Genomic DNA, 57,671 nt, shown 5'->3' with positions numbered 1-57,671 from the left:
CTCATCACTCCCTGTTCAGGCCTGGATGTTTTTTCAATTGAGCGGTCATGCCCATCTCCTTAGCCGCCGCGAATAACAGCTCCTTGCAGAAATAATAGCCTCTATGATACACAATTTGGCCATTACTGACTCCCCGTCCTACTCAATTTGTGAGTTGGCTGGTTATTTGCCATTTACCTCACGGTATTGTGTTGGGGTTAAGCCTTCAGATCGTTTGAATTTTCTAATAAAATTGGAAGGATCGACATACCCACAATGTTCAATAATATCCTTCATTAAGAGGTTTGTTTCCCTCAAAAGTCTTTTAGCTTCTTCCATTCTAAGATTATCAACATACCGCATCAAGGATTCGCCATTAAGCTCTTTGAAGAAACTTGTAATGTAAGATGCGGACAACCCGAAATGTTCAGCTATGTGATCCAGTGTGATCGATTGATCCCGGTAGTGGTTATCCACATACAATTTTAAATTCAAGAATAATTGAGGTTTTTTATTTTCCCTTTGGTGAGTAATTCTATCGCATGCTTTCACGCAAAACGTTAGAATTGTCTGTTCTAATAATTCCATCGTCTCGAAGCCTTGGGCATATAAACGCTCAAGTGTTCGCATCATTTCAGTGTCCAGCTCAATATTCATTTCAATAACAGTCTTGATAATCGTATTGATAATATCAAAACATATATATTCTACAGTCTGTAAAGGCATTTGTTCTTGAGAAATGTATATCATGATGGATCGTATGTCCCTATTTGCTTCATCAGATTGCCCCTGTTTAATGGAGATCGCGAGCTGATTTTGCAATCCTATAGGGTAACGGGGTGTATCTTTCCAAAGAGTTATCGTATTTTCATACAAAAACACCTGATTCCCACCTCTAATAAATCGATACCCCGCCGCTTGCCCTGCTTCTAAAAATGACTTATAAAGCTCGGTAGCTCTATTATATATTCGTCCAATACCTACAGTTAAAGAAATTTTGAAATGTTCACGATATACGTGCTTGGCTCGATTTCCTAACACAACCAGATCATTAGACGATAAAGCTTCTTCCATGTTAATTAATACAATGATGCCGTGTCCATCGATCATTTCGAGGGCATAACCTATCCCTAATTGTAGGGACAATTCTTCGACAATGTTTTTTAAACTATACCGAAAAATATCTTGTGTATGTGCGGAATTGTTACTCTCGAACTGCGAAAAATGGTCAATAAGGAAGATCATAGCTGCAAATGAAGGCTTATCCAGCTGAAGGTTAGCCAAATTTCTAAGCTCACTTAATTTAGCCTCGGTTTTCACATTTCCTTTTAAGAGCGTGTATAAAGCTTGCTCCCGGAGAATACTTGCTTGACTCTTCAACTGATCCTTAAGCCCTTCATTGGCTTGCGATACCTCACCAAAGGCTTGGTCTATAATAAGAATCTCATCACCGGTAGGGTATGTATCCGTTAATTTCAAGTGATTGCGTATATTTATGGCAAGCTTCTGCAAGGGTCTATAGTGACGTAAGGAGAACAAAATTCCTAGCAGTAAGCTAATCACAAGCATCAAAATCATAATATTTCTAAAAATACTACTGGTCTTGTTCGCTTTTTCTAAAAATTGATGGGTCGGTATTAGAGTAATATATGTGTACAAATTATACTCGGAGGTCAGTTTAATCAAAGAATACTGTTTATTAGAGATTTGAACCGTTGAGATCGTATCTTTAATCGTATCAAACGAGAAGGAATTTAATAAATCCGTTCCAGAAATCTCGATTTCTTTGCTTTTTAAGGTCATGATCGGTTCTCCGTTGGGATTCAGAATCATGCTGATTCCTTGGTACGATTTCAAAAAGTTACCGAATAAGTCAGAGAATGAGCTTTCTTCCACAAGGAACATGACAACTCCGTTAGATAAAGTAGAGTGAAAGGGAATTGGATACAGATAGACGGCATATTCCCCGCGAATCCTGCCATTTATATCAACAAGATCTGGAGGACGCATTTGGGGATAGGTGGTTTTGGTGAGGCGATCCAGGAAATCCTTCTTGGTCCATGTGGCAAAATGATACACATAATTGAAGAATGAGTCTGTAGAATAAGTTCCGCTTGCAGCATACATCATGTCATTATCATTTGTTCCATAGTAAAGAACGATATCGGATAGAAAGGTGTTAGTGGACTGGTACTCTTTTAGTTGCTCAACCGTTTCATAATAATTGTAGCCTCCATTTTGGACCATAAATGGTGTCAGTGCAGGGTTATTTGAGATTCGCAGGGCAATACGCTCTATTTCTTTTGTCCGGGTGTCAACGGATTGCCGAATTTGACTTAAGGAGACTATAACCGATTGTTCGATTTCATTTCTTAAAGTAGACATAAAGGTGCCAAACACAACGATTCCCATAATGACTAATAAAATTATAACAATAGTTAAGTAAGAAAATAAAAATTTATAAAATCTGGACGAAAGATATGGAAAATTGGAAAGAATTCTTGATCTGCTCTTTTTCATATGTAAACCACTCCCCATAAAGCAACAAGTTATAAAGTTATGAAAGGGGTTGACGTACCTCTTTGAGTTGAGGTACGTCCTTAGCACTCTCATGCCAGATGCAGAGCTTTAGTTTTTTTTGTATCTTTCATATGCAGAACGATATAACTTCATGTATTCATCCAGACCCATCTTTTTGATAGTGGAGATGTAGCTATCCCATTGATCAAAAGGCGTTGCGCCGGTTATGAATTTATCCTGCATTTGATTCACATAGTTCTGAATATCGTTAGAAAGAGCGATCATTCTCTCATTCTCTTGAACAGTGTAGGTGAAATCAGGCCATACTTCTTTAATTAAATGCGGTTTCAATTTCTCGGTTGCCTTAACAGCATTATCCATGGCCTCCCCGCCCTGGAAATATTGTTGTCTAACGATACCTGGATAGGATGAACCTGGATACACGAGATGTTGACCAACAGCTTGCGGTACGGTCAGGCCTTTAGGATTTTTGTTGATATCATCCACAAACGTGTATTTTCCCTCAGAAGTTTTTGTGAAGGTTACTCCTTCTTTACCCATAAAGAAGAGTAGGCTTCCTTCAACTCCATAGAAGTAATCCATCCAGCGTACCAGCGCTTCAGGTTCCTTGCTTGCTTTTGTAATAACAAAAGGAGCGGTAATAACAACAGATGGGTTAACGAATGTGAACAGCTTATCACCGTATGGACCTGCCAGAACCGAGCCGGGGATAAATGTCTCTTCGGCTTTGTAAACGACAGGGTTGCCAGTAACCGTAGATCCTGCCTGATTATTTGAGAATTTGGCGCTCATTTGTTCGACATTTATCGTAAGCGCTTCTTTGTCGATTAATCCTTCACTGTAAAGCTTGTTAGTGTACTGAAGCAATTCCTTGTACCTGGATTCAATCGGAATAAATCGCAAGTCATTCGTTTTTGGGTCAATATCGACGAATTTATGTTTACTTCCCTTTGTTCCTAACCCCCACGAGCCTTTAATATAATTTAGAAATATATCGAATTTCGAAATGACCAAGGGGACTTCATCCGGTTTCCCATTGCCGTTGGGATCTCCATCCTTTATCTTCTTAAGAAACTGATATAATTCTTCTGTTGTTTGTGGATCTTTCAGATTGAGCTTTTGCGCCCAGTCTTTATTGTACCAAAATTTGTTTTGGGCCAAAACAGACGTAAATTCCGGATCGAATATCAGAGGCATCGAGTATATGTTGCCATCGGGCATCGTAATTCCTTTTCGAATTTCCGGGTACTTATCCATGAGCTGCTTCAAATTAGGGGCATATTTGTCAATAAGTCCATTCAAAGGGATGAAGGCACCTTGATTCCCGTAATTGATCAAATCTGTAGTAGGTAATCCCGTTGCATAGAAGGCATCAGGCAGATCATTGGATACAAGGGTGAGGTTTCTTCGTTCTGTAATTGTGGCGTTAGGAACCAGATCCCATTCCACATGAATTCCTGAAAGCTTTTCATATTCCTTCCATAAGAGCATATCTTTGAATTCTGCGTTATAGACGGATTTTCCAGCAAATATCTTTAATGTTAGAGGTTCCTTGACGATAGGCATACCCGTAGAATTAACCTTGTCCGCGTTGGTGGTTACAGGGGCTTTTGGTTGATCCGATTCAGATGCACCGCAAGCAGATAGAGTGGCAATTGCAGTTGAAAGCGTTATCGTTGTTGAGATGATTTTCATATATTTCTTCATGGTTAGAGACCTCCCTATCATAGTTTAACCTTTTATTGCTCCTACGAGCATTCCTTTTACAAAGTACTTTTGCAAAAACGGGTATAACAGCAGCATCGGCAGATTGGCCACCATAATGATGGCATACTTGATACCTTCTTTTTGCAACATTTGCTCATGTAAAGAAGAAGCGTCAGATTGCACCATGTCCTGTACTTCGCTTTGTATTAAGATTTCCCGCAGAAACAGCTGCAGGGGGTACCTTGATCGATCCGACAAATACAGAAGTGCATTGAAATATGCATTCCAGTGACTAACGCTATAGAACAATACCATCACAGCGAGAACGGGGAGTGACAATGGCAATATAATACGGAACAACATTTGAAAGTGCGAGCAGCCATCCATGGATGAGGCCTCATGCAGCTCATTTGGAATACTCTGTTGAAAAAAGGTTCTCATGATAATAATGTGCCAAACGGCAACTGCATTCGGAATGACCATGACCCAGAATGAATTGAGCATACCGAGCTGCTTGATGAGCAGATACGTCGGAATTAAACCACCACTAAAAAACATTGTAAGCATAATGTAAAAAGTGATGGCATTACGGCCCAGAAAGTCTCTTTGGGATAACGGATAAGCTGCACAGACCGTCATAGCTATATTAATGGATGTTCCAACTGCTGTGTAAAGAATCGTATTCCAGTAGCCTCTCATGATATCTTGATTCTGGAATATTTTATAATATGAATTCAATGTCATATCTTTTGGAAATAGCCACATTTCCCCTGATATCACCTTTCCCGGATTACTAATAGAAGCACTAATAATATATAGAAGAGGATAAAGGATTACAATCAGAATGAGGAAAAGCAAGCAATAGTTGATCATATCGAATAATCGGCCATCTTTTTGAGCGCGTATGGACTGCATAGGATACTCCTTTCCACTTAGTAACTGTTGCGAAATTACCGCCCTGTTTGGCTCTTTCAGCCAAATGGCAGGGACTTTATTTCGTAACAGTTACTTAGTAGCAGCAAAGTTAAATCTAATGTTTCGACATCACCATAAACTGGTTTCGCTAAATTTTCGAGAGATTCGGTTCACACTAATTAGCAAGATGAAATTAATCACTTGATTAAATAATCCTACTGCTGTTGTGAAACTGTACTGAGAGCCTAGAATACCGCTTCGGTACACATAAGTTGAAATAATGTCGGAACTTTCCAAATTCAAGCTGTTTTGCATCAAGTAAATTTTTTCGAAACCTATGCTCATGATGCTTCCGGTATTTAAGATAAAAAGAATGGTAATGGTGGGTAGGATGCCTGGCAAGTTCACATGCCAGATTCGCTGTAATCGGCTAGCTCCGTCCATTTTGGCCGATTCAAGTTGCATGGGATCAACGCCGGCTAATGCAGCCAAATAAATAATGGAGCTCCACCCCATTTGCTGCCATACCTCTGAGAAAACATAAACCGTTTTAAACCATGCTGGCTCCGTCATAAACGATACCGGATTTCCGTTGAATAGCTGAATGATATGATTCACAATTCCTTTATCGGCGCTGAGGAAAATAAAGAGAAGACCCACAACGACAACGGTAGATAAGAAGTGGGGTGCATATGTTACCGTTTGCACAATTCGCTTGAACCATTTACTGGATACTTCATTAATCATTAAGGCTAGAATGATGGGTGTTGCAAAGCCTAATGCAAGGTTGTACAAGCTAATGCCAAGTGTATTGCGAATCAAGAGACCAAAATAATAGCTGTTAAAAAAACGTTCAAAGTGATCGAAACCTATCCAAGGGCTACCCCAAATCCCTTTTGTAGCAATAAAATTCTTGAAAGCAATTTGTATACCATATAGAGGCAAGTAGTGAAAGACAAAAAAGTATACTATGACCGGTGAGATCAATACGTACAACTGCCAGTTTTTCTTGAAATTTTTTCCTGCCCTGTTGCGACTTGTTGGGTGGTTAGGAATTCTGGAAGACGTTTTTGCGACAGCCAACGATTGATTAGATTTATTCATAAATCCCCCTTTCCGTTTATTAGCAAAGATTGATTAGGCGCCTGATTCACAATATAGGAGGTTTGAAGAAAGGTGTCTATCATCGATAATTTTGAAAGTGGTTTTTTTTAAGGTAAGATCCATCGGCAGCCTAATTTGTCTAAAGTTCCAGTAGGATGTATTGTCCCTAAAGCGATACGCCATGCTTGTATGCCATACGAAAAAATCGATCGAGTTCTTGCTTCTTGCCGGGTCAGCAGGCATAATAGCCGGGCAAGGCCAAAAGCCTTTGACTTCCAGCGGAATCCTATATTATTCAAAAAGACTATTGAGCCCTACCCACATCTGCTTTCCTTGCTCCCATAGATGTCCTACAGCATCGTGTGTGGTATAGGTTGAAATACAAGCAGCCGCAGCGGCCAAGGAAGTGTTTCTCCTCCGAATGTGGAAGAAATTACAGTTCCCCCTCGATCGCATGAGGCCATCACCTCTTCCCTCCCGGTATAAACCGAAAGCGGCATGCCGTTGGCGATCCCTTTACTAAAAACAGATAAATCAGGCTCGACGCCAAAATATTGCTGCACTCCACCTGTCGCAATACGGAACCCTGTAACGATCTCGTCAAAAATGAGCAGACAACCGTGCTTCTGTGTCAGCTTTCGAATCGCCGGATAAAACGTTTGTCCATCTGCCATGTTCGATAGTCGGCAGCGACGATCAGGGCAGCGATTTTCCCTTCATTCTCAGCAAACAATTGCTCAAGACGCTGCAAATCATTCCATTTGACCGCATGGTGCTGCGTACTTACGATTCCCGGCACCCCCGCCACAACGGATAAGCTTTCCTGAGGCAGTAATTATGCACCTGCTACCAGGCTGTTCAACCAGCCCAAACTCTAATGTAATGTAGTAGTCACATCATGTTGAGGCAACAAATTTATTATGGTATCTTAATTAATAAAGACCAAGTGCTGCAAACACTTGGTCGATACAATTGGCGGCTTGGATGGTATATTCCCTCTAAGTCATCAAAGGGATGAAAACCCACCTCAGGCTGGAAATCGAGGGTGGGTTTTTACTTGTTCTTGTTGTTACTAGAAATTTTAGTTATATTTTACCATCAACAACAAATAGAACAATCGTTCCCCTCAACAAAGATTGAAGCACAAAAAGGATTATGCTATCATTATAGTTATAAAGGACCAAGTGCTCGAACACTTGATCCGTACAATTGGCTTGGATGGTATATTTCCCTCTAAGTCTGAATAGGAACGAAAACCCACCTCAGGCAGATCTACTTAGGGTGGGTTTTTACTTTTTCCTATTACTCGTATGAATGTATGTTAAAAGAGCAAGGATAAACATCCCAAACAAGAACATGATCGTTAGAGCGTCTTTTACTTCCATGGCCTCACCTCCTGAGACTTTCCCAGGAAAGTCTCTATGAAAGGATAGGTAATATGATCACCCAAGTTTCAATTGTAGTTATATTTTACCTCAATCTGTAAACAAGAACAAGTGTTCTTATTTTTTATTATTTCACGAAACTTTTCTTACTATTCATTTTCCCCCTTGATCACACACCTCCCTCTCATGCACAATAATATGGCTCCATAAATCAATTGATAGGAGGCAGAAGGCCAGTGATATCCGTTCAAGGTTTGAACAAATCGTTCAAGGTTGCCAAACGCACGACCGGACTGGTGCAGGCGGCAAAAGCATTATTCGTTCGCGAGCACACAGAAGTCCATGCATTGACTGATATCTCTTTCAACATCCAACCGGGCGAGATTGTAGGGTATATCGGGCCGAATGGCGCTGGGAAATCAACCACCATTAAGATTATGAGTGGAATTCTGGTCCCTGACAGCGGCACTTGCAACATTATGGGGTACACCCCATGGAAGGAACGAGTTCCTTATGTAAAGAACATCGGAGTTGTATTCGGACAGCGAACACAGCTTTGGTGGGATGTTCCTGTTATGGATTCTTTCGAACTGCTGCGAGATATTTATAAGGTTCCGCAGGCAGAGTACAAAGCCAATCTGGACTTGATTGTAGAAACATTGGATTTACAGAACCTCATCCACACCCCGGTCCGCCAGTTAAGCCTGGGCCAACGAATGCGTTGTGAAATCGCAGCTTCTCTGCTGCACAGCCCCCAGATTCTTTTTCTAGACGAACCTACCATTGGGCTCGATGCCATCTCCAAGATCGCCGTTAGACAATTCATCAAGACTATCAACAAGGAAAAGGGCGTCACCATTATCCTCACCACTCACGATATGAACGATATTGAAGCGCTCGCGAGCCGCATTCTTCTAATTGGCAACGGTACTCTGTTGTACGACGGCAGCCTGAACGCTTTGCGCAGTCGCTTTCACACCAGCAAATCGATCACAATCGATTATCGCGAAACGACTGACCCGCTCCTCCTTCCAGGTACCCGCATTCTATCTTGGTCGCCGGAAAGAGCGGTGCTTAGTGTCGATACTGAGCAGGTCATGATCTCGGATATCATCTCTCAGCTATCATCCCGAGTGGAGCTCCTTGACGTAGCGGTAGAGGCGCAGCCGATTGAAGAGATCATTGTCCAGCTGTACAAGGAGTACCGTATATGACACCATACTGGTCCGTATTGAAACTTCGCCTGCTGAATGGCATGCAGTATCGGTCGGCCGCCTTGGCAGGAATCGCGACCCAATTCTTCTTCGGGTTCATCTTCATCATGATCTTCGAAGCTTTCTACAGCCAGGCTGCAGGTCAACCCCCGATGACGCTTCAAGAGCTCGCAACCTACACTTGGCTCAGGCAAGCCTTGCTCGCCTTTGTTGCCTTATGGTTTCGCGACAATGAGTTTTTCCAGCTGATTACTACAGGCAATATTGCTTATGAATTATGCCGTCCCACAGGTATCTACGGATTCTGGTACTCCAAGCTTATCGCTACGCGCATAGCAAGTGCTCTGCTGCGCTGCTTTCCCATTCTGATCGTTGTGTTCTTCTTGCCAGAACCCTACAATCTGGGCCTACCGCCGAGCTTTACTACGTTTGTACTTTTTCTAATAGCAGTTGCGATTGGGTTGCTGCTTCTAGTTGCAATCTCTATGCTGATCTACATCTCCGTCTTCTGGACTCTCTCGCCGATGGGTTCCATGCTGATCTTTGGGGTTTTCGGAGAGTTTTTCGCAGGCATGATCATCCCGATCCCCTTGATGCCAACATGGATGCAGACCATCGCTTATGCGCTGCCCTTCCACTTAACCCTGGATTTTCCGTTCCGTCTGTATTCAGGCAATATTCCGCCGGGTGAGGCACTGATTGGAATGTGTACACAGGTTGGATGGCTGGTCGCTGTAGTGATAGTGGGCCAATTGCTGCTCCGCAGAGGACTGCGAAGAGTCGTCGTACAGGGAGGATGAGAAGAGATGATTCTATATTTCAAATATTTGCTGATCCTGCTCAAATCCCAGATGCAATACCGCACTTCCTTCTGGTTATTGTCTATTGGACAGTTCTTTATTCCCTTCTCGGTATTTGCCGGGATGTACTTCATGTTCGAGCGGTTCGGTCAGATCAAAGGATGGAGCTTTTTCGAGGTTACGCTTGCGTTCGGGGTTATTCATATGGCTTTCTCGATAAGCGAGTGTTTGGCGCGGGGCTTTGATGCCTTTTCGTCCTTGGTCGCGGGAGGTGATTTCGACAGACTGCTAGTCAGGCCCAGGAGCACGGTTGTTCAAGTGTTGGGCTCCAAGTTCGAGTTCACCAGAATCGGGAGATTGGCACAAAGCTTACTGATGTTAGTCTGGTCGATAATCCACCTGCCGATTGATTGGACGTTGTTGAAAATGTTCACCCTGCTGCTCATGATCATCAGCGGAATTTTTATCTTCACAGGGATCTTTATGCTGGCCGCGACATTGTGCTTCTGGACGATTCAAGGCTTGGAGGTAGCGAATATCTTCACCGACGGCGGTAGAGAGATGTCGCAATACCCATTGAATATATATCAGAAATGGGTAACCCGCTTCTTCACCTTCATCATCCCGTTCGGATGCGTCAATTACTTGCCTCTCTTGTATTTGCTCGATCGGACTGGCGATCATGACATACTCTATATGCTATCCCCTATCGCGGGAATTGTTTTCATCCTCCCCTGCCTGCTTGTATGGCACTTCGGGGTAAGGCACTATCGATCCACGGGTTCATGAGGAGGAGGACTTTTCTGCTCCATATCTTGAATTTAATGAGAGGGCGATAGCCCTCTTTTTACATATATCCAACAAGTGTTAAACATCATTCCAAATGCGCCGAGCGTTGTCGAATGCGATTTTTGTTCCGCTGCGGCATTCTTCCAGACCTTCAAACTCAATAGAAATATAGCCGTCATAACCGGAAGCTTTGATGATACGAAGTACCTCCCACATATCAACGTCCCCCTGTCCCACAATCGCACCGCGCAAATAGTTTCCAGCTATCGTTTTAAACCAACCTTCCCCAGGATTTCGATAGGACGGTCTGAGATAAAAATCTTTTAAATGAACCATCGAAGCCATACTGATATTCCGTTTTACCGCTGTAACCGAATTCTCATCCGAGCACATAAAATTGCCTATATCCAGTGTTGTTCTGAAATTGGAACGATTCGTCGCCGCAACTAAACTTTGCACTCTTTCGCTTCCTTGCACATAATAGCCATGGTTTTCAACACTCGTCGTAATTCCATATTGAGAAGCATAATCAGCAATTCTGGCGCAGGCCTCAGCCAATTTAGGCAGATCCTTGTTGAATTGAACAATAGTCGCTTCATGAATCGGACGCGAAGCTACATCATGCCGCATCCGCTTCACACCTAAACGGTTAGCGATATCGACTTCACTCATGACCCTTGTTATTTCTCTTTCGTAGCCGGCATCATCTTCTGTAATAAAATTGGCGCCAATTACATAATTGGAAATCTCGATGCCGGCTTCCTTCGCTTTCTGGCGAATCGCTTCAGCCATCCCCGAATCGTCAATCATTTCAGTACCAGCAGGAACAATTTCAACATGTTGACCGCCCTGCGCGGCAACCCATTCTACCACGTCCAGTATCGACATTTCTTTAGCTCTGGTCAACCGTGACAAACAATATGAACTAATACCAAGCTTCATGGTTCGCAACCCCTTTGTTTCCTATATTTATGTAAGAGAGGAAGTGTAGCGTTATGTTCGCCATAACAGTACACTTCCCTTCAGGTATTATGAATTTACCAAATCTTTAAGTAGTCTGAATTGAAATCCCCATTTGTTGAAAACAGCTCTACTCGGTCTGCACCGCTATTGCCGTACATGTTATAGGTGAACTGAGACTCCCCGTCCAGGAGGACCTCTGCTCTGCCGTTCATTACATAAATAAGGATTTCATGCCACTTATAATCGTTGATTAACACTTGTTTGTTTGTCCACGAACCCGTGTTGTCCCAGCCCATAAGACCGCCATTCTCCACTCCCAGTTGAAGCAAGTGTGAACCGTCATATATTCTTAAGACACTTGTACCATTAGCAGCAGCAGCATAACTGTTTACCTTTACCTTCCATTTGAGGGTATAGGCCCCCGGGATACTCTTATCCGTCCTGTATACAGCTTGAGAACTTCCGTCCGTGGAGTAAATTCTCAGTTGATTTGAAGGAGAGATGCCCGGGTTCGCTGATTTGGTCCACCCCGTCAAGCTATTCCATGGTTCATCCAATATATACGAGGTGGTACCTGCTGTTTCTAGCGCATTGGGTGTATTCCATTCCAATCTTGCCACCAAGGTTCTGCCGGATGTATATTCGGAATTCGCGAGGAAAGAAGCCTCCGCTGTAGCATTGGTTACCGAGAAACCTGCCGCCATGGGTTTATCGCCATTCATGTTGATCAAGTTGCGCTCGGTGTTCTTAATAATCCGTTGTGTTGCAGGATCAAACTTGGCTAGCCATAGCGGAGCACGATTCCTGTATACAGAGGAGTTGTTCGGATCCGTGCTGTTCCGCGTGTAGGCCAGGTACAAGCCATCACTGTGCGTCACCCATCTCATCTGCGTGTTGCTCGCGCCAGATACTAGCGTCCCGTTGTCCCATGCCAAATCAACAGGTGTGCTCCACGTGGATAAATCTGTACTAGTAGCTGTCTTATTCTGGTAACCGGGGTTATCTCTTATTGCCAAATAATAAACATTATTGTATTTTGTCAAATGGCTTTCGCCTCCGCCTCGACCGCCACTACCGTCCAATAAGCTGGTTCCATAGATTGCATCACTCTGGCTCACATAAGAGAGTGTCGTGCCGTCAAAGGCAGCCTTTACAATCCTTACACTATTGTATGTCTCGTAAGGAGCATCTCTGGCAACTCTGGCCGGCCAGTAAATATCTCCATTGTCCGCTATATAGGGGATAGCGCCTCCCGAACTAGCATAAGTAGCAGGGTAGCTCATAATGTAAAAATCACTGCTGAAAGCATCTGTTGCCGGGTCATAATACGCATAACCGGGATATTGATGCACCTGAGTATTTCCGTCATAGGTTACGATAACTCCAAAAATGATAACCTTTCCGCTAGCAGCGTGATAAACCGGAATCGGGTTGCACAGTATTCCCGGAAAGCCGTCCGGCATAATTCTTCTCTGATAGAGCAAGCTTCTTGCCGACCAAGTTGCGCCCATATCATCACTGAAGGAATACGCCATGGCCAGGAAGCTGTCACTCGCATCCTCCAGTTCGGTTAAGAGCAGGAGTCGTGGAATCGAGGTTCCATTAGGAATAGCACCAATACCATTGGATACCCATTTATCTCTGCCCTCTGAAGACCATGCCGTATGGTTCTTAATCCCCGTATTCGCCGACATGACGGCAAACTCGGAAACAGCAGCCTGCCCGGATGGATTTACATTTCTTACAAAAAGCCGAATTTTGGAAGTAGAGACGTTCAGTGACTGTACTTGCCGCTCAGCGGTATCCGAGCTTACGTACGGGAACAGATCAACAAACGCAGCCCCGTCCCATTGCTGTACTTTCCAATCCGTAGCCTGTCTGTCTCCGACATTGCTCTCCGTAAACTGCGCCTCGGTAAGTACTCTTTCCGAACCGAAATCATATTCGATGTAGCCTTCGGGATCCAGGGTGTAAGCTGCGTTTGTTACCGTGCTCTCATCCCACAAATGGCTGACATCCGTCCAGCCGCTGTCCGTGTCCTTAGTTGAGCCATCGGCAATATTTGTTTGCGGAACAGGCGCCATAATTTGAAACTCGGAAGCCGCAGGACGCCCTCCCGAATTCGTATTTCGGACAAAAAGGCGAATTTTATTCGTTGCGACATTAAATGTTTGAATCTGCCATTGGTTCGTGTTCGAGCTTACGTACGGAAATATATCAACAAAAGCGAGCCCGTTCCATTGCTGTACCTTCCATTCCGTTGCCTGATTGTCGCCAGCATTATCCTCAATAAAACGCGCCTGCTGGATGTCCTTTACAGAACCGAAATCAAATTCTACATAGCCCGCCGAATTATCCAGATCGACCGCTTCGTCCGTTACTGTGCTTCCGTCCCACAAATGGCTGACATTCTTCCAACTGCTGTATCCGCTCTCATAAGCTGAAATGCTATTCTGATTCGGATTGAGCAGCACGGTATAGCTCGCATCGCTGAACAATGTATGCACCTTTATATACCGTGCCGTAACTTCGCTGAAGCTCAAATAATGGACAAGCCTTCCTGCATCCGTATTGGAGAAGAAAGCGAAATCTGAAATGGGTGTGTAGGTGATATTGTCATTGCTCTGATACAGAGCATACGTTGCTCTCGAGCCCCTACCGCTGTTGTTGTTGTCTTGCAAAACTACTTCGCTTACTCTTTTCGAGCTTTGCAGGTCAATTCCTACGCTTCTGTTCTGGTAATCCATAGCCATTGGCGCGCTAGTGCCCCAGTTGCCGACAGACCCGCTCGTTGGACTTGTATCGCTATTCAAATAACCGACAATGCTGTTGAGTTTAGTCCAGCCATCCAGATTGCTTGTGAATGCCCTTATACTCTTTTGAGCAGGATTCAGGACAAAGGTATAGCTGGTATCGCTGTATAACGTATGGACCTTTATATAACGCGCCGTAACTCCGCTGAGGCTGAAGTGATGAACCAGTTTACCGTCTTCCGAGCTGGTGCTGAAAGTAAAGTGTTCAATTGGCGAATAGGTACTATTATCATCACTCTTGTACAAAGCATAATTGGCTCCGGAGCCCCTTCCGCTATTATCGGTGTCCCACAGAGTCACTTCATTGATATTCTTCCGGGTCAAGAGATCAATGCCTACACTCCTGTTCTGGTAATCTATTGCGAATGGCGAGCTAAACCCCCAGTTGCCTATCGCTCCGCTCGTTGGATTTGTATCATTATTCAGATAACCTGCTGTCAGGTTCACATTTGACCACCTGCTGTAACCCTTTCCGAAAGCTTTCACACTATCTTGAACAGGATTAAGCAAAAAAGTATAACTGGCATCGGTGTATAACGTATGAATTTTGATATATCGTGCTGTAACCCCGCTGAAGCTAAACCGATGAACAAGCTTTCCATCTTCTGTACTGGAGCTGAAGGTGAAGGTTGTTATTGGCGAGTAAGTAACATTGTCATCGCTCTTGTACAAAGAATAATTTGCTCCCGTACCCCTTGCGCTGATATCGGTGTCCCGTAAATACACTTCACTCACACTTTTCGAGTTTTGCAGATCCATTCCCACGCTTCTGTTCTGATAATCCATCGCGACAGGCGAGCTAACCCCCCAGTTGCCTATCGCTCCGCTCGTTGGGCTTGTATCACTATTCAGATACCCGACGATTACATTGAATTGTTCGTGAACAGCGCTTTCTGTATATGCAGTCTCATCTGCAATATTGGTTACTAGGGACTGGATGGAGACCTCTTGAACCTCAGTTGAAGTCAATGCGCGATTATAGATTGTAACTCTCTCTATATCTCCAGCGTAATACGACTTCGAACCTGAACTGTTCACGTTCTTTCCCAGCCACATTCCGTTTTTCGAAGATACATTTGAGAAAAATGCAGTGGAAGCGGTTGAAGCATTCAATTCTCCATCCACATACAATTTGGTTCCGGAGCCATCCACAGTGATGGCTGCAACATGCCAATAGCCATCATTATAGGAACCGGTTCCATTAATAGTTGTAAGATTGCTTCCGTTTTGATTCACTTCAAAATTCAATGTACCTGTAAGCAGCGATAAACAAATGTCACTCGAAGCAACTGACGTATTGGAAGCACAAATTAATGCTTTGGCAACTGTCCCAGTGTCTGAGGTTTTGAAACGCGTCACAATAGTTCCCTGTGTCAAACCGGATACATCCTTATCCTTATCCTTATCCTTTTCCTTATCCTTATCCTTATCCTTTTCCTTATCCTTTTCCCTTAAATCAGATGTCTTGTCAACATAATCGCTTACCCCGTTGTAGTTCTTGTTCACTATATAATCTTGAACAATATCGCCCGGCACTACCTGAGCCTGGACTTGAATAATATTTCCGGGACTAATCGCAGCCAATAGCACCAATATAGCTACTATGATATAAAGGATGGTTTTCATAGACAATGTTTTCACCATTCAGACAGCCTCCTATACAATTGAGTGGGGGGAATCGGTTTCCCTCCTACTGCTTATAACTGGAGCTTCTCGTGAAACCTTATCAATCCGGGATGTTATTGCTGAATGCTGCAGCAATTCTCCGGTCAATGCCCGGTTTGAAGCCCCCTTTCAGACCGTATTCCAAGGCCGAATCAGAAGCCTCATAACCGCCTTCTGCAATAATTTTGTCATCTGGAATATACGCCGTCGAATCTGCATAGCCAAGGAACATCAGACGTCTGCCGGCAAATACAGCCTCCAGCTTTTGCTTCACTTCGTAACATGGCTCGCCTCCCATGTAAGCGATGTAAAGACCATCGCTCAATCGCACTATTCCTGCCGGCAGTTGAACTTCATTCGGCAAGCTGTCGTACTGTCGCAGCACTTCGGCGGCAATTCGCTTCAATCCCGATAATCCCAATCCGTCGGCAACCGCCGCGATGTGAGTCAATGGGAATGGTTCCAATTCGAGCGCGATTTTAAATTGGCGAACAGAAAGCTTCATCTCGAACGGAGCAAGGGCTCCGGGAGTATAGAAGAGGCTTTTCATGTGGTGGGTCATCGACCGTGCCATGTCATCCATCTCTGCGAATGTGCAGGTAACGAATTTATTTCCCTTTGCGGTTATTTTCGGTCGTGTATTGCCCCCGGCTCCCTGGAAGAAAATCGCGGTACACCCAAAAAACTCAGCTTCGAGAAGATGGCATATTCTCCCTGGGAAGTCGCTGGACAAAACCATCGTGTCCCTTACTGTCACGGGGTGACAAGCATAGTTGCACATAATAGCTTTGATGCTGCCGGAACGATCGGAAATTTTCAATATATGCAGCATGTCATCCTTCTCACCGCCAGGATTAGGACTGCCTTCTATCTTCCCATCGACAAGACGCCTTCTATTGATGTTCCAATCGCCTTCCACGGCGCCATAAGCTATAACGCCCTCAAACTGGTTAGCGAATGTACGGTCGATACAGCTTATCACGCGCTCCGCCAAAAAAAGCTCATACGCTTCGGAATGTTGACTGTGATCGTCATATCCCCGGACCGCCGGTCCGCTGTGCGTATGAGTATAGGACAGAAACACACACTCCTTTTTCATTCCGTATTTGTGAAAAGCATAGGCTTGCACTTGCTCAGTAAGGATTGTGTCGTGAAACAACAAATCGAGCGAAATAAGCAATATACGCTCCCGTTCATCCTCTAGCAATAAAGCTCTGACATATAAGTCGTCATGGATGCCTGTGTACGGTTTATCGTAAAAGGTTGCATATCCTGCCATAAAGGTCGGCATATTGGGTGTAATCAAATCTTTAGCAACGCCGAATTTCAACATTAGCCTCTCCTTCCACCACCAGGTTGCTGTTTGAATCATTCCATTCCTTATTGTTGAGAAGTTGTGCCAAACCATTTCGAATCTCCGCTTCAATCAAAGGAGAAAACGGTGAAGGATATCCGAAATAGTACATGGAGGTGTCACTTTCATACCCTCCCTCTGTAATCTGGGAGGCTGTTGGAATATAACCAATCATTCCATTGCTGTAGCCAAGCGGAATTACGTTCCCCTTCGATAGCCGTTTGATATAAATTCCATATTCGACTACAGCCTCGCCATTTATCGCCAGGAACGCAACTTCCTTGGCTATAGACAGCAGCCTTAATTCCAGATTCGCATGAGGCAGAAGTTTGCCGGGATCAGCAAGAAGCGATTTTTTCCAGGCGGCAATCATAGGGCTGTCATCGGATAATGGAAGCAGGTCAGACATTTCGGGTACAGTCTGATACGGAAGTTCGAATCGGGATTCCCAAGTGCTGATCCGACTTGCCTCAACGGTTTGCATAGGCTTCCTCAATATCTCAAGCACGGATTCCGCCAACTGGTTCCCCAGCCGTCTTACATCTTCGTCATCACCTTTATAGAAACCATTCTCATTCATCAGGGCAGGGCGGATATCTCCACAGCATCCTTGCATGAAGCAACTGACTCCCCAACCCATCTCTTGATCCAGCCGTTCCATTGCCATCCCACAGAACTCTGAGGTTACCAGATTAGAATCTGTTGTTGTTGGGTGACAGGTGAAATGAAACAGGATCCCTTTTGTTCCTCCATCGCCGGATAAAAATCTGATCACCGTTACCTCAGTGTCATTAATCCCATCGGGATTCGGTATTCCCAGCATGATGCCGTTTACCAGCTTTCTGCGATTTATGCTCAAGCCTTCACAGGATCCACCTCCTTTCTGAATAGTGACTTCCTCCGCATTTCTATGGGCTTTCGCTATGGCATCATATACTTGTTGTTCAAGAAATTCGATGTACAACTGATCAACTCGTCCCAGTAATTCACTAAAGTGTCCTGTCGTCTGCGGGCCTCCATGGGTGTGGGATGCATGAAAAATAATAGAATGGGGTTCAATATTCCAATCCTTGTTAATTTTTGTATACATCCTCTCCATTTGATCGCTTCCCCACCAAATCAGATCACCTTGAATCATTAGCGCTTTTGATAATGTTCCTTCATCATCGCTTTGAACAAACAACCATGCACGTACATATAATCGGTGCTTTGTTTCATAGCACTTCTCTTGGCGATACCCGAATCCCGCAAGGGGAACCGCAAACGGTGGACTAATATCCGATACGCCTATGCCCAACTTTGTTGGAACCATTCCTCATTCCTCCGACCACGAACAAATCAACGATTTGTGAATAAATTCCATCCGCCAAGGACTGGGGGATTTCCTTTGTCACCTTCTAGTAAATCCGTGTAATGTTCCGCTACTTTCCGATAGGCAAGTGCGTATTGCTCAATAACGTCCGGACGATAATGTTTGAACCACGGCACGCCTAACACGCGGGCGGGAAACGCTTCGCTTACGGGCAAATCCCCTTTATACTGCCGGATATCTCTGTCACTGTTGGCAATGCGGGTCGGCCTGCCGTGATTATATACATCCGCTTCCGTGAACAACGGATGCAGATGCAAGGGATTGTTGCAACCAGGTATGCAAGCAGCAACGCCTTCTGCCTTTACAGCCTCGCAAAAGCGGGATACTGACAACCCACCCAATTCTTCAGGCCGATAATGACCATGCGGTGCATACCATCCCCCATTGAAACTCCCAGAACCTCGTTCCGTTCGATGGGCGCGCAGACCAGGCACTCCGTCTAACAAATCCCAAAAATAGTTCATAGAGCGGGCAATTTCATCATGTCTTTGGTCATAATGCTTGAGCTGCACGCGTCCAACCGCAGAACTGACCTGATGCATTCGATACTTGTATCCACCTAAAGGAAGCCCTCTGTAAAGTTTCAATTGTTCGTTCTTCAAGTCAGCACCGAAACGTTCGTAATGACCGAAAGCGATTGCCCGCTCATATATATCCCGATCATTCGTTGCCAATATCCCTCCTTCACCGATGGCAAGCGCTTTGCCCGTCATCAGCGACATAGCGCCTACATCTCCAATCGTGCCTAACTTTTGCCCTTTATATATGCCGCCATGTGCATGTGATACGTCTTCGATTACTTTGATGTTATGTCTCCGCGCTATATCCATAATCGGCCCCATATCCGCAGGGTAACCCATATAATGCACTACAACGATGGCCTTAGTGCGAGCTGAAATTCGATTCTCGATATCGTTGGGGTCAATGCATAACGTAACCGGATCAATATCCGCAAATACAACAGTCGCTCCCAGTGAAAATGCTTGTAAACAGGAGGCCCAGTATGTCACACTTGGACAAATGATTTCATCGCCAACACCGACCCCGCAGCCGTACATAGCCCCTTGCAAGGAGGCAGTTCCTGTGTTGAAAGCTAGCGTGTATGGAACACCTAACCATTCACTAAACTCAGCTTCGAATTGTTGGGTAACTCCTATACCAGACATGGCTCCTCTGCGTAATACGTCAAGTGCTGCCTCTTCGTCTTCCTGCGTAATAATCGGCCAGGTAAACAGATCACCCGCTGGTTCGTTTACCGCCTTCGGCCCCCCGAATATAGCAAGCTTGTGGTTATTACTCATTTCCTAACCTCCTATTGAAAATTAACCTAGCTGTATATGGAATAACGCTTTATTTGCGCATCTGCTCTTACGGCTGCTCTCGATGCACATACAATATCCTTGTGCGAAATATGACTGGATTCGCCCACAATTCTACGGATAAAGTCATTTGTAGCCGAGTCCTCAACATTGGAAAGCTCAACTTGATGCCAAGCCTGGTTGGTCGTTACTTGGAACATCAAATCCCCCTTCCCCACCGCAGGATCGCCTTCCATCCTTAACTCCGCGCAACCATCCGTACCTGTTACGAATATGCGGCAATCGCCCCACGTCCAGCTTTTGCCCGGTGTATGCCAATCTGCATATAACTGTGCAGTAACCTGATTTTCCATCGCTACTTGAAGAGAGACCAAGTCATAGAAATCAGGATGCTCCGGCAGAATACTCTTGCTTGCAAACCCATCCATCTCCGATATTTCACTGCTTGTGAGCCAACGCATTAAATCAAAATCATGGATGAGCAAATCTATTAATATACCTCCGCTGCTTGCCCTGTTAAAATGCCATTCCGGCCGGGACGAAGGGGAAAGACGATGTGGCTTGCGCATGGAAACATGCAGCAATTGACCGAAATCTCCATTATCAATCATGCGCTTCAAGGTTTGGACCGAACGATAATAACGCGCTGCAAACAAACATCCAATCTGGATCTTATCCCTGATTATGACTTGCTCCAATCTCCATACATCCTGTTCATTCACGACTACAGGTTTATCGAGCATGATATGTTTACCGTATTTCTCGCATAATTCGATAATATCGATTTTTTGGTCACTGATATCCGCACATCCGACAATCTGCACGTCATCCTCGAGCAATGACTCCCGTTCTGTGACAATATTCAATTGATACTGATTAGCAATTTGTTCTGTCAAATCTATGTTTTCCGCTTCGTAAATACCAGCACAGCTGTACCCTGCGTGCAGCATCTCAGCAATAAATTGAGCAATATGGGCATGCTGGCAGCCGATTATTGCAAATTTCTTCACCATCTTGTCCTCCAATTTGGCATGAAAGGATCTTCATGTGTGCAATCCACACATGAAGATCGACAGTCAACATGACTCGTTATTTGGCCTCATAGTAGTCTTTAGAGTAAACGATATTGTTCTTATTCTCGGAGAACCATTTTGCATAATAGTCATCCACCGCAATTCCTCCGCCCTTTTCCCACACTGATTTCAGATCAATCAATGCCTTTTCGATAGGATAGGAGGCTCCGCCGACAATTGCCTTGGCAATAGTTTCGTTAACTGCAGTGATTGAATTTGTACGGTTTAGTTGTAAATCTTTTGGAAGATCCGTAATGGAGCTGAAATCGAGATCATGGAAAATCGGACGCTGCGGTGTCAAATAAGCCGCTCTTGCCTGCTTAACAATCTCAATAAATTCTTTCTCTAGCGGTTTGGCGGGATCTAATTTGTTTAGATAATCGGAACATTTAGCGGTCGCCATAGGTTGGTCCAGCATGTAAAAATCGAAAGCCCAATCCAGCTCTTTCTTGTTCTTTTCCGGATCAATTGGCACTGGACAGCCGTTTTTATCCGCTTTCCAGTGTGTCCCTTCTATCCCATATTTCAAAGTCTTCATAGTTGACTCTTTGAGCAGGAAATCGATATATTGCATAACTGCCTTTGGATCTTTTGCCTGTGAATTAACAAATGTTGATAAATAATAAGGCGGGCTCACATAAGGGCTGAATTGACCAAAATCGCTTTTTGGCAGTGGAATCGCAATAATTTCTGCATTTGGATTATTCTGCTTTAGCGTTTGATATATGCCCAGTCCAGACGAGGCCGTAACTGTGTTTATACCGTAAATGCCCAATCTGCCATTAAGGAAATCCTGTTTTGCCTTTTCACCGTTTTTATCCGTCAAGTAATCTTTGTCAACCAGACCTTCGTCATAAAGACGCTTTTTAAACGCTATAGATGCACCAGAACGTTCCCAGTCGTGAACATAATTGCCATTTTGGACATACCAGCCTGCGCCTGAGCCGAACATGTTGTCCACATTTTGACCACCAATGGAGCTCAGATGGTAGCCATAAGTATCCGCCTTCTGATTGCCATCCGGGTCCTGCTTACTGAAAGCTTGAATGACCTTAAAAAATTCTTCCGTTGTTTTCGGTACTTCCAGATTTAACTTCTTTAACCAATCAGCCCGGACCAAGACGGCTATTTGCACATCCAAAGGAGCAACCGCTCCCAATCCGTACAATTTACCATCCGATTTTGTTCCCATTTTCTTCAATACCGGATATTTTTTCAGTATATTTTTGTACTCTGCACTGGATTCAATCAGTTCATCGAGAGGCAATAGCTGTTTTTGAGAATAAAGCTTGTTTACTAGACCGGGAGTCCATGTAAAAATAAGATCCGGAGCACCGCCTGATGCAAACAACGTATTGTACTTCTGATCTTCTTCATTACGCGGCACGGATACAAATTCCACTTCAACCGGAGCATTAGCATTGATCCATTCCGTCCAACGGTTTTTAACAGGAGTACCTTCCCCAGCCGGAACATTGCCCCGATCGTAGATCGATACCGTGATTTTCGACTTTTTGACAGGTGCCTTGGTTTCTGTCGCCCCTTTTCCCTCTGTCGGCCCTGGTTGTCCCCCTTCTTCTGATTTTGAACACGCTGCAATGACACTGAACGATAGTACGATAACTGCCAGCAACCACAATCCTTTTTGCAACTTTCTCTTTTTCATACGCACCCTCCATTTTGTAATTGTTTATTTGAACAATACATGAACTCCGTATTACCGGTCCATGTATGGCTGCAAATCACTTGGAATTATCCCTTTATGGCTCCGATCAAAACGCCTTTAATAAAATATTTTTGCAGATAGGGGTAGACCAGAAGCATTGGAACGACCATGACCATGATCCCAGCGGCCCTTATTCCTTCCGGTGTTGTTGAAACTTGTTCTTGCGGTCTTAAGTTATTCATCTCCTGCAGTATGGTTTGGCTCGCTAGCATCTGCTGGACCAGAACCGCTAAATTATATTTTTCTGAATCCTGGATATAAATGAGTACGCTAAAAAATGTGTTCCAATAGCCCACCGCATAAAACAAACCAATTGTTGCAAGCACCGGCAAAGAAAGACGCAATACAATTTGAGTCAGAAACCGCCATTCGCCGCAGCCGTCTATTTTTGCTGCTTCTTCCATCTCTTCCGGTAAGTTTTCAAAGTAATTTTTGATAACTAGCATATTGAAGGTACTGATGAGCGATGGGATCCAGATCGCTCCATATGAATCGAGCAAGCCCATGGCCTTCACAACAAGAAAAGCAGGAATCAAACCACCGCTAAAAATCATCGTGAACACGATAAACAGAGTAAACGGCTTTCTAGCAAACATGGCTTTTCGCGATAAAGGATAAGCTGCAAGAATCGTTACGGATAGGCTGAGCAGAACACCGACAAAGGTAATGATCAAACTATTCATAAACGACTGGACAATCCGGGTCCCAGTAAATAACATCCGATAAGATTCTAAAGACCATCCTACTGGCCATAAACTTACACTTCCGGACTGAACGGCATGTTGATCGCTCAAGCTTACCGAAACGATATGCACGAGAGGCAGCAAACAGCTTAGTGACACAAGAACAAGCACGATATAGTTGATTCCTATAAACATTTTTTCTCCGAATGAGATGCTCAACTGCTAACCCCCTACCATAATCCTTGACCGTATTTTCGAGCGATCCCATTTGCCGTCAGTACAAGGACAAACGCGACTAGCGACTCGAATAATCCGAGCGCAGTAGTGATACTGAATTGACCACCCTGTAATCCAATGCGATATATATAAGTGCTAATGACTTCTGACACGTCAGAAACGATTGGATTTTGTAAGATATACACTTGGTCAAACCCTATCTCCATCACTCTTCCAGTTGAAAGGATGAGAAGCAATATTATGACCGAACGAATACCAGGTAATGTAATGTGCCAAATTTGTCTCCACTTGTTAGCTCCGTCAATGTTGGAGGCTTCGTACAGGCTTGGATCAATTGTGGAAAGAGCAGCCAGATAAATGATTGCGCTGAATCCTGTTTCTTTCCAGACCCCGGAGCCGAGAAAGATCGCAATCCATGAAATCGGCTTGTAAAGGAAAGGATAGACTTCGCCTGTCGCTTCTTTGATCCAGTGATTAATAATTCCGCTATCCTGCGAGAACATAGTAATTACAATACCGCCAACGATAACCCAGGACAAAAAGTGAGGCAAATAAACCAACGTCTGAACAATTTTCTTAAACCACATTTTGCGCAGTTCATTTAATAAGATAGCGAGTATAATCGGGAACGGAAAACCGACTACAATAGAAAGAATGCCAAGCATGAGACTATTCCTGATGATTTCAAGCGTTTGGTACTGGTTGAACAACAATTCAAAGTTTTTTAACCCTACCCAAGGGCTGTGAACGATGCCATCCACAAAATTGTAATCTTTGAATGCAATAACTGTGCCAAGCATAGGTGCATACTTGAAAATGAGATAGAAAAGAAGCACCGGAATAAACATAATAAACAAGGGAATATTTTGTTTAATTCTTTGCTTGTTGTGTCGGATCGCTCTCCAGGGAGATGCTCTTATACCTTTCTTCGTTTCCTCTTTAATGTTTGAATTCATTGGTGTCTCCTCCAGCAGCGCTCGATTTCCTTTTTTTCATCAGCCACTCCGATTTCAGTTAAGCGCTTGCAGATTCAATATAGAGGTTCGATAATTAATAAATCAACTTACACGTTTCTCAGTCGTAGAGGATATTCTCACGCAAAAAAAATCGCATGCCCTCGTTGACTTTCTGCTTGTTGGCAGAATGTAAACCGAATGGCAATGCGATTTCAAACAAACAATTTTCTCAGTTAACAAATTGCTTGCGGTAATGACCTGGAGGTACACCTACAATTTTCTTGAATACTCGGATAAAAGAAATAGAATGTGTATATCCAACCATCAGTGAAATTTCGTGAATAGGTGTAGAGGGAGAAGCAATCAGAAGGTTTTTGGCATGCTCAATTCGTACCCTTGCTAAATAATCAATAAATTTCTCCCCGAATTCCTCTTTGAAGATGCGGCTTAATGTTTTGATATTCAATGAAAACTCATTATTCAACTGAAGCAGGGACAAGTCAGGATTTGCGTAGTGCAATTGGATATATTCCTTCACTTGGTGAATCAACTGTCGATTGCCTCGATTGTCTCTTAATAAACTGATCTCTCTGGCATTGTCGCCAAGTATTCGGGAGAATGAAGTTTCAAGCTCATGAATCAGATCGAATTCCTGTAATAATCGGTTTAGCTTAGGTAAAGCCTCTCTTTCCCATAAATCCATTACTTCTGCCGGTAAGCCGGACATTTCAATTTGGAGAGCATAAATCAAATAATGCATCAGGTAGATAATATCATCTCGCGGGGAAACCGCTGCTTTTAAACCGTCAAATAGCCGATTCATATAGAGTCTCCATTCTTCATCGCCTAAGCGATAGTACTGCGCCATCAAACGGATGTCTGTCAAATATTGAAATATTTGGCCCTGAGGCAGCAAACTGATCTCCCAATAGCCACTCGTTCTATTCGCACCAAGTGTGGATTTATACTGCATCGTTCTCAATGCGCCATGATACGATTGCGACACATCTGCAATATTATCTACAATATCTCCGAATCCAATGGAAATCGTAAATTTCATATGTTCCGTAACCCAGAGCCTCGAAGTTTCACCGAATCTCAACAGATGCTGATGCGAATCTTCATTATGATCCGTTAACATAATCAAAATACCGATCTGGTGATGACTAACCCATTCACACCATGTTTGTATCGAATGAGATTGAGCAATTTCCTGGAGACCATTCTTCAGGGCAAATTTGAGAAGCTGCTGATCCTGATGGGATTGATTTTGACAAAATTCCGCATATTGATCAATCTCAAGCAATGCAACCGCAAGCTGATTGTAGTTGGAAGGCAATCCTAATTTTTCCGCTTCTAAATACCATTCATCTGTATCAACAGGCCTTTCCCCATCAATGATTGCATTGAAAAACCAGCTTCTTCTAAAGATCAAATTTTCTTTATATTTTTGTTCATAACTATTGGATTGCTCCATCAGATTATCAAGAGCGGCATTAATATAAATAAACTCGTCATTGATCGGTTTATGATGAAGTAAGTTTTCCTTTTGCATCACGTAGTGATCAATTCTATTTCTCATCAATTTGATAGGCTCATAGTTACGACGAATAACATAAATCATACCCGCAATTCCGATGATTACTGTAAATAACACAGCTACTAACCATACCTCTGAGAGAATAGAGAACAAATTGTAAAATTGCTTGTTTTTCATACCGGCTTGTATGATCCATCCTGTGTAAGAGGATTGAATACTTGTCAGTTGTTTATTGTCAGGCAAGCTCTCTCCGAGAAACAGCTTTTGTTCCGAGTCCAGCATCTTCACATAGCTGATATCGGATTCAGATAAATTGTTGAAAATGTCGTTAACCGAACTGACCAGAATATTCACCACTAACAAGCCATCACTGCCTGATCCGAGAGGGACCTTTTTGGCCATGGAGACAACCTTCATTCTGGAATTTCCTTCGTTGAACTCTTGATACTCCCTGTTTCCTGTCCATATATAGGGTGTAGATTGTTTCATTGCTTGATCAACAAAAATTCGGTCACCGAATTGCGACAAAGTAACCATAGAATTCGGCGTAAGTACCATTTGATCATGAACTCGATACAAATAAATGGAACTAATCGGTGGAAAGATGGTACTGAGATCACGAATTCGTTGCGAGATCTCAAAATATTGGAACGAATTAATCGAAGCGTTTTCATCAAAGAAATATCTTAATTTCTCATCTGTCAAAAGCTCCTTAATAATCATTTGTTCCGTAAATTGCAAAGACGAATCCATGGCCTGCATGACATGCTGGGCAAACACATTATACGTCTCAACGGTCTGTTTTTTGGAATAGTTGCCCAACGCAAGAAAAAATATAAGAACTAGAACAGAAATAATGATAAAGAAAATGAGCAGGTACGATAAAAGCCAGCGGAGATATCCATGTATTCTCATATGACCCCCATAATCTACTAAATAAATATAATCATTAAGTATAGCACGGCTATCTGTTTATTGCGCACTATATCGTGAGCTGCTTAAAGGATGAAGGCAAGCGCATCAGCCATCCTCGGTCAGCTTCTCTTTACGGAACTCACGCGGCGACATGCCGCTGAATTTCTTGAACATTCGGTTGAATGAATTAATGTTCTGATAACCGGAGCGAGTCGCGATATCCTGAACCTTCAGGTCAGTCTCGAGCAGCATACGCTTGGCTTCCCGAATACGCACTCCGTTAATATAATCGACGAAGTACTCCCCCGTCTTCTCCTTAAAGTAGGTGGATAAATACCCTCCAGTAATATGAAGATGCTCCGCTACAATATCCAGCGTGATATCCTGAGCGAAATGCTTCTCCGCATAATCAACAACAAAATCAATGATCGGATCCCCATTCTTCTGATTACTGCGAATTTCTTCACAAGCGGCTACAAGCAGTTGACTGAAGAACCTTCTATAGTGACGCCCCGAATAAAAGCTGGGATTAGCGCTTAAACCTGCTAGTACAGGCTCTATCGCCCGTTCGTCGATACGCAACCCGTGGAATGCTTTGCGCACTTTTGACACAATGTCCACTACGAACTCCTGATATTGCAGCACGGTTGCACATTTACGTTCCATTAACGCCAGATGGCGATCAAGCAAATGCAGCAGCTCCTGCGTGTTTCCAGCAACCAGATTCGAGTCAAACTGCTGCTCTTGAGCTGGTGTAAGAAGATGCACAGACTGACGGCCAGCTGATTCCCGGACGACTTGGGTTTTCTCTTTAAGCTTACGTTCCTGCAATAGCTTCACCGTCTGCTCATAGGCTTCCGTAAAGTCCGATAATTGTTGATAGGGTGGCGAGATCGCTATGGTGAAGAAATAATAATCCGCGTCATGCGACAGCACCTGCTGCAGCTCATCGATATAAGCATCCAGACGGGCATCATCAATCTCATCCACCACCGATAGCATTTGACGGCTTTCCACTTGCAACGTTAATGCGGTTGGGAAAACTTTCTGCAAGCTGTGACTAATATATTCATAGATACAGTAGGTTAGAGGCCCAGGCTCCTCTTTCATTTCTTCCCAGAACCGATCCTTATACGTAATCTCATAGACAACGAATTTGCACACCCGCATGACCATCATATCGTCAGCCCCGCGAGAGCCGTTATATATTTTCTTCAGTTTATTGAGGTAGCTATAAGAGACAAGCTGATTGTTCTTTTGCATCAGATCCAGCTGTATCCTCGCATTAGTCTGCTTCATATCGTCGAGCTTTTGACCAATTAACTCGAATTCTTTGATATTGCTCTTGAACAATTCATCCTTCCCGTTAGATTCCTGAATCGAGGATACCATCTTTTTGACAGGCTTGTTGAATCTGACACTGAAAAAGACCGATATTACAACACTTATTAACAAGGCAAGCAGGAGCAAAACAATCAAAGTGAGATTAAGCCGTGAAACTTGTTCCGATATACGCGCGCCCGGTACGATGTTCAGATAAGTGAATCCGCTATGCTCCCCTGTACGGTAGAAATAATAGGTGTTGTCACTAAGAACGTAGGACTTGTCTGAAGGCAGCTCCGGAATGGAAGTGTTGTTAGCCAGTTTACTAGTAGAGTACAAAGGGCGCCCTGATTCATCGTAAATGAAAAAATTCGTATTAACCGAGCGGTGAAATGCTTTAAATAACTGATTCGCATCCAGCATAGCGACCAGATAGAAATCATCATTTTGCCAATGCTTGTTAATATACGGGATAAACAGTCCTTTGAGCGTCGCCTCTTTGGATTCATGAAACGAATGCTCATAGAACAATGACATCGGGAATAGCTTCGACGAGTATGTTTCCTTGAATTGGCGCTCCCAGAAATAGTCCGGATAATCCTTACTGGCATAAAACTTCTCGAACAGCGATATGCGATCATTAGTCCCTGCCTTGCTTAAAGTAAATGAGCCTTCATTGAATACAACCACCGCGTTATCTACATAGATCAACGGATTACCGACTACCCGGACAATTTCCTGTTTGATCCGATCCAGCAGTTGGTAGCGTTCATTGCCGCTGCTAGACTGCAAGCGTGCCACATCATCATTGAAGTAAAGCGCATACATTTGTTTTTGCACCAACTGAAAATGTTCTTCATAGCGTTCAGAAGTGAATCTGATATTTTGTGCGTTGTAGCTAATGATTTCATTGCGAATGTTGCTCTGGAAAAAAGTAAATGACAAATAGTTGAAAGATACAAGAAGTACAATTACGGTCAAAAAACCAAGCAATAATCGAATGAGCAAGGAAGACGTTCTGGATTGAAATCGTGAAAGTAGACGTATAACCCACTCACCTCCGAGAGCCCTGTTTCATTTAATGATGTTCTTATCATACACGACAAGGGTTGTGACATAAAGAGCGCTTATAATCACAACAATGTGCAAATTCACGAATACTTAACAAATTTACGAATTTCGCAAAATAGGGGATAATCCGGAATTGCTATGGATTCCAATACACCCGAACCATGCTAAGCTGATGTCAATATCACGAACCCGGCAAGCAGGATGTGGGGCGTGACACTAAATGATGAAAGCGCCATCAGGCTGCGATCAGGATGGAGGAATACACACATGAACAAGCCTGTGCCTGTCGGGAATAGGCCGGAAGCAACCATGCCGATTGGGACTAAACGAAGCGGATTAAGGTGGAGAAGAGTTGCCAAAAGTAAATATTTGTTACTTATGTTTTTACCCTGTTTACTGTATTATGTGATTTTTAAGTACTTGCCCATGGTTGGAATTGTGATTTCCTTCAAAGATTACAGCTTGTACAAAGGGATCTGGGAAAGTAATTGGGTTGGATTGAAATACTATAAAATGTTTTTTAACAGTCCCGATTTCTGGGTTTTACTGCGGAACACGTTCTTACTTGGGATTTATAAGCTATTATTCGGGTTCCCTGCCCCTATCATCCTTGCGCTTCTTCTTAATGAAGTTAAGAATGTTTTGTTCAAACGTTTCGTACAAACCGTCAGCTATTTACCGCATTTCATCTCTAACGTTGTCGTTGCAGGGATGGTCGTTATGTTCCTCTCCCCTTCCACCGGCTTCGTGAACAAGATGATTGAAGCACTTGGCTTTCAACCGATCCACTTCATGATTCAGCCCGATCTGTTCCGCTTCATTTATGTCGGCTCAGAGGTTTGGCAGCATATGGGCTGGGAAGCGATCATCTATTTGGCAGCGCTTACTTCCATTGATCCTTCTCTATATGAGGCAGCGGATATTGACGGCGCCAGCCGCTGGCGGAAGCTTTGGAACGTAACCTTACCGGGGATTGCCTCTACCATCATCATATTGTTCATCCTTAACGTTGGACGTGTTCTCGAGATCGGCTTCGAGAAGGTGTTTCTATTGTATAATCCGGCTACGTACTCCACGGCCGATATACTAAGCACCTATGTGTATCGTACCGGTCTAGTAAGCGGGAACTTCAGTTATGCCGCTGCCATTGATATGTTCACTGGTGTCGTGTGTCTCTTCTTCATCTATACTACTAATGCTTTAAGCCGCCGTATTTCTCAAACGAGTCTATGGTAATACGCCTAAATTTTCACGCCGCTTAAGGAGGATTGCCCATGAAACGCCGCTCCATATCGTTTTTTTCAGTCATAAGCACCATTATTCTGCTAGGCGTCGTGTTGGTAACATTGTATCCATTCATCCACATGGCCGCCGTGTCCTTGAGCAGCAATATTCACATTCTGAAGGGCGAGGTCAGCTTTTATCCCAAAGGCTTTCAGCTGGATATGTATAAGCTTGTGTTAAAAGACCCCCGAATAGGGACTGCTTATTGGAATACAATCGTCTATGTTGTAGTAGGGACCACGATTTCCCTGATCGTAACCTCTCTCGGCGCGTACGCTCTGGCTAAGAAAGACATGCTGTTTCACCGCGGGTTTACGCTTATTATCATTTTTACGATGTTTTTCAGCGGCGGTATGATCCCTACGTTCCTGGTTGTCAAACAATTAGGCGTCATTGATACGATTTGGGGCATGGTATTGCCGGGTGCAGTTAGTACATGGAATTTGCTCATTATGCGAACCTTCTTCTCCAATATTCCCGCTGAGCTTGAAGAATCAGGACGTATTGATGGTCTCAATGATATCGGGGTATTCTTCCGCATCGTTGTTCCGTTATCCCAGGCCGTGTTTGCGACAATAGGGTTGTTCTACGCTGTAGGATTATGGAACAATTTCTTCCTGCCGCTCTTATATTTGCGGGATCAGAGTCTCTTCCCTCTTCAGGTCATCTTGCGCAATATCGTGCTGGCCGGTCAGATGAATCAGGCAGGTACAGCAGCAGTCGGAGATGCCAATGTTGTTCTGGAAGAGTCGCTTAAGTTTGCAACCATTATGGTTTCCACGGTTCCCATCCTCTTGGTCTACCCGTTCCTGCAAAAATATTTTGTCAAAGGCGTTATGATCGGGGCGGTCAAGGGGTAGCGATATATAACCTTACAAACAACAACCTGCTAACGCTTGGGACAACAATGAAAACAAAAAAGGAGAGGTTATTGCATGAAGAAATGGACAGTAATGCTAGGTACTCTCGCAATTTGCACTTCGCTTTTGGTCGCTTGCTCAGGGAAAGAGACAACAACAACACCAGATTCAAGCGGATCGGACAAACCGGTCTCCACCGAGAAAACCAAGAATTTGTTCACCATGCTCTTGGAGCAGCACCCCAACTGGCCTTACAACAAAGACGCTGTGGTATGGAAATGGATCGAAGAGAAAACAGGTGCTACCTTCAATGTTCAGCTTCCATCCGGCGAACTGAAGGATACCATCAATCTGAATGTCGCTTCGGGCAACATGCCGGATATCACCTTCTTCGGAAGCCGTGCTGATGCCGATAAATTCGGTCAGCAAGGCGTTCTGGCCAACATTCTTCAATATAAGGATGTTATGCCGAACTTAACCGCATGGTTGAAAAAGTATCCAGAAATCGCCAAAGCTTCTCTTGCCGCTGACGGAAAAATGTACATGCTGCCTAACGAAGGCTTCGGTGAGACGAATCGGGTTATCTGGATGTACCGTGACGATATCTTCAAGAAACACGGCTTACAGCCGCCTGCTAATTATGAGGAGCTCATTACAGTGGGCAAAAAGCTTAAAGAGCTATATCCGGGCAGTTATCCGTTCTCCTTCAGAAGCGGTGCGAATCTGGCTATTCTTAACTTTGCTTCCGCTCAATTTGGCACGACAAACTCCATATTCCAAGATACCAAAACAGGTAAAGCCCGTTATGGTCCTATCGAGAATGAATACAAGAAAATGATAGAGTTCTTCAATCGGATGCACAAAGAAGGCCTGATGCCACCGGATTGGCTGACCTTCAATGTTCAACAATGGCAAAATGCAGTTTCAAATGACCAGACCTTTATGATCCTGGATTATATCGGCCGTCTTGACTTATTCAACATCCCAATGAAGAAGACGAATGCTAACTTCAATCTGGCATTCATGCCACCTCCTGAAGGCTTGCCTGGCTTTAAAGTGAATCCTTATATTCATTTTATTGAATCCGGTATGACGATCTCCTCCAAGTCCAAAAAAATCAAGGAAGCCTTGCAAGCTTACGATTGGTTCTATAGCGAAGATGCCAAGACTGTCCTAAGTTGGGGTAAAGGCGACGAAATCTACACAACGGAGAACGGCAAGAAGAAGCTGCGACCAGAATATCTCGACGTAACCGATCTGCGTAAAAAAACAGGACTTGCAACAAACGGCGCTTATACATGGTTCGATTATGATGCCCACCTTGTTCCAGCTACTCAAGAACAACGTAACGCCTATGACCTGGCTCGCAAGCATGATAGCTTCTACCCTGTGAAGCCGCAATATATCGAAAGCGAATTGTCCAATGTGTCGTTGCTGCAGACCGCTGTAGAGAAACACCGCAATGAACAGATCACACGTTTTATTCTCGGGGAACGCCCATTGGATCAGTGGGATCAATACGTTGCAGAAGCAAAGAAAATCGGTGTGGATGAGCTGATGAAAATTACGCAGACCGCTTATGATCGCCTCAAATAATTGATTCGTATTGTAAAGGAAGGAATTAGGCGCCATACTGGGAACTAGCATGTCCCGGTATGGCGTTCTGCTTGTCTGCAGCGAACAACCGACTTAAGGAGGAACCACGGAATGGTTATTCAAATGAATCAGGAATTAACGAAGGATGGGGCTTGGTGTTTCTTCGCCGATCCGCGAGCTCTCTACTATCAAGGTCAGCACAAAAGAACTTATGTAGGCTGGCTGAGTGGTGTTGGCGATGTGTGGATTGGCTGCTACGATCATACGCTGGATGTAATCGAATCTACCCTGATCCGCCCTTCTTTGCAGCAGGATGATCACGCCAACCCTACGCTGTATATCGATGCAGGGGGGCATGTTACGATTTTTTATTCCGCCCATAACGGAACGACCATGCATTACCGTCGGATGGAGCAACCAGAGGATATCACTTCCTTCGGAGAGGAGCAGCAGCTGCCGACGAATACAGACGGCCATCACGGTTATACGTATCCCAATCCGATCTACTTGTCGGATGAAGAGCAGCTGTACTTGTTCTGGCGCGGCGGCAATTTCAAGCCGAACTTCAGTACTACGCCTGATCTGGAGAGCAATCAGTGGTCCTCTGTACGCACTCTGATCATGGATAGCGGCCAACGCCCTTATATACGCTATACGTCGAATGGCAAAGATACGATTCATTTCTCATGCACGGACGGACATCCGAATATTGAGCCGAACAATAGCATCTATTATGCCCGCTACCAGAACGGCAGCTTATATCGGGCAGATGGATCGTTAATCAAACCATTCACCGAGCTCCCCCTTCAAATATCCGAGATCGATGTCGTGTTCGATGGTAAGGCTGCCAACCGCAACACTTGGATCTGGGATATTGCAACCGATGGTCAAGGCCATCCTGTCATTGTGTATGTCATGTTCGAGTCCACCGAGGATCATCGTTACTACTATAGCCGTTGGAACGGAGAGCAATGGGTGACGAATGAGATTGTTGCAGGCGGCCACTGGTTTCCTCTAACAGTAGATGGGGCTGTTGAGAAGGAGCCTTATTATTCCGGCGGCATCATTCTTGATCATAGCAATCCATCCATTGTGTATTTATCCCGTGAAATAAACGGGGTGTTCGAGATTGAGCGTTGGCATACGTTGGATTTAGGCATGACCTGGTCCTCCGCTGCTGTGACCTCGAGCTCTTCTTGTCATCAGGTGAGGCCCTATTTGACACGCGGCAGCGATGATGGACAAGCTGTACTCTTCTGGATGAGTGGAGAATATGTACACTTTACGGATTACCGCACTTCGTTGCGGGCTGCGGTTCCTCTAGGTTAATCTGATGCAATTTAACTGTAAAGGTATGCAAAACCAAAGCCTCTGGATCACTCCGGAGGCTTTTTGCGTCTTTTTCTTTTGAGCCTACCCGCTTTACAGCAGGTGGCGCGGCCTGCTTCGCGCCTGTTTTTAGCATGCATAACCCTTCCGATCCATTATTTCTTGTATTTATGTTGCAAGACGTAAATATTTGATACAATGTATTCAATTATAGGGTTCGGATGCTCAATCTACCGTAGGAGGGACGAGGAATGCGAATGACACGGTCATGGTTTTACCGTTTGTTATTGTCCTATTTGCCTGTCTTCCTATTCATTGTTACGATGCTGCTGCTCGTTTCCTTTTTTATCCTGAGTGATCTTTCCAGGAAATCAGCGGTCAAAGCGAACGATGTTTTTATTCAACGGGTGCTGCAAACGATTGATAACTCCCTCCAAGACATCGAGAATATAATGCTTCGCGAAATATTTTCTGAAAGTGAAATCCATACCTTCATTAATCCGCTCACCAGCAACAGCGCCTCAGCTTATGATGTCGGGGTCAAGCTGATGCGGATTCGGGATGACAACCCTGCAATAGATTCGCTTTATGTCGTTCGCATGAGTGACGGCATCGTTGTTACGGAGAGCACCATTACGCGGCTGTCACAATTCCATGATACGCCTCTTTTGGACTTGCTGAAGAAAACGAACTCCCCTTATTATTGGAGCGGGATCAGGGAATACACAGGATTCCAGAACAGGAAGACGAATGTGATCTCGCTCGCCAAAGAAATCCACCTGTCTTCCGGCGGCTTCCTCATCATTAATGTAAGCGCTAGCTATATGAAACAGCTGCTCCAGGAAATGTCTGACCCGGGTATTAACGATGTGATGCTGCTGGACCAGTTTCACAACCAGATCGCATCAGTAGGGTCCCTGGCTGCAGAGCCGCGTGAGCAGGATGGGCTGTCACAATTGGTATCCGGGTATACCGGTTATGAGATTCGCAGCGGGTTCAGATTTATTGCATTGCTCGACAAGGTTTCTACATTCACTTACATTTGTATCCTGATCGGATTTTTATCTATTTGCACTGGAATCGCTTGGATTGTGTTCGTCAGCAGATGGAATTATAAACCGATGGAAAGAATTATGGAGCGGATTCACACTTTGAAGAGCAGGAAGAACGATATCCCTGCCGTACGCCAAGATGAGTTCAAGATGATCGAGGCCGCTATCGATAAAATGGCGGAGGAGTCTAGCTTTTACGAGAAGCAGGTGGAGGAGAACAAAGTGTATCGGCGGCAAGTCCAGCTGCAGGATTTGTTGGAAGGACGGCATCCGACAGCGGGACACATGTGGTTGTCCGAGCGGAGTAAATCGGAGAACGAAATCGGCGCTAACCATCAGCACGTGGTTGCCGTTGTCGAAATCGATCGGTACCCTATTTTCAGCAGGAGCTTCCCTGCTCCAGATCAAAATCTTTTGAAATATAATTTAGAAAAAACGATAAGTGAAGTTACTAGCAGCCATTCCGTTGCATTATGGACCGAATGGGTTGCGGGTAACCGTCTGGCTATCATTGTAGAGCTGCCTCAGACCGACCACTCCGACAGTCTTCCCCACCGTATTTGTGCAGAAGTCCGGGTATGGGTGCAGGACAATTTGCCGTTTACGGTTACCTTTGGTCTGGGGAATATCGTGGACGGGCTGCAATTCGTGTCAAGCTCCTACAAAACAGCTTTGTTGTGCCTTGACTATAAACCGTCACTCGGAAACAACCAAGTCATCACTGCAAGTGATACGGAAATCAAGCCTCAGGCGGATATGTTCAGTCATGTCCAGCTCGTCCGGCCATTTGCGAGCGCCTACAAACGCGGTGAGGAGCAGTGGAAGAACGACTGCACCCATTTTTTCTCAGAACTCCGAAAAGGTGCTTTCACCCGCGACGATCTTATCAGCATGATGAATTACATGGTTTATTATTTCCATAGAGAGATGATGGAGCATACGGTTGAGTTTCGCACACTTTGGGAGACCGAAGCGATGCCGGGACTTACATCCATGCTTGACGAAGATGAGACGCTTATGGAGATCGAGCAGCGATTTACCCGTATCTTAACAGACCTTTACCATCATATTGGTCTAATCCGCGAGCGAAAGAACAATCATATTGTTTTGAAGCAGGTCAGGGATTATATTGAGGAGCATTACGGGGACACCAGCATGTCCTTAACTTACTTAAGCGATCAGTTCGGGATAAATGGCAAATATTTGAGCCGATTATACAAAGAGGAATTCGGGGAGAATTTCGGGGAGCATCTTATGCAAATCAGAATGGAGCATGCCAAAAAAATGCTGCTCGAGTCTGCGTCTTCGATCCAGGACATTGCAGAGAAGGTTGGATACACAACTTCAATCGCCTTCATACGCGTGTTCAAAAAAGTAGTCGGGACAACTCCAGGAGATTATCGGAAACAAGGGATTAGTTAAAGGCTACTTATAGTGTCACGGCCAAAAGTAGAATTCGATTTATTGGTATCCATCGGTTTATTCCTGACGGTCTTCTCCTGGTATGCACGGATGCGCTACTCCGATTGCTGCATGCACAGAGAAGGACGTTTTTGGGCGCTTCAGTTTATTACTGGCCTGCAAGAATGACGCCGCTTCCTACTCGAGGAGCTAATTGATTTATGTGTAGGAATGATGTTTATTGACGCTCCTTTCCCCTCCAGAGTAGAGTAAAGGCAGTTGCGCAACCAGCCTTATTAAATATCCAAGAAAGCGAGGTGGAACTGTCAGGAGCATATGAAATCAACTCTGTTCAGAAGCGTGATGCGGCACCGATGGTTATATGTAATGATGCTCCCCAGCCTGATTTATTATGTGGTATATAAGTACATTCCCATGGCGGGTCTCTCGATTGCCTTTCAGGACTATAACATTATGGATGGTTTTTGGAACAGCCCTTGGGTCGGTCTGAAGCATTTTCGTGAAGTTTTTACCAATATGGAGTTTATTAATTTACTACGCAATACGTTATTGATCAGCTGTTATAAAATTGGTTTTGGAGCACTGCCCGATCTACTGTTGGCGATTCTACTCAATGAGGTTCGTGTGCGCTGGTTCAAGAAGATCGTGCAGACCGCGGTATACTTCCCTTATTTCCTATCCTGGGTTATCGTGTACGGGATGATGCTGATGTTTCTTTCTCCTGGTACGGGATTGGTCAACTTTATTCTTAAGGACTGGGGATTCGAACCGATTAACTTCCTCACTTCCAATGATTGGTTTCGCAGTCTGCTTGTGTCCTCAGAAATTTGGAAGGATGTCGGTGTGGGCTCGATCATTTATTTGGCGGCCATTGCTGGAATTGATCCGCAATTGTATGAGGCTTCCGTCATGGACGGCGCCGGGAGATGGCGACAAGTATGGCACATTACACTGCCGGGTATTCGGAATGTGTTCGTCCTTTTGCTTATCTTAAAAATGGGCGGTGTGCTCGACGCTGGATTTATGCAGATTTATGTGATGTACAATTCACTCGTTTATGAAACCGCTGACATTATAGATACATGGGTGTTTCGACGAGGATTGGAACAAATGCAATATGGGTACGCCGCGGCTGTTGGCATGTTCAAGTCCGTCGTCGGGCTGATTATGATCATCGTCGCGAATCAAATCGCCAAACGGTTCGGCGATCAAGGAATCTGGTAAGGGGGATAGACGGATGTCAGCACTTGTTCATCAAACAACCAAAGACAAGATAGAGAACGTATTGATAGGTACTTTGCTCGGGCTGGTCGGTTTTTCCGCACTGTTCCCCCTTATCTACGTTGTTATTATTTCCATTACTCCGCTCTCCGAATTGGCACGAAATGGCGGGTTCAGCGTCTTTCCGCAGGATGTTACATTCAAGGCTTATGAAGCTGTATTCAAAAGTCCGTTAATTCCGAAAGCGTTGCGAATTACTATTATTATTACGCTTGTAGGTACAATCTCCAATTTACTGTTTACGGCTCTGCTCGCTTATCCTTTATCGAAGAAAAGCTTGCCGTTCCGCAGCAGTATTCTGCTCTTCCTTCTATTCACGCTTGTATTCAACGGGGGGCTCATTCCGACTTATCTTGTCGTTCATGCCACAGGTCTAGTGAATACGCTCGGGGCGTTATTCATCCCGACGTTAATCTCCACGTTTTACTTGCTGATTATGAAAACGTTTTTTGAGAATTTGCCGGAAGAGCTCATGGAAGCGGCACGAATGGATGGTTACGGCGAATTCCGCCTGCTGTTCCGTGTTGTGTTACCGCTCTCAGCCCCGATTATCGCTACACTCGGATTATTCTATGGGGTCGCGCATTGGAATGAATTTTTTGCAGGCATTATCTACATCAATAATCCCGATCTGTTACCTCTACAGGTTGTACTGCGCAACATGCTGTCCGGGGCGACAATGAACAGTGAACTGCAGACATTGAACCCGCAGCTAGTTGCTCAGCTCCCTGGGGAGAGCTTCAAGATGGCGCTTGTGGTCGTCTCCACGCTGCCCATTATTCTGATCTATCCTTTTTTGCAAAAATACATGTCGCAAGGAATGCTGCTCGGGGCGATCAAGGGATGACCGTTCTGATAAGACAAACATCGAAGACTGGCTGAATATATCAATGATAAGGGGTGCAGTCGATGAAACCGTATAAATGGAACGTGGTATTACTATTCGTTGTTTGCTTAATCTTGGCAGGGTGCTCGAGTAAGGAGGAGAACGGCCAGACGGAGAAGACGAGTGATCCTGCCGCCACTTCTCAGCCTCAGCCTTCGAACAATGAGAAACGCGAGACGATCGAAATTTACAGCTATACACCTAACGCTAGTGCAGCCTTGCCGTCAGGAAATGATGATTTCGTAAGAATGGCCATTGAAAAGAAGCTCAATATCGAACTTAAGTTGAACTACAACATGTTGAATGGTGAAGACCGTTACAACAAGCTGAACGTACGACTCGCCTCGAACGATTCACCCGATCTCATATTGTCTGGCGGGCTCAAAGCGTTGGAGTATAAAAACAATAATATGCTTGTTGATTTGAATACTTATGTAAGCCCAGAGAAGCTTCCTGGTTATTTCAAATGGTTTACACAAGATGTTGTTTTCAAGCGGTTTTCCATGGATAAGACGAAGCCGGAAATTCAACGTATTCCCATTCCTACTCTGGTAAAATCTCCTGTGTCATGGTATGTTCGTCAAGACTGGCTGGATAAGCTCGGCTTAAAAGTTCCTACCAATCTGGCGGAGTTCGAGAAGGTAGCGCAAGCATTTACTAATGATGATCCGGACGGCAATGGCAAGAAGGATACGTATGGCTTCTCTGTTTCCGCAGGAGGGAATGGAATTACAATCGACTGGCCCCAATTCGTGGCCAACGGCCTTGAGGGTGCCTTGTATGTAAAGGACAACAAGCTCATTCACTACCAAATGGATTACCGCGCTGAGGCCGCGCTCCGTGATATTAACCGGATGGTGAAGAACGGTTCTGTGGACCCTGACTGGTTTCTTCAAAAAGGAACTGCGCATATTGATAAGGCAATTCAGGGCAGAGTCGGCATGATTCGCGATTACACGGGCAAATTCGGCTTAACGAGCATTCCTTCCTCCCCTGCATCTCAGAGCAAAGGAATCAACCCGAATGCCAAATGGACTGCTTTTAACGCTGTTGACAAGGTTCCGGGCTGGCAGGAAAATCTGCCTTCCATGTCGGCTGTTGTAACCAAAATTGCCGCCAAGAACCCTAAGAAGGTTGAAAAGGCATTACAAGTAATAGATTATTTACTTAGCGAAGAAGGCTATATCCTTACCCACTACGGGAAAGAGGGCGTGCACTATACTCGCAGCGGCAATAAGATTACACTCATCCCTGACGCGATCAAGAGGGACATTGAGGATAAGAACAACTGGCTCGGAATCTATCAAGTGTTCAGTCCGGAGCAGCCGCAAACACTCGGCCTTGAGGTCATTGATCCGCGCATGACGGAAGAGGAACGAGCTATGCTGAAAAAGGTTGACAGTTATCCAATCTCTGCACCGATCGGCACTAACGTCTCGCCTCCTGAAGGTGTTGATCTTGTAGCTCAGCAGAAGCTTGAGAATGAAACGATGGCCAAAATCGCTCTCGGCGAGCTGCCTTCGACGGAATGGAAGAAAGTGCTCGACAAGATCCTGAATGAGTTGGGCGGTCAAAAGCTGCTTGACGCCTATACCGAACAGGTCCGGGCAGCGGGAGCCATCAAATAGTAGCACAATGTACGAGGAGGTTAGTTAACAATGGAACCCGTAATAGTACCCACAAACTACTATCAACATTTTGATGCTGACCTCACACTGGATGTTCCAGGCGAAGGATACGGCGGTTGGCAGAAAACCGATTTGCCGCTCAGTCTGGAGCATACCGCCGTTGTGGTGATGCATGCTTGGGACATCGGTACTCCCGAACAGTACCCTGGTTGGCGCCGGGCCGTTGAATACACGCCTAGATCGTATGCCATTAGCAGACATATTTTTCCGCAGTTGCTAGGTGCCGTCCGCGGGTCCGGACTCAAGCTATTTCACGTTGTTGGGGGCCGCGACTACTATTCTCACTATCCTGGTTACGGTATAGCTGCTCAGCTCGCAGGTGAAGAACCCCCTTCACCCGAGAGGATCGCGGGAGATCCGGTGCATGCACAATTACGTGACTTTAGATCCGCCAAAGTGTTCCCGGGGGCTCACAATCAAGCAGATATCGCTAAGGGCTCCCCTCATGTTCGCTTTCTGAAGGAATCCGAGCCGCAAGGCGACGAGGGTATAGCTGCCACTTCGAGCCAGCTCTTTGCCTTATGCAAAGAGCATGGAATTAACCATTTGATCTATACCGGGTTCGCGATCAACTGGTGTCTGCTGTTATCCCCCGGCGGCATGGCGGATATGACCAAACACGGGATCATCTGCTCCGCGATCCGTCAGGCCGTGACAGCCGTGGAGAACAAAGAAACGGCACGGCAAGAGCTTAATAAAGAGCTGGCATTATGGAGGGTGGCTCTTGCGTTTGGGTTCGTGTACGATGTAGATGACTTCGTGCAAGCAGTTAGCACAGTGTGACATTCGATCTCGTCCTCTTGAGGGCGAGATCTTTGTTTAAAGTAACCAGAAAAGCAATTTGGAAATTGTCCTTACAGTTCTAACTCTAGTATAATGAAAGCATTCGTCAGCTGCTAGTTTTCTGGAATCAAGGGATACAAACAACCCTATCAATCAAGAGAAACGGGAGGATGAATGATGCAGTATACCAGCTTGGGTAAATCAGGATTGAAGGTAAGCCGTTTATGTCTGGGCACGATGAATTTCGGACCGGAGACAGAAGAACGAGAAGCATTCCGCATTATGGATGCCGCCCTGAATGCAGGGATCAACTTCTTCGACACTGCCAATGTGTATGGAGGTACAGGCAAGCAAGGTTGGACCGAGGAGATCATCGGGCGCTGGTTCGCACAAGGCGGCAATCGCCGGGAGAAAGTTGTGCTTGCCACCAAAGTGTACGGTACAATGGGTGACCCGAACGATGGACCGAATGAACCCCGCGGACTGTCCTCCTACAAAATACGCCGACATCTGGAAGCCTCCCTCCGCAGGCTTCAGACTGATCATATCGAGCTCTATCAAATGCACCATATCGATCGAAATGTATCTTGGGATGAGCTGTGGGGCGTATTCGAGGCTGCTGTGAACAAGGGTTCAATTGGCTACGTCGGCTCTAGCAACTTTGCAGGCTGGCACATTGCAGTTGCGCAAGCGGAAGCCAAAGCCCGCCATTTCCTTGGTCTCGTATCGGAGCAGCATTTATATAATCTCACGCAAAGGTTGCCTGAACTGGAAGTATTGCCGGCCGCTCAAAGCCTTGGCCTAGGTGTAATCCCATGGAGCCCGTTGGCGGGAGGTCTGTTAGGCCGCAATGCCTTATCCGGTTCGGGCGCAAGGAGCACCCGCTCCGTAGAGCGGATCGAGAAGTTCCGCAGGCAATTGGAGCAATTCTCCGCACTCTGCGGCGAGCTCGGCGAGAAGGAAGATGTCGTTGCACTGGCGTGGGTATTAGCTAACCCGGCTGTTACTGCTCCGATCATTGGACCGCGTACGCTTGAGCAGTTGGAAGATTCTCTGCGGGTACCAGAAGTAACACTCAGCGAAGATACTTTGAAGCGATTGGATGAAATTTTCCCTGGACCTGGCAAGCCAGCACCTGAAGCTTATGCCTGGTAGTCTAGCTCCAGATTGCTCTATTAGAACACACCAAATATGAGATGGTTGGTTGAAGGTAGGATAATTGTCCCTGTTCGAGGGAGGGTCAACGGATAAGCAATCTTACTATTGGTTATTTGAGCACATTCATATCTCTCTTGGCAAATAGCCTATTCTACTATCCTTTATTTGGGTGTAATTGATAGGATTCCCCCTAAAACAAACTAAATAAGCCATAGTATCATTTGTTATTTTCGTTCAAACCACCTATTCCCGTAAAATAACCTACGTTACAACTGGCTATCTGATCGGAACGGACTCTCCCCTCTCCAAACAAGTTCAGAGACAACCCAACATTAATAACCTGGCCATTTGTGGTCAGGTTTTTTGTTTTGTACACTTAGACACTGGCGTTAACAATATCTTAAGCTGCATTTCACACTCCTATTACACTTGACCGCTACAATAACTACATATCCCGCCCAAGTATCGGGAAAATGAGGAAGGGTGAAACCATGGAAACGATTAATCGCCGCAAGTTTCTATCTTTTTTGGGTCAAGGAACGGCTGCTCTTGCTGTTGCTTCTGCAGGTTTAGGTTCATTGACGGAAGGGAAAGCGGGTGCTGCCAGCGCTGACCATCTTTTTGGCTATAAAACGAATAAAGTTTCAGGTTACTTCGATCCGATCAACCCTTCCAAGGAAGACCATCTGCTGCTGCCGAAAGGGTACAAATACGATGTTGTCGCTGCATTCGGCGACGTGATCAATAAGAAAGGCGACACCTTCGGATTTAACAATGATTTCACGGTCTATTTTCCCATTGAGGGCTCCAACAATCGCGGTTTGCTATGGGTTAACCATGAGTATTCCAGCGAAATATTCGTTCACGGCAAGAAGAATGGCAAGCTGACCCAGGCACAAATCGAAAAAGCTCTCTATGTACAGGGTGGATCCATCATTGAGGTATATCGTGATGAGAACGGCGTATGGAATATGGATACAAGCTCCAAATATGCGCGCCGCGTCACCGGTCTCACTCCTTTCGAGTTAGAAGGTGTAGCCGCCGGGACAAGCTCCGTCAATCATGCAACGACTGTGCAAGGCACATTCGCCAACTGTTCAGGCGGGATGACGCTGTGGAATACACTGTTGTCCTGTGAGGAAAACTTCGAAGAAACTAGCGCAGAAGCTGGCCTCGACGCCACCCATTACGGTTGGGTTATAGAAGTGGACCCGTTCGACGAAAACTTCCATCTTCGCAAGCATACAAGTCTCGGCCGTTTCAATCATGAGAATACCGCTATGGGCTTGGCCAAAGACGGCAGAGCGGTTGTATACATGGGAGACGACAAGAAGGATGCCTGCATTTACAAATACATCAGCAAGGGAATATTCGATCCGATCAAAGGTAAAGCGAACACTCAACTTCTAAGAGAAGGCACCCTTTATGCAGCTGATTTGAAAAAAGGCAAGTGGATCGCTTTGACGATTGAAGCGGTGCAGAAGCTGCTTAACGACGCCAATTATAAAGTACCTGCCCTGCTCGGCAAGAAAAAAGAAGATCTGCAAGCCAAGTTCAAAACCCAAGCAGACGTTGCCGTTTATACTCACGAGGCTGCTATTATTCTGGGGGCAACTCCGACGGATCGCCCTGAGGATATCGAGATTTGTCCATTCGATAACACATTCTTCGTTGCCCACACGAATAACGATAACCACGGCAACATTCATGGACATATTACTCGCTTCTTCGAGAAGGATTCCGATCTTGGCGCTATGGAATTCGATTTTGAGATCTTCGCAGCGGGCGGCCGTCAAAGCGGCTTCAGCGCACCGGATAATCTGACCTTCGACAGCAACGGGAATCTGTGGACCGTAACAGACATCTCCTCCAGCAGCATGAATAAAGGAGTTCATACTTCCTTCGGAAATAATGGCATGTTCATCATTCCAATATCTGGTTCCGCCAAAGGGGACGCTCTTCAGTTCGCTTCCGCCCCTACGGATGCCGAATTGACCGGACCTTGGTTCACACCGGATGAGAGCACCCTCTTCCTTGCCGTTCAGCATCCTGGAGAAAATACTACTGATCTCAGCAAGCCAACCAGTATGTGGCCGCATCGTCCGGGAGACAGCATGCCTCGCCCTGCTGTAGTTGCTATCACTGGTTTTAAATTCTAATCAGGAAGGAATGAAGCGTCATGCCTTTTGGCAATATAGGAATTCCCGGTCTGATCTTGCTTCTGATCATAGCTCTAATTATATTTGGGCCTTCCAAGCTTCCAGAACTGGGCAAAGCGTTCGGACGCACCCTGAGCGAATTCAAAAGCGCGACCAGAGGTTTGATGAGTGGAGAGGATGAAGGGAAAGCCGAGGAAAAAGCGGCACTCAAGCAGTCCTCCACTTCCATCGACCCCAAATAGCCTATGAAAGAAAAGGACATGCATTTGTTAGGTCATTTGGAAGAGCTGCGCAAGCGAATCATTATTGTGCTGATTTCCTTCCTCATCGCTGTGATCGGAGCTTTCTTATATGCTCCCAAGCTGTACAAGCTTCTAGCCAAGGACGCGGGCGGTCAATTGACCGTCCTCGGACCAACAGATCTGCTGTGGGTTTACTTCGTGATATCAGGCGTGTTCGCCCTAGGAGTTACGATACCCATCATAGGCTTACAGCTCTGGCAGTTCATCAGACCCGCGCTAAGCAAGGAAGAGCGCAAAGCCACACTCGCTTATATTCCTGCCTTGGCAATCCTGTTCGCAGTCGGCATCAGCTTCGGTTATTTCGTGTTATTTCCGATGGTGTTCGACTTTATGAAAGAAATGGCGCAGGGGCAAGTGCTAGCGATGTATACAGCCGAACGATATTTCCGCTTCATGCTCAACCTGACCCTTCCGTTCGGGCTGCTGTTCGAGATGCCGGTCGTCATCCTGTTCCTTACCAGGCTAGGTATCATAGACCCTTGGCGGTTAGCCAAAGCACGCAAGCTCGCTTACTTCGGTCTGGCTGTGCTATCGATCACCATTACCCCGCCTGATCTGATCTCCGATATACTGGTGATTGTCCCCCTCCTGATTTTATATGAAGTTAGCATTACACTATCTAAGATTGCTTATAAGAAGAAAGCAAGCATGTCCGCGGAACGCTAGTTTCGCGGTTTTTTTGTGCGTTGTTGCTACTAATCAAGTGCCGTCTACTGGAAATGTCTTCTGCAAAGGATGCGCTAATCTACGGCGTGGTATATAATACGGGTGTCCCCATCTGCTGCTCTGCCTTACGGTGCGACCTAATCGAACGATAGGAGAAATCAAATGGACATTATCCAGATTGCTACACATTTAATTGACGAAGATAAGGATCAACCCAGATATCAGTTTGATGAAGATTCTTTGCAAGAATTAATGACCAGCATCGGGGAGCTCGGCTTGCTATCTCCGATCAAGGTAAGATCAACCCATGACGGCCGTTACAAAATCATATATGGCAACCGACGATACAAGGCTTGCAGCACGTTAGGGCTACCGACCATTCCCTGCATCGTTTCCACCCTTACCGACGAGACCGAAATTTATTTGGAGCAAATTGCCGAAAATTTGACCCGAGAGGGCTTTTCTCCCATAGAAGAAGCCGAAGCGTTCAATAAACTGCTCAATGATCCCAAGTTCAAAAGCTCTATTAAATTTGTTTCTAGCAAACTCGGCAAGCCAGAAGCCTATATCAAGAACAAAGTGGATTTGTTGAAGTTCGGTAAGGCTGTACGAAAATTGATCATCAGCGGTACGGAAATTAAGAAAGATAGGCTGACGGAAGAGCAGTTGATGCCTCTCAAGGATTTGGCAATCGAGCATCGCGATACCTTGGCCTTGATTGTGGCAAGAGATGAGATGTTCGTGAGTGATGTGAAGAAGATCGCCAGCTTGTTTAAAGATAAGGATATTTCAGATAACACCAAGGGGAAGTTATTGTATAAATCAGGACCTGAGCTTCTTGAGACCTGGTCCGTGTTCAGGCAGAATCGTGCAGAGAGGGAAAAAGCGGCAAAGGCGAAAGAAGTTGCGAAGGAAGTTACAAAAACAGCAAAGAGTGAGAAACCCGTAGAACAGCTGAGAGAAGCTCCACAATCAGTGGCAATTTTGACCGTTACACCACTGGAGGACAGGCTGCAGCGATTAATTGCTAATTTGCCGCCTTTCACCCCCTTGGCACCCGAGGTAATAAACTCCTATGGAGCGATCAAGTCAGGCGACAAAGAAAACTTCGTGCAGGATCTGGACGTGGTTATCGGGATTCTAGAGAAGCATATCGCGGAGTGGCAAAAAGTTAAAGCGTTATCTAATCAAGAAGGAGGGAGTGATTAACTCCCTCCTCTTGATCCAAAACTACCATTCTCGTTAAAAGAAAATTCTCTTGGTTAACGAGACAGTCCTTTCATCTCAACGTGAACCAGCTACTCCTTCAGCCTCATCTTCCCGTTCAACAGTCCGATTACGCTGTCCGGATGCTCGGACACCATCGTGCGCGCCCCATTCGTTCCACCGCTGCGGTAGCGGACTTCCCGCGAGAACGGCGGTTCAAACTTCAACAGAGGGAACTGTTCCCGGTTGTTCGCGAACCTGGACAATGCCCGCTCCGCTCCCTGGCGAATCCGTTCCCGAGCAATCTCAGGTGCGATATGGATCGCTCCGTTGTTGCGATCTTTATATTCGTCTACGGTGCATTCGTCCCCGCTTCCAGGCAATATCCCACGTTTGACGCTTACCGTCTCGATTCCCGGGATCAGCTCTGCCGCTTCCTTCGTGAAAGCTTCATCGCCTGCCCCGAAGATCGACCGCACTCCAAGAGATGCACCGCACAAAGCCATCTGCCCGAATTCTCCGACGGATACTCCGTTTATATTGTAATCGATGACGTCGAACCAGCCGGTATGGGCCATTTGTGCGCATTCGGTGCCAGCCTTCGCATGCTGTCCTACCCAGGCCATGGCGTCGAACGTTCCATCCAGCATGAACGGATAAGGTCCGGGAAGCGGCCCACGCACAAATTGAGCCCGCTTGTCGAGCATCAAATGATTAATGCCTCCGTAACCATGCCCGTCCGCAACGAGAAACTCCGTTGCCCCCGCAGCAGCAAACCCTTCAATCGCTGCATTCACTTCCAGAGTGAGCAACTCCTTGCCTTCCGCATAATACCGGCCCTGAGGTGTAACCCATTCATCGTGACTAATCACGCCGCATACGCCTTCCATATCGGACATAATAAAGATCTTCACCGTATCTCCTCGTTTCTGCATCGAGTTTTTCTCTTCCATTCTCCCCCAATGGATTCCCCATGTAAATAGCTTATAGAGAATATTATCGCTTCTGCTTGTGTTCTCATCCAATATGAGCTATACTAAGGACCTCCGGATGAAACTGGTGAAACTTAACGAATGTCGCGGGGTGGAGCAGCCCGGTAGCTCGTCGGGCTCATAACCCGAAGGCCGCAGGTTCAAATCCTGCCCCCGCAATAATTAGCTAACACAAGTCCTCGACGCATCCCGTCGAGGATTTTTTGTATGCCAAATACTACCTATGATTGCAAGTCCATAGAATCAGGGAACCTGGCTTATCATTCTTTCCTTTCCGCAATCGACATTTCACTAAATATATCGCTGATGACAAAAGAAACACAAGGCAGCTTATCTGAAGTTACCTTCTCATTGCCTTCAAATAGATTGAAGAGCTCGTAAAGCTCACCATGAAGCCGATACTGCTCCAGTATCCTCGCATCGGAATCTACAATCCAATACTCAGGAACCCCATGTTTGGCGTAAATCCACATTTTGTCTATTTTGTCCCGCTTACGGGAGCCCGGTGAAATAATTTCCACTACCAGGTCAGGCGGACCTTCAATTCCTCTCAAAGTTACAATATGCTGTCGACTGCGGTGAATCATCATAATATCCGGTTGCACGACATTCCTCTCACTCAATATCACATCAAGCGGCGCATGATAAATGATATAATCCGATCTGCAGCTCTGTTTTAACAGGAATTCAAGTTCTCCGCTTACGGATTGGTGAGTCGTTGACGGTCCAGGGGACATCATCTCAAGCTCCCCCTCGAAAATCTCATAACGGTGTCCGTCATCCGGCATAGCCGCATATATATCGTAAGTGATCTGCTGCTCCTTGATCTGTTCCCCATCTTTTTTGTTCCTTCTCATTATGCGATTCGCCTCCTCATCCAAACAAATAGCACCTCACCAAAGCAACACGTTTGGTGTTTGGCTTTGTGAGGTGCTTCCCCTAGTGCTATTGTCTTTATTATGATCCATTACTATTACTCTGTCAAACCGATCCCTGACCTTCCAGCCATCGTTCTAATACTTCTCGATGCCGATGAAAGGCAAACTGCTCAAAGGGAATATCTAGCGGCGAGAACCAAGCCAGTTCTAACGATTCCTCCGACTTTTGGAGGGAACCGCCCGTGATACGGACCTCATAGAAGACAATGCAAACTTTTTTCCCGCCGATCACATCCAATAATTTCGTTACGGCAACAACGAGACCCGTTTCTTCCAATACCTCTCTGGTTACGCATTCCTCAATCGATTCTGCTTGTTCGGCCATCCCACCTGGCAATGCCCACAATCCATAACCAGTTTGAATTGCTCTGCGTTCTAACAAAACACGTCCCTGATCCGCAATAATTGCTACTGCTCCAACTGACTGATTCGCATAATAAGTGTAATGCCCCGTGGGACAGTGAGGATAGCTTTTTCCAACTTGGTACTCCCCTACCAACTTTTCTGCACACAACGGACAATATTTGAATGAACCCACAGAATCCTACCTCTCTCAAGATGACGATACTTAGAATCTTATTCTGCTTTTTTTCCAAGCAACACCGCAGAACCTCTCAAAAAATCTATCCTTATACTCACACGGTCCTCATCAAAAGTGCATGTTAACACATCAATAAAAGGCGACTCCACAAATCTCCAATTCATGATAAAAGTGTTCTCACTTTCCCACTTGCCGCTTGCAAGAATAGGGATTATTGTGCCGTGATCCGGCATAACTCCCTCGAGCCAATTTCCCATTCCGCAAAGTATCTTCATCTCACCTTGCTTACCCCCGACTGTAATCTCACACGCATCTTCTCGGAAATGGATTCTGGTATACCGCAGATTCCGTTCGTTGTCCTCCAGCTCATAGCGTTGTCCACTTACTTGCTGGGCAAGAGGAGATATATAGGCTGAGGAAAGCGGCGGGTACGACAGTGAAGCTATTGCATTCGTGTATTTTTGATACTCTCTTTCATTTGTTGGCCATTCACCCTCAGCCATAGCAGGCAATAAATGCTCCCACACCATGTCCAGTATTTTCTGCATATTGGTCGTTCCTGAGGTTATGGCAAGCACCGCATTTTGCTCCGGCATGACGATACAATATTGCCCGAATGCGCCGGCCGCACGATAGGCACCATTTCGACACCGCCAGAACTGGTAGCCGTACCCTTGATGCCCATCAATTCCGCCCTCATTTCCGTTAGAAACCTGATAGGACGTAGCTGCCTCAACCCAAGCCGCTGGTATGATCTGTTGGCCATCCCATACTCCATTCTGTAAGTATAACTGTCCGAATCGGGCAATATCCTCCGTCTTCAAGTCCAATCCCCACCCCCCGCAGCTTATCCCTCGTGGACAAGCTTGCCACGAAGTGCCAGTGATACCGAGTGGTTCAAATAACCGTGACTGTAAATACCCGTGAACAGATTGTCCAGTCAGCCTGTCGAGAATGGCGGACAGCATATAACTGGCCCCGCTGTTATATACAAAATGAGTTCCAGGCTCGTACTCGACTGGCACGTCCAGCATAGCTTGAACCCAATCACCATCTTGGCGTTGGAATACAGTATCCATTGTATCCTTCGCATGCCCTGCTGTCATCGTGAGCAAATGCTTGACTCGCATCTCTTGGAGGTAAGCATGCTCGATGACTTCCTTATCAGGGAAAAAGGATACCACTCTATCTTCAATAGTTAGTAATCCCTCATTTATCGCCAGCCCTACCGCTGTTGAGGTGAAGCTTTTACTGATGGAGAATGCCATATGTTTACGCTCTTGACTGTAAGGCGACCACCAAGCTTCAGCTGCAACCTTGCCATGACGCAGCAACATGAAGCTATGCAATCCGAGTTGATTCGCTTCCACGGCTTCGATAAAAGCAGTTAGACCAGCAGAAGATACACCAACCGTTTCAGGGACACACCTTGCTAGTAATGTAGATAGAGACATTTGATAATTTCTCCTTTGACGGATCCGTATTTGTTGTTTTCTTACAGGTATTGAAATTAGCTTCACTTATCTCAGGGCATCGAAGAAATACAAGTAGTCCCCCCATTTACTGACCATGCTAACCTCCTTAGGGATCAGCTCGAACACAGCGGTACTGCCGCTATTCTTATCCACGATATACCAGTCTTGGTCATGCTTATGGCTTAATAATCGGCCCTTCCCTATATCTAACATGGTCCCCGGCAAGCCTGCATCCTGGATTCTCTGTTCCACTTCCTTTTTGGCCCCAGTAGACAGATTGAGCATATAGGCAGTGTGCCGTGGAGGATTCTCCTTGTCCAGATAGGATTCCATATACATCTCACCATTCTCGATCATGCGAAGACTATATAAGAAACAAGGCCCTTCATAACAGGAAAAAGTACCGACATTCGGAATCCGCATGGGCTCTTTTCCAAGATTAGAAAGAACATAGAAATCATAAGTGAACTGCCCATCTTCATCGTGAGTGCCCCAGCCTACCACCAATTGCCCAGTCTTAGGATCCATATCCAATGATACGACTCTCGAATGTGTTGCTTGATCGGGAGGCGTCCATAATACCTTCTGTTCACCGCTGTTCATGGAGTATTGCATGATGATATTGTTGCGTAAATAGTAAAAGGAATTGCCGTCCGGCGACCACTTCGTGAGATGAATCTCATCAATGCCAAATGATTTCAGAATATGGCCCTTCATGTCAATGAGGGAGTATGCATAGATCGAGTGCATCTCATTGGAAGCTACTTCAACGGCCAATCCATAGCTCCCAGAGGGGGAAACATCAATTCCATCATAATGCATGGAGGAAGAGAACAAGCTTGTTTTGCTTAATTCAGTCAGATTGATCTGGTACAAGGATTGAGGGCGAGATGGCTGGATACGTATTGCTCTCTCGCTCGACAGCCTATATCCTTCTTTATTTCGGACTCCGTTCAGATAAATGGGGATAAAAGGGGAATTGGCTTCCTCCCTGAGATCCAGTTGAAGCTTTAGCACCTTGTCATTGTCCCAGCTCCACTCATAGCTGAGATTCTTGCTGCCTTTCAATGAGCCGAGCAGCTTTTCCTGCACACTATCCCGATTCATATCGTGAGTGAATTGAAACCGGTACGTGTAACGCTTGCCCAACTCCACATAATGATTGATGTAAAGCCCCTCCTTCAGCATGGACATATATTTCTCTAGATGCGGATCATCTGCTGAAGTAACCGTGTATCCAATCGGTTGCGAATATCGTAAGATCAGCTGTTTCTCTTGCTTACCGTCCACGGAGAGGAAGCGGATAAGCAAATCCTCTTGAGGCACGTCCTTTAATATCAGAGTGAGGGGAACGGATGTAGAGTCGCCCGGTTTTAATGGAGTGGTTGAGAACGGAATCTCGGATTTAGTGGTAGATGAACTAATCTTCACCCTGTTCGGAAGCTGAGCCAGATCCTCTGCGGTCCAAGGATGAAGTGTCCTGGGGAATATCATAACGGTTGGATCCGGAACGGAAAAGAAAGGTGTTTCATGAGCTGAATAATCCTGCATCGATCTTTCGAATATTCGGATGGTCCGAATATCGTTCTGTATGATTTCATCGACAACGTTCTTAACAGGTATCGGGGAGGGTCTCGATGTTATTGCAGGAGCAGCAGTAGGAATTGGAAGCAGTGTTTCAGTTGCAGTAGCAGTACTCTCTGGGGTGACGATCACAAGCTCCTCATCGATTCGTGACGTTGAGTATAAGAAACCAAGCGTGATAACTATTAGGATTGCAGCTGCTAATAGAATCATTCTATTCCGATAGCTCATCATACATATGACCCCCAAATCATGGAACATATTAGATTATATCCTTTTTGTGGGAATAAGTTGCGGTGTCCTGCACACGGCTTCACAAACACTTCACTTCCCGTTAATCCTGTCATAACGATACTCTCATAAGATGGAGCTAACCAGAAAAGGAGGGATTGCATGCGCATCGCTCTATTCACGGACACTTTTTACCCGCAGGTGAACGGTGTGGCACTTACGCTAAAGCGTTTGACACGCCATTTGGATCTGCGGGGAGTACCCCATGAGGTGTTTGCCCCTGATTGTGAGGGAGAGCACTTGTTTACCGGCAATATTCACCGTTACGCCAGTCTTCCATTCTTCATGTATCCAGAATGCCGACTAGCACTTCCGAATCTATTTGCTGTCCGCAGCAGGCTTCATTCTTTTCGACCGGATCTTCTTCATCTCGCCACCCCATTCAACTTAGGACTCGCTGGCTTACACTATGGCAAGAAACTGGGCGTTCCTCATGTTGCCTCCTATCACACCCATTTCGACAAATATCTGGAGTACTATCGACTTTCGTTTGCAAGTCCTTGGATATGGCGTTATATCCGCTGGTTTCATGACACTTGTCTGACTACCTTCGTTCCTTCAGAGGAGACACGCACGCGGCTTAATCAGAATGGCATCCGACACGTTGAACTATGGAAGCGTGGTGTCGATTGCACTTTATTCCATCCGAACAAACGAAACACCAATATTCGAGAGCACTACGGGATAAAAGAACCTTTACTGTTCCTTTATGTGGGGCGACTCGCACCCGAGAAAGATCTGGATCTGCTGCCTGTGGCAATCTCCATGCTTCCTGACGATGTCCAACAAAGAATACATTGGCTCATAGTGGGGGAAGGTCCGATGAGAGCAGAACTCCAGCAGCATATGCCAGAGAATACAACATTCACCGGCAACAAGTCCGGCGATGCATTGGCTGAGCTTTACGCTTCTTCTGATCTGCTCGTTTTTCCCTCAGGTACAGAAACATTCGGCAACGTCGTTCTAGAGGCACTCGCATCCGGTATCCCCTCGCTTTGCGTAAATTCCGGCGGGGTTCAAGAGATTGTGACCGACAAAAAGACAGGTAGGCTATGTACACCTCGCAGCGCAGAATCACTTGCATCAACAATTCAAGAAATCGTCGAGGAACCTGGGCGTCTGCTAGCATGGGGACGCAACGGACGTTACTATGCTCTGACACAGTCGTGGGAAGCCGTCTTCGACCGTCTGTTAGAGGGTTACGAGCAGTCTCTGAGCAAAGGTAGAGAACCAATCGAAAAGACAATGGCATTATAAGTTGTGATTATGCTTAATGAAGGAGGAACGATTGATGAAGGTATCCGTAATCGGAACGGGTTATGTCGGTCTGGTAACAGGGATCGGTCTCGCCAAGCTGGGCCATCAAGTCATATGCTGCGACAAGGATAGAGGGAAGATTGAGGCGTTGACCGCAGGACGCCCAACCATATGGGAGCCTGGAGTTGATGACACGCTGGAGTACGTTCGCAGAGAGAACAGAATCCGGTTTACCACCAACGTTGCCTTTGCCGTACAAGAATCCGAGGTTTTGATCATCGCCGTGGGTACCCCTTCTCTGCCTAACGGGGATGTCGACCTTTCGCATCTCTGGGATGCAGCAATAAGCGTATCCGAGCACATCACTTCCAGTAAGCTTCTTGTGATCAAGAGTACGGTTCCCGTTGGAACGACGGACTCTGTTGCTCATTTGATTCAGGTAATGCATACGAAAGGACAGCAGCAAATCGATGTTGTTCATAATCCCGAGTTTCTGAGACAGGGCAGTGCCCTGCATGACTTTTTCCATCCGGATCGAATCATCGTTGGCTGTCGTTCGGAAGAAAGTAAAAAGCGGATGAGTGAACTATACTCCGGCTTAGCAGCCCCCATCCAAAATTGTTCGCCTCAAAGTGCGGAGTTGATCAAATACGCGGCGAACGCTTTTCTAGCGATGAAAATTTCTTACATCAACATGTTCGCAGAGCTCTGCGAGCAGCTTGATGCCACCGTGGATGATATCGCACGCGGCATAGGAATGGACCCGCGAATCGGCACCGCCTTCCTGCAGGCAGGGATCGGATACGGCGGTTCATGCTTCCCGAAGGACATTCGTGCATTGCGGAGTCTCGGTGAAGGGCTCAATTGGAATACGCAGCTTCTTGAAGCAACAGAGCGTATTAACAGAGGTCAGTCTGAGCGTCTGGTACAAAGAATAGCAGACGCCCTTGGGGGACTGGCAGGCAGACGTATAACGCTGCTCGGCCTCGCTTTTAAACCGAATACGGACGATATTCGCGAGGCTCCCTCCATTCGCATTGCCGCACTATGCTGTGCGGCAGGGGCCGAGGTTCATGCTTACGATCCTGTCGTCAGCAGCTTTCCAGACCCCCGTATCAAGCTATATCCCGACGCCTGCTCCTCTCTCTATGAAAGCGACGCCGCAGTACTGCTTACCGAATGGCCGGAGTTTCGTGACCTCGACTGGGCTGCATGTAGTGTCATCATGCGAAACCCTATCCTTGCGGACGGTCGGAATTTATATAGTCAAGATGAAGCTCGGCAACTCGCAGCGCAGTACGGAATGCAAATCCTATCGGTCGGCAGGCCTGTCGAAGGGCAATTAATCAAGATAAACAACTCAGCTCACTCGCGTATCGAATCCGCTTGAACACCAAAGCTGCAGGCGCCCCGCGCCTGCTGTTTCATTTATGATGCACTGGGAATCGTAACCGTGAATGTTGTTCCCTTCGCTCTTTCGCTTGTCACCTTGATCTCTCCATGCAGAGCTTCAATGATTCGATAAGTTACCATTAGCCCGAGTCCTGTCCCCTTTGCTTTCGTGGAATAAAAGGGGTTGCCAAGTAGAGACATTTGTTCACTGGTCATGCCTACACCGGTATCTGAGACTTCGATCACAACATTCTTATTTTTATCCATATAGGCTGTCACCTTGATCGCACCGCTTTCCTCCATCGCTTCAACGGCATTTTTGAATAAATTCACCATCACTTGAGATATTTTTTTATGTTCTCCATCTATAAATAAAGACTCTTCCAATTTGTAGGTAAGGATATGGCCGTGGGAAATAACATAGGATTCCATTATATTAATAATATTTAATAATTGTACTTTCACATCAATTCTTTCGATTTTTCCGGCCTCAGGCTTGGCATAAGTGAGATAATCGGATATAATCGTTTCCGCTCGATCTATTTCGTCCAGAACGATGTTTGAATATCTTATATCGGTATCATCCCGTGAACGAGTTACGAGCAATTGGATAAACCCTTTGGCAACCGTAAGCGGATTCCGTATTTCGTGCGCGATGGTTGCTGCAAGCTCTCCTAGAACATGTAATTTCTCCGATCGTTGTATTTCATCCCGCATTCTAATGTTTTCTCTCGTAGTCTCAATAATATACAAACATACCCACATACATACGGATACAAGAACGCAATAATAAACAAAAAACGATGCATGTTGTTCACCGTCTACATCGTTCATCATTAATGTGCTTATAGACACGCTCAATGACGAAGTCAAAGCTAGCGCTGTTCCAAACATGATGTATAATTTGTTAGGAAGACTTCTTGTTATTTTGAGAAACAGCATCGTTATTACAAACATTGGCATATAGGCAACCACTGTCACCTCAAAACCATCTCCGCCTAGCATATACCTAAATAAGAGGAGCACTATGGATACAAGGAAACCAGATGTAAATCCGCCGTATAGAATAGAGATCAGGAAAGGAACAATTCTTAGATCGTAGATGTAACCTGGGAATACCGTGAAGGGGAATGTCATGCAGAATACTACGGCACTACTGCAGAAGCCTCCAATGATGAGTTTGAAACTTTTCTTCTTATAAAGACCGAGTGAAAAAAAAACAAGAACGGCCATCAGAATAAAAAGAAAGTTTAGTAATAGGTTATCAACTCCAAACAATCGCATACCCCCCGGATTACGCATTCGGTATTAATGTATCTTAAATATTGGTAGATGTCACGATAGAAATCGCAAAAAAGTGCAGGTTCCATGGAATAATAGAAAACGAGAGCACCGGATCCTATCCAGCCCTCTCGCTGCTCTCAAATCTGACTCTCGATTTCCCTGCAATATTCTTTGATCTTGGATAATTCGTTGCGGATCGCCTCGTCGGTTGTCATATTCTGCAGCTTGCCGCAGCTTTCCATTATTTTCTCTGCATGTCGTTTTACTTGATCGCTAGCCACCCCGCTCACCTCCCTCCTTGTGCCACACCTTTTAGTATGTCATCTGGATTGGAAGTATATGTATGAGTGTAAATTGGCTAAAACAATACCAGAAAAAGCGCTAAAGAAGATCACTCTAGCGGCCCTTCACGGTTGAGTTCAGTTGTGCCTATGGCAGGACAGGAAGGTGGGCTCCGATTGCTGTTGTGTTTGGGTTCCCTTGATTATATTTTTAGAGGTAGGAACCCAAACACAAAGGCAAACACTTCGTTTCTCCGCTCCACCTTCCTGTCCTTTCTGTTCGACTTTAGAAGAGAAGCTTCTTCGATCAGATTATTGCAGGGTAGATGTATACGAATTCGACATCTAACCCGGAAAACAGGCCGTTTACTGCTCTATATGTCGAAGATTTATACATCTAAACCCTCAAATGCACCTAGAATAAAAAGTGGACACCCATAACTCGGTAAACAGATAATGAATATACCAAAACCGAGAGGTGTTAACGATGGGCGACAAGAGACAAAGGTATAATGAGACC

The 57,671-nt window shown here is 45.4% G+C and carries 44 protein-coding genes and 1 tRNA gene; 20 read left to right on the top strand and 25 right to left on the bottom strand.

What is annotated here, in order from left to right; all coding sequences use genetic code 11:
• Positions 1 to 162: 162 nt before the first annotated feature.
• From AC58QD_RS29600 to AC58QD_RS29570, 7 genes are all read right to left on the bottom strand, one after another.
• On the bottom strand, positions 163 to 2,499 hold the full coding sequence (locus AC58QD_RS29600) for a helix-turn-helix domain-containing protein (RefSeq protein WP_497338641.1): 2,337 nt from the start codon (positions 2,497 to 2,499) through the stop codon (positions 163 to 165).
• A 108-nt stretch (positions 2,500 to 2,607) separates the two neighbouring features.
• The gene (locus AC58QD_RS29595) at positions 2,608 to 4,227 is read right to left on the bottom strand and encodes an extracellular solute-binding protein (RefSeq protein ID WP_497338640.1); all 1,620 of its coding nucleotides are present in this window, start codon (positions 4,225 to 4,227) and stop codon (positions 2,608 to 2,610) included.
• A gap of 24 nt (positions 4,228 to 4,251) precedes the next feature.
• Positions 4,252 to 5,142: a carbohydrate ABC transporter permease gene (locus tag AC58QD_RS29590; RefSeq protein ID WP_497338639.1), complete on the bottom strand. Its 891-nt coding sequence runs from the start codon at positions 5,140 to 5,142 to the stop codon at positions 4,252 to 4,254.
• Between the two features lie 129 nt (positions 5,143 to 5,271).
• Positions 5,272 to 6,246 carry an ABC transporter permease gene (locus AC58QD_RS29585; protein ID WP_497338638.1) on the bottom strand — a complete coding sequence of 325 codons (975 nt, stop codon included), beginning with the start codon at positions 6,244 to 6,246 and terminating at the stop codon, positions 5,272 to 5,274.
• A gap of 350 nt (positions 6,247 to 6,596) precedes the next feature.
• Complete coding sequence (locus tag AC58QD_RS29580) at positions 6,597 to 6,920, bottom strand: aminotransferase class III-fold pyridoxal phosphate-dependent enzyme (protein ID WP_497338637.1); 324 nt, start codon at positions 6,918 to 6,920, stop codon at positions 6,597 to 6,599.
• A complete protein-coding gene (locus tag AC58QD_RS29575; RefSeq protein WP_497338636.1) occupies positions 6,878 to 7,054 on the bottom strand; it encodes a hypothetical protein in 177 nt (58 codons plus the stop codon). The genes AC58QD_RS29580 and AC58QD_RS29575 overlap by 43 nt, the downstream gene beginning before the upstream one ends.
• Positions 7,055 to 7,535: 481 nt before the next feature.
• The gene (locus tag AC58QD_RS29570; protein WP_497338652.1) at positions 7,536 to 7,589 is read right to left on the bottom strand and encodes a hypothetical protein; all 54 of its coding nucleotides are present in this window, start codon (positions 7,587 to 7,589) and stop codon (positions 7,536 to 7,538) included.
• Positions 7,590 to 7,867: 278 nt separating this feature from the next.
• On the opposite strand from AC58QD_RS29570, the gene AC58QD_RS29565 reads away from it, so the two are divergent.
• The 3 genes from AC58QD_RS29565 to AC58QD_RS29555 are packed head-to-tail and all read left to right on the top strand — an operon-like array spanning position 7,868 to position 10,434.
• Entirely contained in the window at positions 7,868 to 8,845 is a 978-nt protein-coding gene (locus tag AC58QD_RS29565) for an ABC transporter ATP-binding protein (RefSeq protein ID WP_497338635.1), read from the top strand.
• Positions 8,842 to 9,645: an ABC transporter permease gene (locus AC58QD_RS29560; protein WP_497338634.1), complete on the top strand. Its 804-nt coding sequence runs from the start codon at positions 8,842 to 8,844 to the stop codon at positions 9,643 to 9,645. The genes AC58QD_RS29565 and AC58QD_RS29560 overlap by 4 nt, the downstream gene beginning before the upstream one ends.
• 6 nt (positions 9,646 to 9,651) lie before the next feature.
• On the top strand, positions 9,652 to 10,434 hold the full coding sequence (locus AC58QD_RS29555; RefSeq protein WP_497338633.1) for an ABC transporter permease: 783 nt from the start codon (positions 9,652 to 9,654) through the stop codon (positions 10,432 to 10,434).
• 78 nt (positions 10,435 to 10,512) lie between these two features.
• Here the strand turns inward: AC58QD_RS29555 and AC58QD_RS29550 are convergent, their stop codons facing one another.
• From AC58QD_RS29550 to AC58QD_RS29500, 11 genes are all read right to left on the bottom strand, one after another.
• On the bottom strand, positions 10,513 to 11,376 hold the full coding sequence (locus AC58QD_RS29550) for a sugar phosphate isomerase/epimerase family protein (RefSeq protein WP_497338632.1): 864 nt from the start codon (positions 11,374 to 11,376) through the stop codon (positions 10,513 to 10,515).
• Between the two features lie 95 nt (positions 11,377 to 11,471).
• Positions 11,472 to 15,854 (bottom strand): discoidin domain-containing protein, encoded by a 4,383-nt coding sequence (locus tag AC58QD_RS29545; RefSeq protein WP_497338631.1) that lies wholly within the window; start codon positions 15,852 to 15,854, stop codon positions 11,472 to 11,474.
• Between the two features lie 82 nt (positions 15,855 to 15,936).
• Positions 15,937 to 17,208: a neutral/alkaline non-lysosomal ceramidase N-terminal domain-containing protein gene (locus AC58QD_RS29540; RefSeq protein ID WP_497338630.1), complete on the bottom strand. Its 1,272-nt coding sequence runs from the start codon at positions 17,206 to 17,208 to the stop codon at positions 15,937 to 15,939.
• The gene (locus AC58QD_RS29535; protein ID WP_497338629.1) at positions 17,186 to 18,541 is read right to left on the bottom strand and encodes a neutral/alkaline non-lysosomal ceramidase N-terminal domain-containing protein; all 1,356 of its coding nucleotides are present in this window, start codon (positions 18,539 to 18,541) and stop codon (positions 17,186 to 17,188) included. Before AC58QD_RS29535 ends, AC58QD_RS29540 begins: the two co-directional genes overlap by 23 nt.
• A 26-nt stretch (positions 18,542 to 18,567) precedes the next feature.
• Entirely contained in the window at positions 18,568 to 19,902 is a 1,335-nt protein-coding gene (locus tag AC58QD_RS29530; protein WP_497338628.1) for a DegT/DnrJ/EryC1/StrS family aminotransferase, read from the bottom strand.
• Positions 19,903 to 19,928: 26 nt separating this feature from the next.
• A complete protein-coding gene (locus AC58QD_RS29525; protein ID WP_497338627.1) occupies positions 19,929 to 20,933 on the bottom strand; it encodes a Gfo/Idh/MocA family protein in 1,005 nt (334 codons plus the stop codon).
• 76 nt (positions 20,934 to 21,009) lie between these two features.
• Positions 21,010 to 22,659, bottom strand: coding sequence for an extracellular solute-binding protein (locus tag AC58QD_RS29520; protein WP_497338626.1), 1,650 nt, complete (start codon positions 22,657 to 22,659; stop codon positions 21,010 to 21,012).
• Positions 22,660 to 22,745: 86 nt separating this feature from the next.
• On the bottom strand, positions 22,746 to 23,621 hold the full coding sequence (locus tag AC58QD_RS29515; RefSeq protein ID WP_497338625.1) for a carbohydrate ABC transporter permease: 876 nt from the start codon (positions 23,619 to 23,621) through the stop codon (positions 22,746 to 22,748).
• An 11-nt stretch (positions 23,622 to 23,632) separates the two neighbouring features.
• Positions 23,633 to 24,487 carry an ABC transporter permease gene (locus AC58QD_RS29510; protein ID WP_497338651.1) on the bottom strand — a complete coding sequence of 285 codons (855 nt, stop codon included), beginning with the start codon at positions 24,485 to 24,487 and terminating at the stop codon, positions 23,633 to 23,635.
• A 337-nt stretch (positions 24,488 to 24,824) separates the two neighbouring features.
• Positions 24,825 to 27,050: a helix-turn-helix domain-containing protein gene (locus tag AC58QD_RS29505; protein WP_497338624.1), complete on the bottom strand. Its 2,226-nt coding sequence runs from the start codon at positions 27,048 to 27,050 to the stop codon at positions 24,825 to 24,827.
• Between the two features lie 105 nt (positions 27,051 to 27,155).
• Positions 27,156 to 29,381 carry a helix-turn-helix domain-containing protein gene (locus AC58QD_RS29500; RefSeq protein ID WP_497338623.1) on the bottom strand — a complete coding sequence of 742 codons (2,226 nt, stop codon included), beginning with the start codon at positions 29,379 to 29,381 and terminating at the stop codon, positions 27,156 to 27,158.
• 372 nt (positions 29,382 to 29,753) lie between these two features.
• Here AC58QD_RS29500 and AC58QD_RS29495 point away from each other — a divergent pair, with 372 nt between their 5' ends.
• The 14 genes from AC58QD_RS29495 to AC58QD_RS29430 all read left to right on the top strand — a co-directional run bounded on the left by AC58QD_RS29495 (position 29,754) and on the right by AC58QD_RS29430 (position 47,119).
• A complete protein-coding gene (locus tag AC58QD_RS29495) occupies positions 29,754 to 30,680 on the top strand; it encodes an ABC transporter permease (protein WP_497338649.1) in 927 nt (308 codons plus the stop codon).
• Positions 30,681 to 30,718: 38 nt separating this feature from the next.
• Positions 30,719 to 31,588, top strand: a complete 870-nt coding sequence (locus AC58QD_RS29490; RefSeq protein ID WP_497338622.1) for a carbohydrate ABC transporter permease — start codon at positions 30,719 to 30,721, stop codon at positions 31,586 to 31,588.
• Positions 31,589 to 31,663: 75 nt separating this feature from the next.
• Positions 31,664 to 33,184 (top strand): extracellular solute-binding protein, encoded by a 1,521-nt coding sequence (locus tag AC58QD_RS29485; protein ID WP_497338621.1) that lies wholly within the window; start codon positions 31,664 to 31,666, stop codon positions 33,182 to 33,184.
• A 111-nt stretch (positions 33,185 to 33,295) separates the two neighbouring features.
• Positions 33,296 to 34,513 (top strand): BNR-4 repeat-containing protein, encoded by a 1,218-nt coding sequence (locus AC58QD_RS29480; RefSeq protein WP_497338620.1) that lies wholly within the window; start codon positions 33,296 to 33,298, stop codon positions 34,511 to 34,513.
• Positions 34,514 to 34,764: 251 nt separating this feature from the next.
• Complete coding sequence (locus tag AC58QD_RS29475) at positions 34,765 to 36,987, top strand: helix-turn-helix domain-containing protein (protein WP_497338619.1); 2,223 nt, start codon at positions 34,765 to 34,767, stop codon at positions 36,985 to 36,987.
• A gap of 315 nt (positions 36,988 to 37,302) precedes the next feature.
• Positions 37,303 to 38,211: an ABC transporter permease gene (locus tag AC58QD_RS29470; RefSeq protein WP_497338618.1), complete on the top strand. Its 909-nt coding sequence runs from the start codon at positions 37,303 to 37,305 to the stop codon at positions 38,209 to 38,211.
• Positions 38,212 to 38,224: 13 nt separating this feature from the next.
• The gene (locus AC58QD_RS29465; RefSeq protein ID WP_497338617.1) at positions 38,225 to 39,115 is read left to right on the top strand and encodes a carbohydrate ABC transporter permease; all 891 of its coding nucleotides are present in this window, start codon (positions 38,225 to 38,227) and stop codon (positions 39,113 to 39,115) included.
• 62 nt (positions 39,116 to 39,177) lie between these two features.
• Positions 39,178 to 40,782 (top strand): extracellular solute-binding protein, encoded by a 1,605-nt coding sequence (locus AC58QD_RS29460; RefSeq protein ID WP_497338616.1) that lies wholly within the window; start codon positions 39,178 to 39,180, stop codon positions 40,780 to 40,782.
• A gap of 30 nt (positions 40,783 to 40,812) precedes the next feature.
• On the top strand, positions 40,813 to 41,625 hold the full coding sequence (locus AC58QD_RS29455; protein WP_497338615.1) for a hypothetical protein: 813 nt from the start codon (positions 40,813 to 40,815) through the stop codon (positions 41,623 to 41,625).
• 177 nt (positions 41,626 to 41,802) lie between these two features.
• Positions 41,803 to 42,780: an aldo/keto reductase gene (locus AC58QD_RS29450; RefSeq protein WP_497338648.1), complete on the top strand. Its 978-nt coding sequence runs from the start codon at positions 41,803 to 41,805 to the stop codon at positions 42,778 to 42,780.
• Between the two features lie 494 nt (positions 42,781 to 43,274).
• On the top strand, positions 43,275 to 44,942 hold the full coding sequence (locus tag AC58QD_RS29445) for a PhoX family protein (protein WP_497338614.1): 1,668 nt from the start codon (positions 43,275 to 43,277) through the stop codon (positions 44,940 to 44,942).
• A gap of 20 nt (positions 44,943 to 44,962) precedes the next feature.
• On the top strand, positions 44,963 to 45,184 hold the full coding sequence (gene tatA / locus AC58QD_RS29440; protein ID WP_497338613.1) for a twin-arginine translocase TatA/TatE family subunit: 222 nt from the start codon (positions 44,963 to 44,965) through the stop codon (positions 45,182 to 45,184).
• A 3-nt stretch (positions 45,185 to 45,187) separates the two neighbouring features.
• Complete coding sequence (gene tatC, locus AC58QD_RS29435) at positions 45,188 to 45,910, top strand: twin-arginine translocase subunit TatC (protein ID WP_497338612.1); 723 nt, start codon at positions 45,188 to 45,190, stop codon at positions 45,908 to 45,910.
• A 162-nt stretch (positions 45,911 to 46,072) separates the two neighbouring features.
• A complete protein-coding gene (locus AC58QD_RS29430; RefSeq protein WP_497338611.1) occupies positions 46,073 to 47,119 on the top strand; it encodes a ParB/RepB/Spo0J family partition protein in 1,047 nt (348 codons plus the stop codon).
• 89 nt (positions 47,120 to 47,208) lie between these two features.
• On the opposite strand, the gene AC58QD_RS29425 is transcribed toward AC58QD_RS29430, so the two are convergent.
• Positions 47,209 to 48,051 carry a M55 family metallopeptidase gene (locus AC58QD_RS29425; protein ID WP_497338610.1) on the bottom strand — a complete coding sequence of 281 codons (843 nt, stop codon included), beginning with the start codon at positions 48,049 to 48,051 and terminating at the stop codon, positions 47,209 to 47,211.
• Between the two features lie 142 nt (positions 48,052 to 48,193).
• Between AC58QD_RS29425 and AC58QD_RS29420 the strand changes: the two genes are divergently transcribed.
• Positions 48,194 to 48,267 (top strand) — tRNA-Met (locus tag AC58QD_RS29420).
• Between the two features lie 101 nt (positions 48,268 to 48,368).
• On the opposite strand, the gene AC58QD_RS29415 is transcribed toward AC58QD_RS29420, so the two are convergent.
• The 4 genes from AC58QD_RS29415 to AC58QD_RS29400 all read right to left on the bottom strand — a co-directional run bounded on the left by AC58QD_RS29415 (position 48,369) and on the right by AC58QD_RS29400 (position 52,880).
• The gene (locus tag AC58QD_RS29415; RefSeq protein ID WP_497338609.1) at positions 48,369 to 48,965 is read right to left on the bottom strand and encodes a Uma2 family endonuclease; all 597 of its coding nucleotides are present in this window, start codon (positions 48,963 to 48,965) and stop codon (positions 48,369 to 48,371) included.
• A gap of 124 nt (positions 48,966 to 49,089) precedes the next feature.
• The gene (locus AC58QD_RS29410) at positions 49,090 to 49,584 is read right to left on the bottom strand and encodes an NUDIX hydrolase (protein WP_497338608.1); all 495 of its coding nucleotides are present in this window, start codon (positions 49,582 to 49,584) and stop codon (positions 49,090 to 49,092) included.
• 38 nt (positions 49,585 to 49,622) lie between these two features.
• Complete coding sequence (locus tag AC58QD_RS29405; protein ID WP_497338607.1) at positions 49,623 to 51,041, bottom strand: serine hydrolase domain-containing protein; 1,419 nt, start codon at positions 51,039 to 51,041, stop codon at positions 49,623 to 49,625.
• Positions 51,042 to 51,107: 66 nt separating this feature from the next.
• Positions 51,108 to 52,880 carry a hypothetical protein gene (locus AC58QD_RS29400; protein WP_497338606.1) on the bottom strand — a complete coding sequence of 591 codons (1,773 nt, stop codon included), beginning with the start codon at positions 52,878 to 52,880 and terminating at the stop codon, positions 51,108 to 51,110.
• A gap of 159 nt (positions 52,881 to 53,039) precedes the next feature.
• On the opposite strand from AC58QD_RS29400, the gene AC58QD_RS29395 reads away from it, so the two are divergent.
• Both AC58QD_RS29395 and AC58QD_RS29390 read left to right on the top strand, forming a co-directional pair.
• Entirely contained in the window at positions 53,040 to 54,194 is a 1,155-nt protein-coding gene (locus AC58QD_RS29395) for a glycosyltransferase family 4 protein (protein WP_497338605.1), read from the top strand.
• Between the two features lie 34 nt (positions 54,195 to 54,228).
• The gene (locus AC58QD_RS29390; RefSeq protein WP_497338604.1) at positions 54,229 to 55,584 is read left to right on the top strand and encodes a UDP-glucose dehydrogenase family protein; all 1,356 of its coding nucleotides are present in this window, start codon (positions 54,229 to 54,231) and stop codon (positions 55,582 to 55,584) included.
• A gap of 38 nt (positions 55,585 to 55,622) precedes the next feature.
• Here the strand turns inward: AC58QD_RS29390 and AC58QD_RS29385 are convergent, their stop codons facing one another.
• Both AC58QD_RS29385 and AC58QD_RS29380 read right to left on the bottom strand, forming a co-directional pair.
• A complete protein-coding gene (locus tag AC58QD_RS29385) occupies positions 55,623 to 56,864 on the bottom strand; it encodes an ATP-binding protein (protein ID WP_497338603.1) in 1,242 nt (413 codons plus the stop codon).
• Positions 56,865 to 57,007: 143 nt separating this feature from the next.
• The gene (locus tag AC58QD_RS29380; protein WP_497338602.1) at positions 57,008 to 57,151 is read right to left on the bottom strand and encodes a hypothetical protein; all 144 of its coding nucleotides are present in this window, start codon (positions 57,149 to 57,151) and stop codon (positions 57,008 to 57,010) included.
• Positions 57,152 to 57,671: the final 520 nt, after the last annotated feature.

It is taken from the genome of Paenibacillus sp. J2R1T-4 (genome assembly GCF_059692235.1).
Note: the sequence above shows the minus strand (reverse complement) of the source record. Positions and strands in the feature narration are given on the sequence as shown.

What these genes read in the sequence shown, in the direction of transcription:
- AC58QD_RS29600 (WP_497338641.1), bottom strand. Translation starts at nt 2,499, where the DNA reads ATGAAAAAGAGCAGATCAAGAATTCTTTCCAATTTTCCATATCTTTCG.
- AC58QD_RS29595 (WP_497338640.1), bottom strand. Translation starts at nt 4,227, where the DNA reads ATGAAGAAATATATGAAAATCATCTCAACAACGATAACGCTTTCAACT.
- AC58QD_RS29590 (WP_497338639.1), bottom strand. Translation starts at nt 5,142, where the DNA reads ATGCAGTCCATACGCGCTCAAAAAGATGGCCGATTATTCGATATGATC.
- AC58QD_RS29585 (WP_497338638.1), bottom strand. Translation starts at nt 6,246, where the DNA reads ATGAATAAATCTAATCAATCGTTGGCTGTCGCAAAAACGTCTTCCAGA.
- AC58QD_RS29580 (WP_497338637.1), bottom strand. Translation starts at nt 6,920, where the DNA reads ATGGCAGATGGACAAACGTTTTATCCGGCGATTCGAAAGCTGACACAG.
- AC58QD_RS29560 (WP_497338634.1), top strand. Translation starts at nt 8,842, where the DNA reads ATGACACCATACTGGTCCGTATTGAAACTTCGCCTGCTGAATGGCATG.
- AC58QD_RS29555 (WP_497338633.1), top strand. Translation starts at nt 9,652, where the DNA reads ATGATTCTATATTTCAAATATTTGCTGATCCTGCTCAAATCCCAGATG.
- AC58QD_RS29550 (WP_497338632.1), bottom strand. Translation starts at nt 11,376, where the DNA reads ATGAAGCTTGGTATTAGTTCATATTGTTTGTCACGGTTGACCAGAGCT.
- AC58QD_RS29545 (WP_497338631.1), bottom strand. Translation starts at nt 15,854, where the DNA reads ATGGTGAAAACATTGTCTATGAAAACCATCCTTTATATCATAGTAGCT.
- AC58QD_RS29540 (WP_497338630.1), bottom strand. Translation starts at nt 17,208, where the DNA reads ATGTTGAAATTCGGCGTTGCTAAAGATTTGATTACACCCAATATGCCG.
- AC58QD_RS29535 (WP_497338629.1), bottom strand. Translation starts at nt 18,541, where the DNA reads ATGGTTCCAACAAAGTTGGGCATAGGCGTATCGGATATTAGTCCACCG.
- AC58QD_RS29530 (WP_497338628.1), bottom strand. Translation starts at nt 19,902, where the DNA reads ATGAGTAATAACCACAAGCTTGCTATATTCGGGGGGCCGAAGGCGGTA.
- AC58QD_RS29525 (WP_497338627.1), bottom strand. Translation starts at nt 20,933, where the DNA reads ATGGTGAAGAAATTTGCAATAATCGGCTGCCAGCATGCCCATATTGCT.
- AC58QD_RS29520 (WP_497338626.1), bottom strand. Translation starts at nt 22,659, where the DNA reads ATGAAAAAGAGAAAGTTGCAAAAAGGATTGTGGTTGCTGGCAGTTATC.
- AC58QD_RS29510 (WP_497338651.1), bottom strand. Translation starts at nt 24,487, where the DNA reads ATGTTTATTCCGGTGCTTCTTTTCTATCTCATTTTCAAGTATGCACCT.
- AC58QD_RS29505 (WP_497338624.1), bottom strand. Translation starts at nt 27,050, where the DNA reads ATGAGAATACATGGATATCTCCGCTGGCTTTTATCGTACCTGCTCATT.
- AC58QD_RS29495 (WP_497338649.1), top strand. Translation starts at nt 29,754, where the DNA reads ATGCCGATTGGGACTAAACGAAGCGGATTAAGGTGGAGAAGAGTTGCC.
- AC58QD_RS29490 (WP_497338622.1), top strand. Translation starts at nt 30,719, where the DNA reads ATGAAACGCCGCTCCATATCGTTTTTTTCAGTCATAAGCACCATTATT.
- AC58QD_RS29485 (WP_497338621.1), top strand. Translation starts at nt 31,664, where the DNA reads ATGAAGAAATGGACAGTAATGCTAGGTACTCTCGCAATTTGCACTTCG.
- AC58QD_RS29480 (WP_497338620.1), top strand. Translation starts at nt 33,296, where the DNA reads ATGGTTATTCAAATGAATCAGGAATTAACGAAGGATGGGGCTTGGTGT.
- AC58QD_RS29475 (WP_497338619.1), top strand. Translation starts at nt 34,765, where the DNA reads ATGCGAATGACACGGTCATGGTTTTACCGTTTGTTATTGTCCTATTTG.
- AC58QD_RS29470 (WP_497338618.1), top strand. Translation starts at nt 37,303, where the DNA reads ATGAAATCAACTCTGTTCAGAAGCGTGATGCGGCACCGATGGTTATAT.
- AC58QD_RS29465 (WP_497338617.1), top strand. Translation starts at nt 38,225, where the DNA reads ATGTCAGCACTTGTTCATCAAACAACCAAAGACAAGATAGAGAACGTA.
- AC58QD_RS29460 (WP_497338616.1), top strand. Translation starts at nt 39,178, where the DNA reads ATGAAACCGTATAAATGGAACGTGGTATTACTATTCGTTGTTTGCTTA.
- AC58QD_RS29455 (WP_497338615.1), top strand. Translation starts at nt 40,813, where the DNA reads ATGGAACCCGTAATAGTACCCACAAACTACTATCAACATTTTGATGCT.
- AC58QD_RS29450 (WP_497338648.1), top strand. Translation starts at nt 41,803, where the DNA reads ATGCAGTATACCAGCTTGGGTAAATCAGGATTGAAGGTAAGCCGTTTA.
- AC58QD_RS29445 (WP_497338614.1), top strand. Translation starts at nt 43,275, where the DNA reads ATGGAAACGATTAATCGCCGCAAGTTTCTATCTTTTTTGGGTCAAGGA.
- tatA (WP_497338613.1), top strand. Translation starts at nt 44,963, where the DNA reads ATGCCTTTTGGCAATATAGGAATTCCCGGTCTGATCTTGCTTCTGATC.
- tatC (WP_497338612.1), top strand. Translation starts at nt 45,188, where the DNA reads ATGAAAGAAAAGGACATGCATTTGTTAGGTCATTTGGAAGAGCTGCGC.
- AC58QD_RS29430 (WP_497338611.1), top strand. Translation starts at nt 46,073, where the DNA reads ATGGACATTATCCAGATTGCTACACATTTAATTGACGAAGATAAGGAT.
- AC58QD_RS29425 (WP_497338610.1), bottom strand. Translation starts at nt 48,051, where the DNA reads ATGCAGAAACGAGGAGATACGGTGAAGATCTTTATTATGTCCGATATG.
- AC58QD_RS29415 (WP_497338609.1), bottom strand. Translation starts at nt 48,965, where the DNA reads ATGAGAAGGAACAAAAAAGATGGGGAACAGATCAAGGAGCAGCAGATC.
- AC58QD_RS29405 (WP_497338607.1), bottom strand. Translation starts at nt 51,041, where the DNA reads ATGTCTCTATCTACATTACTAGCAAGGTGTGTCCCTGAAACGGTTGGT.
- AC58QD_RS29400 (WP_497338606.1), bottom strand. Translation starts at nt 52,880, where the DNA reads ATGATGAGCTATCGGAATAGAATGATTCTATTAGCAGCTGCAATCCTA.
- AC58QD_RS29395 (WP_497338605.1), top strand. Translation starts at nt 53,040, where the DNA reads ATGCGCATCGCTCTATTCACGGACACTTTTTACCCGCAGGTGAACGGT.
- AC58QD_RS29390 (WP_497338604.1), top strand. Translation starts at nt 54,229, where the DNA reads ATGAAGGTATCCGTAATCGGAACGGGTTATGTCGGTCTGGTAACAGGG.